57 protein-coding genes and 1 pseudogene are annotated in these 54852 nt (G+C 64.1%); 31 read left to right on the top strand and 27 right to left on the bottom strand.

The features are described from left to right. Nucleotides 1–167 precede the first annotated feature (167 nt). A complete protein-coding gene (gene gstA, locus FXB38_RS29375; protein WP_148754417.1) occupies nucleotides 168–782 on the bottom strand; it encodes a glutathione transferase GstA in 615 nt (204 codons plus the stop codon). A gap of 126 nt (nucleotides 783–908) precedes the next feature. On the opposite strand from gstA, the gene FXB38_RS29370 reads away from it, so the two are divergent. The 3 genes from FXB38_RS29370 to FXB38_RS29360 all read left to right on the top strand — a co-directional run bounded on the left by FXB38_RS29370 (nucleotide 909) and on the right by FXB38_RS29360 (nucleotide 3625). After that, nucleotides 909–1406 carry a MarR family winged helix-turn-helix transcriptional regulator gene (locus FXB38_RS29370; protein ID WP_128968787.1) on the top strand — a complete coding sequence of 166 codons (498 nt, stop codon included), beginning with the start codon at nucleotides 909–911 and terminating at the stop codon, nucleotides 1404–1406. Nucleotides 1407–1509: 103 nt separating this feature from the next. Next, the gene (locus FXB38_RS29365; protein ID WP_148754416.1) at nucleotides 1510–2880 is read left to right on the top strand and encodes a glutamate--cysteine ligase; all 1371 of its coding nucleotides are present in this window, start codon (nucleotides 1510–1512) and stop codon (nucleotides 2878–2880) included. A 166-nt stretch (nucleotides 2881–3046) separates the two neighbouring features. Continuing rightward, a complete protein-coding gene (locus FXB38_RS29360; protein WP_148754415.1) occupies nucleotides 3047–3625 on the top strand; it encodes a PAN domain-containing protein in 579 nt (192 codons plus the stop codon). Nucleotides 3626–3783: 158 nt separating this feature from the next. Here FXB38_RS29360 and FXB38_RS29355 read toward each other — a convergent pair whose 3' ends face one another. From FXB38_RS29355 to tldD, 4 genes are read right to left on the bottom strand one after another with little or no spacing between them, the layout of a single operon-like run. Then, the gene (locus FXB38_RS29355) at nucleotides 3784–4350 is read right to left on the bottom strand and encodes a nucleotidyltransferase family protein (RefSeq protein ID WP_148754414.1); all 567 of its coding nucleotides are present in this window, start codon (nucleotides 4348–4350) and stop codon (nucleotides 3784–3786) included. An 8-nt stretch (nucleotides 4351–4358) separates the two neighbouring features. Beyond that, the gene (locus FXB38_RS29350) at nucleotides 4359–4706 is read right to left on the bottom strand and encodes an MmcQ/YjbR family DNA-binding protein (RefSeq protein WP_148754413.1); all 348 of its coding nucleotides are present in this window, start codon (nucleotides 4704–4706) and stop codon (nucleotides 4359–4361) included. A gap of 23 nt (nucleotides 4707–4729) precedes the next feature. Beyond that, nucleotides 4730–5506: a signal peptidase I gene (lepB, locus tag FXB38_RS29345; RefSeq protein WP_148754412.1), complete on the bottom strand. Its 777-nt coding sequence runs from the start codon at nucleotides 5504–5506 to the stop codon at nucleotides 4730–4732. Beyond that, a complete protein-coding gene (gene tldD, locus FXB38_RS29340; RefSeq protein ID WP_148754411.1) occupies nucleotides 5503–6930 on the bottom strand; it encodes a metalloprotease TldD in 1428 nt (475 codons plus the stop codon). The genes lepB and tldD overlap by 4 nt, the downstream gene beginning before the upstream one ends. Nucleotides 6931–7192: 262 nt before the next feature. Here tldD and FXB38_RS29335 point away from each other — a divergent pair, with 262 nt between their 5' ends. From FXB38_RS29335 to FXB38_RS44075, 3 genes and pseudogenes are all read left to right on the top strand, one after another. Continuing rightward, entirely contained in the window at nucleotides 7193–7417 is a 225-nt protein-coding gene (locus tag FXB38_RS29335) for a DUF433 domain-containing protein (RefSeq protein ID WP_148754410.1), read from the top strand. Then, a pseudogene (locus FXB38_RS44080) lies at nucleotides 7414–7530 on the top strand (DUF5615 family PIN-like protein); the annotation flags it as partial. The gene FXB38_RS29335 and the pseudogene FXB38_RS44080, both read left to right, overlap by 4 nt. A gap of 55 nt (nucleotides 7531–7585) precedes the next feature. Continuing rightward, nucleotides 7586–7750 carry a DUF5615 family PIN-like protein gene (locus tag FXB38_RS44075; RefSeq protein WP_246230227.1) on the top strand — a complete coding sequence of 55 codons (165 nt, stop codon included), beginning with the start codon at nucleotides 7586–7588 and terminating at the stop codon, nucleotides 7748–7750. A 16-nt stretch (nucleotides 7751–7766) separates the two neighbouring features. Here FXB38_RS44075 and FXB38_RS29325 read toward each other — a convergent pair whose 3' ends face one another. Next, nucleotides 7767–8300 (bottom strand): invasion associated locus B family protein, encoded by a 534-nt coding sequence (locus FXB38_RS29325; RefSeq protein WP_187435221.1) that lies wholly within the window; start codon nucleotides 8298–8300, stop codon nucleotides 7767–7769. A gap of 448 nt (nucleotides 8301–8748) precedes the next feature. Here FXB38_RS29325 and coxB point away from each other — a divergent pair, with 448 nt between their 5' ends. The 9 genes from coxB to FXB38_RS29280 all read left to right on the top strand — a co-directional run bounded on the left by coxB (nucleotide 8749) and on the right by FXB38_RS29280 (nucleotide 15829). Then, complete coding sequence (gene coxB / locus FXB38_RS29320) at nucleotides 8749–9603, top strand: cytochrome c oxidase subunit II (protein ID WP_148754408.1); 855 nt, start codon at nucleotides 8749–8751, stop codon at nucleotides 9601–9603. An 86-nt stretch (nucleotides 9604–9689) separates the two neighbouring features. Further along, entirely contained in the window at nucleotides 9690–11306 is a 1617-nt protein-coding gene (gene ctaD / locus FXB38_RS29315) for a cytochrome c oxidase subunit I (RefSeq protein WP_148754407.1), read from the top strand. A 60-nt stretch (nucleotides 11307–11366) separates the two neighbouring features. After that, nucleotides 11367–12311 (top strand): heme o synthase, encoded by a 945-nt coding sequence (locus FXB38_RS29310; protein ID WP_148754406.1) that lies wholly within the window; start codon nucleotides 11367–11369, stop codon nucleotides 12309–12311. 7 nt (nucleotides 12312–12318) lie between these two features. Further along, entirely contained in the window at nucleotides 12319–12483 is a 165-nt protein-coding gene (locus tag FXB38_RS29305) for a CoxF protein (RefSeq protein WP_148754405.1), read from the top strand. A gap of 5 nt (nucleotides 12484–12488) precedes the next feature. Further along, on the top strand, nucleotides 12489–13136 hold the full coding sequence (locus FXB38_RS29300) for a cytochrome c oxidase assembly protein (RefSeq protein WP_148754404.1): 648 nt from the start codon (nucleotides 12489–12491) through the stop codon (nucleotides 13134–13136). A gap of 64 nt (nucleotides 13137–13200) precedes the next feature. After that, nucleotides 13201–14097, top strand: a complete 897-nt coding sequence (locus FXB38_RS29295; protein WP_148754403.1) for a cytochrome c oxidase subunit 3 — start codon at nucleotides 13201–13203, stop codon at nucleotides 14095–14097. 95 nt (nucleotides 14098–14192) lie between these two features. Further along, nucleotides 14193–14594, top strand: coding sequence for a DUF983 domain-containing protein (locus tag FXB38_RS29290; protein ID WP_148754402.1), 402 nt, complete (start codon nucleotides 14193–14195; stop codon nucleotides 14592–14594). After that, nucleotides 14591–15355, top strand: coding sequence for an SURF1 family protein (locus FXB38_RS29285; protein WP_148754401.1), 765 nt, complete (start codon nucleotides 14591–14593; stop codon nucleotides 15353–15355). Before FXB38_RS29290 ends, FXB38_RS29285 begins: the two co-directional genes overlap by 4 nt. Nucleotides 15356–15463: 108 nt before the next feature. Continuing rightward, nucleotides 15464–15829 (top strand): nuclear transport factor 2 family protein, encoded by a 366-nt coding sequence (locus tag FXB38_RS29280; protein WP_148754400.1) that lies wholly within the window; start codon nucleotides 15464–15466, stop codon nucleotides 15827–15829. Here FXB38_RS29280 and FXB38_RS29275 read toward each other — a convergent pair. After that, entirely contained in the window at nucleotides 15826–17163 is a 1338-nt protein-coding gene (locus tag FXB38_RS29275; protein ID WP_148754399.1) for a histidine kinase, read from the bottom strand. The genes FXB38_RS29280 and FXB38_RS29275 overlap by 4 nt on opposite strands. An 87-nt stretch (nucleotides 17164–17250) precedes the next feature. On the opposite strand from FXB38_RS29275, the gene FXB38_RS29270 reads away from it, so the two are divergent. Then, on the top strand, nucleotides 17251–17895 hold the full coding sequence (locus tag FXB38_RS29270; protein ID WP_148754398.1) for a response regulator transcription factor: 645 nt from the start codon (nucleotides 17251–17253) through the stop codon (nucleotides 17893–17895). A gap of 209 nt (nucleotides 17896–18104) precedes the next feature. Here the strand turns inward: FXB38_RS29270 and FXB38_RS29265 are convergent, their stop codons facing one another. Beyond that, entirely contained in the window at nucleotides 18105–18515 is a 411-nt protein-coding gene (locus FXB38_RS29265; RefSeq protein ID WP_148754397.1) for a hypothetical protein, read from the bottom strand. A 596-nt stretch (nucleotides 18516–19111) separates the two neighbouring features. On the opposite strand from FXB38_RS29265, the gene FXB38_RS29260 reads away from it, so the two are divergent. The 5 genes from FXB38_RS29260 to FXB38_RS29240 all read left to right on the top strand — a co-directional run bounded on the left by FXB38_RS29260 (nucleotide 19112) and on the right by FXB38_RS29240 (nucleotide 23584). Then, entirely contained in the window at nucleotides 19112–19369 is a 258-nt protein-coding gene (locus FXB38_RS29260; protein WP_148754396.1) for a hypothetical protein, read from the top strand. A 69-nt stretch (nucleotides 19370–19438) separates the two neighbouring features. Beyond that, entirely contained in the window at nucleotides 19439–20857 is a 1419-nt protein-coding gene (gene thrC, locus FXB38_RS29255) for a threonine synthase (RefSeq protein WP_187435220.1), read from the top strand. Continuing rightward, nucleotides 20854–22143: a M16 family metallopeptidase gene (locus FXB38_RS29250; protein WP_148754394.1), complete on the top strand. Its 1290-nt coding sequence runs from the start codon at nucleotides 20854–20856 to the stop codon at nucleotides 22141–22143. The genes thrC and FXB38_RS29250 overlap by 4 nt, the downstream gene beginning before the upstream one ends. Nucleotides 22144–22184: 41 nt before the next feature. After that, the gene (locus FXB38_RS29245) at nucleotides 22185–22772 is read left to right on the top strand and encodes a GNAT family N-acetyltransferase (RefSeq protein ID WP_148754393.1); all 588 of its coding nucleotides are present in this window, start codon (nucleotides 22185–22187) and stop codon (nucleotides 22770–22772) included. Between the two features lie 158 nt (nucleotides 22773–22930). Beyond that, the gene (locus tag FXB38_RS29240) at nucleotides 22931–23584 is read left to right on the top strand and encodes a hypothetical protein (protein ID WP_148754392.1); all 654 of its coding nucleotides are present in this window, start codon (nucleotides 22931–22933) and stop codon (nucleotides 23582–23584) included. Nucleotides 23585–23784: 200 nt separating this feature from the next. Here FXB38_RS29240 and FXB38_RS29235 read toward each other — a convergent pair whose 3' ends face one another. The 5 genes from FXB38_RS29235 to FXB38_RS29215 form a co-directional block, all read right to left on the bottom strand. Then, nucleotides 23785–24270, bottom strand: coding sequence for a F0F1 ATP synthase subunit B family protein (locus FXB38_RS29235; RefSeq protein ID WP_148754391.1), 486 nt, complete (start codon nucleotides 24268–24270; stop codon nucleotides 23785–23787). 5 nt (nucleotides 24271–24275) lie between these two features. Continuing rightward, on the bottom strand, nucleotides 24276–24839 hold the full coding sequence (locus FXB38_RS29230; RefSeq protein WP_148754390.1) for a F0F1 ATP synthase subunit B family protein: 564 nt from the start codon (nucleotides 24837–24839) through the stop codon (nucleotides 24276–24278). Nucleotides 24840–24899: 60 nt separating this feature from the next. Then, the gene (locus FXB38_RS29225) at nucleotides 24900–25130 is read right to left on the bottom strand and encodes a F0F1 ATP synthase subunit C (RefSeq protein ID WP_007599451.1); all 231 of its coding nucleotides are present in this window, start codon (nucleotides 25128–25130) and stop codon (nucleotides 24900–24902) included. 53 nt (nucleotides 25131–25183) lie between these two features. After that, nucleotides 25184–25933 (bottom strand): F0F1 ATP synthase subunit A, encoded by a 750-nt coding sequence (locus FXB38_RS29220; protein ID WP_148754389.1) that lies wholly within the window; start codon nucleotides 25931–25933, stop codon nucleotides 25184–25186. Nucleotides 25934–26045: 112 nt separating this feature from the next. Beyond that, nucleotides 26046–26420, bottom strand: coding sequence for an AtpZ/AtpI family protein (locus tag FXB38_RS29215; protein WP_148754388.1), 375 nt, complete (start codon nucleotides 26418–26420; stop codon nucleotides 26046–26048). 385 nt (nucleotides 26421–26805) lie between these two features. On the opposite strand from FXB38_RS29215, the gene FXB38_RS29205 reads away from it, so the two are divergent. Both FXB38_RS29205 and FXB38_RS29200 read left to right on the top strand, forming a co-directional pair. Then, nucleotides 26806–27324, top strand: coding sequence for a hypothetical protein (locus FXB38_RS29205; protein ID WP_187435219.1), 519 nt, complete (start codon nucleotides 26806–26808; stop codon nucleotides 27322–27324). Nucleotides 27325–27470: 146 nt separating this feature from the next. Further along, nucleotides 27471–27944, top strand: coding sequence for a secondary thiamine-phosphate synthase enzyme YjbQ (locus FXB38_RS29200; protein WP_148754386.1), 474 nt, complete (start codon nucleotides 27471–27473; stop codon nucleotides 27942–27944). A gap of 68 nt (nucleotides 27945–28012) precedes the next feature. Here the strand turns inward: FXB38_RS29200 and FXB38_RS29195 are convergent, their stop codons facing one another. Further along, a complete protein-coding gene (locus FXB38_RS29195; RefSeq protein WP_187435231.1) occupies nucleotides 28013–29677 on the bottom strand; it encodes an MFS transporter in 1665 nt (554 codons plus the stop codon). A 344-nt stretch (nucleotides 29678–30021) separates the two neighbouring features. On the opposite strand from FXB38_RS29195, the gene FXB38_RS29190 reads away from it, so the two are divergent. Beyond that, nucleotides 30022–30693 carry a response regulator gene (locus FXB38_RS29190; RefSeq protein ID WP_148754384.1) on the top strand — a complete coding sequence of 224 codons (672 nt, stop codon included), beginning with the start codon at nucleotides 30022–30024 and terminating at the stop codon, nucleotides 30691–30693. A gap of 940 nt (nucleotides 30694–31633) precedes the next feature. Further along, the gene (locus FXB38_RS29180; RefSeq protein WP_148754383.1) at nucleotides 31634–32665 is read left to right on the top strand and encodes an alpha/beta fold hydrolase; all 1032 of its coding nucleotides are present in this window, start codon (nucleotides 31634–31636) and stop codon (nucleotides 32663–32665) included. Between the two features lie 81 nt (nucleotides 32666–32746). Here the strand turns inward: FXB38_RS29180 and FXB38_RS29175 are convergent, their stop codons facing one another. From FXB38_RS29175 to FXB38_RS29150, 6 genes are all read right to left on the bottom strand, one after another. Further along, nucleotides 32747–36256: a PAS domain-containing hybrid sensor histidine kinase/response regulator gene (locus FXB38_RS29175; protein WP_148754382.1), complete on the bottom strand. Its 3510-nt coding sequence runs from the start codon at nucleotides 36254–36256 to the stop codon at nucleotides 32747–32749. 304 nt (nucleotides 36257–36560) lie between these two features. Next, complete coding sequence (gene hemA, locus FXB38_RS29170) at nucleotides 36561–37790, bottom strand: 5-aminolevulinate synthase (protein WP_148754381.1); 1230 nt, start codon at nucleotides 37788–37790, stop codon at nucleotides 36561–36563. 337 nt (nucleotides 37791–38127) lie between these two features. Continuing rightward, nucleotides 38128–39189, bottom strand: coding sequence for an MBL fold metallo-hydrolase (locus tag FXB38_RS29165; protein WP_148754380.1), 1062 nt, complete (start codon nucleotides 39187–39189; stop codon nucleotides 38128–38130). A gap of 133 nt (nucleotides 39190–39322) precedes the next feature. Further along, nucleotides 39323–41464: a methyl-accepting chemotaxis protein gene (locus FXB38_RS29160; protein WP_148754379.1), complete on the bottom strand. Its 2142-nt coding sequence runs from the start codon at nucleotides 41462–41464 to the stop codon at nucleotides 39323–39325. 177 nt (nucleotides 41465–41641) lie between these two features. Continuing rightward, a complete protein-coding gene (locus tag FXB38_RS29155) occupies nucleotides 41642–42367 on the bottom strand; it encodes an outer membrane protein (RefSeq protein ID WP_148754378.1) in 726 nt (241 codons plus the stop codon). 223 nt (nucleotides 42368–42590) lie between these two features. Continuing rightward, a complete protein-coding gene (locus tag FXB38_RS29150) occupies nucleotides 42591–42911 on the bottom strand; it encodes a hypothetical protein (RefSeq protein WP_148754377.1) in 321 nt (106 codons plus the stop codon). Between the two features lie 229 nt (nucleotides 42912–43140). Here FXB38_RS29150 and FXB38_RS29145 point away from each other — a divergent pair, with 229 nt between their 5' ends. Continuing rightward, nucleotides 43141–43434: a hypothetical protein gene (locus FXB38_RS29145; protein WP_187435218.1), complete on the top strand. Its 294-nt coding sequence runs from the start codon at nucleotides 43141–43143 to the stop codon at nucleotides 43432–43434. Between the two features lie 84 nt (nucleotides 43435–43518). Here the strand turns inward: FXB38_RS29145 and FXB38_RS29140 are convergent, their stop codons facing one another. The 6 genes from FXB38_RS29140 to FXB38_RS29120 form a co-directional block, all read right to left on the bottom strand. Then, a complete protein-coding gene (locus FXB38_RS29140) occupies nucleotides 43519–43728 on the bottom strand; it encodes a hypothetical protein (RefSeq protein ID WP_148754375.1) in 210 nt (69 codons plus the stop codon). Continuing rightward, on the bottom strand, nucleotides 43725–43889 hold the full coding sequence (locus tag FXB38_RS43085; RefSeq protein ID WP_187435217.1) for a hypothetical protein: 165 nt from the start codon (nucleotides 43887–43889) through the stop codon (nucleotides 43725–43727). Before FXB38_RS43085 ends, FXB38_RS29140 begins: the two co-directional genes overlap by 4 nt. Nucleotides 43890–44080: 191 nt before the next feature. Next, nucleotides 44081–45700: an ABC transporter ATP-binding protein gene (locus FXB38_RS29135; protein ID WP_187435230.1), complete on the bottom strand. Its 1620-nt coding sequence runs from the start codon at nucleotides 45698–45700 to the stop codon at nucleotides 44081–44083. Between the two features lie 2 nt (nucleotides 45701–45702). Next, nucleotides 45703–46542 carry an ABC transporter permease gene (locus tag FXB38_RS29130; protein WP_148754373.1) on the bottom strand — a complete coding sequence of 280 codons (840 nt, stop codon included), beginning with the start codon at nucleotides 46540–46542 and terminating at the stop codon, nucleotides 45703–45705. Then, nucleotides 46539–47510, bottom strand: coding sequence for an ABC transporter permease (locus tag FXB38_RS29125; protein ID WP_148754372.1), 972 nt, complete (start codon nucleotides 47508–47510; stop codon nucleotides 46539–46541). The genes FXB38_RS29130 and FXB38_RS29125 overlap by 4 nt, the downstream gene beginning before the upstream one ends. 209 nt (nucleotides 47511–47719) lie before the next feature. Continuing rightward, entirely contained in the window at nucleotides 47720–49270 is a 1551-nt protein-coding gene (locus tag FXB38_RS29120) for an ABC transporter substrate-binding protein (RefSeq protein ID WP_148754371.1), read from the bottom strand. Nucleotides 49271–49486: 216 nt separating this feature from the next. Between FXB38_RS29120 and FXB38_RS29115 the strand changes: the two genes are divergently transcribed. The 3 genes from FXB38_RS29115 (at nucleotide 49487) to FXB38_RS29105 (ending at nucleotide 51684) form a co-directional block, all read left to right on the top strand. Further along, a complete protein-coding gene (locus FXB38_RS29115) occupies nucleotides 49487–50155 on the top strand; it encodes a TetR/AcrR family transcriptional regulator (RefSeq protein ID WP_148754370.1) in 669 nt (222 codons plus the stop codon). A 252-nt stretch (nucleotides 50156–50407) separates the two neighbouring features. Next, nucleotides 50408–51070: a DUF3313 domain-containing protein gene (locus tag FXB38_RS29110; RefSeq protein ID WP_148754369.1), complete on the top strand. Its 663-nt coding sequence runs from the start codon at nucleotides 50408–50410 to the stop codon at nucleotides 51068–51070. A 32-nt stretch (nucleotides 51071–51102) separates the two neighbouring features. Continuing rightward, a complete protein-coding gene (locus FXB38_RS29105; protein WP_148754368.1) occupies nucleotides 51103–51684 on the top strand; it encodes a DUF2147 domain-containing protein in 582 nt (193 codons plus the stop codon). A gap of 20 nt (nucleotides 51685–51704) precedes the next feature. Here FXB38_RS29105 and FXB38_RS29100 read toward each other — a convergent pair whose 3' ends face one another. Continuing rightward, complete coding sequence (locus tag FXB38_RS29100) at nucleotides 51705–53255, bottom strand: winged helix-turn-helix domain-containing tetratricopeptide repeat protein (RefSeq protein ID WP_148754367.1); 1551 nt, start codon at nucleotides 53253–53255, stop codon at nucleotides 51705–51707. A 134-nt stretch (nucleotides 53256–53389) separates the two neighbouring features. On the opposite strand from FXB38_RS29100, the gene mddA reads away from it, so the two are divergent. Both mddA and FXB38_RS29090 read left to right on the top strand, forming a co-directional pair. Beyond that, nucleotides 53390–54178: a methanethiol S-methyltransferase gene (mddA, locus tag FXB38_RS29095; protein ID WP_148754366.1), complete on the top strand. Its 789-nt coding sequence runs from the start codon at nucleotides 53390–53392 to the stop codon at nucleotides 54176–54178. A 106-nt stretch (nucleotides 54179–54284) separates the two neighbouring features. Next, nucleotides 54285–54707, top strand: a complete 423-nt coding sequence (locus FXB38_RS29090; protein WP_148754365.1) for a GFA family protein — start codon at nucleotides 54285–54287, stop codon at nucleotides 54705–54707. Nucleotides 54708–54852: the final 145 nt, after the last annotated feature.

Raw genomic sequence — 54852 nt, 5'->3', positions numbered from 1 at the left:
GTACTGACAAGACAGCACCACTTACGTTCCGCGAACAGTAGTTCATAAGTCTTATGATAGGTACGATGATCCGGCGAAAAGGGGTTCGCCGCCCGCGTCGGTGCTCCTGCAAATAAAAAGGGCCGGATCGTCGACCCGGCCCCTGGGAGATCGATCCCTCTCGCGGCTCAAGCAGCCTGGATCAGCCCTTCCTTCTTCAAGGCCTCCTGCACCTTCGGCCGTGCGGCGACGCGGTCCTTGTAGGCGGTGAGGTGGGGCATCGCCGAGAGGTCGAACTTCATCTGGTCGCCCCAGGTCAGCATCGTGAAGAGATAGCCGTCGGCGACCGAGAACTGCTTGCCCATGAGGTAGTCGCGGCCGGCGAGCTCGCTGTCGATATGCTTCAGCTTGCCCATGACGCGCTCCTTGAAGAACGCCTTGGCTTCGTCGTTCAGGGCCGGTGCGAACAGCGGGCCAAAGCTCTTGTGCACCTCGGAGGTGAGGAAGTTCAGCCATTCGAGCAGCTTGTAGCGCTCCGAACTGTCGCGCGCGGGCGCCAGTGCCTTGGCCGGGGCCTTGTCGGCGATCATCTGGACAATGACCGGGCCTTCGGTCACGATCTCGCCGCTGTCGAGGCCCAGCGCGGGGACCTGACCCTTCGGATTGACCTTCAGATAGTCTTCACCGTTCTCGAGCTTCTTGGCCCGGATATCGACCTTGACCAGCTCGTAGGGCAGGTCGGCCTCCAGGAGCGCGATATGGGGAGACAGCGAGCAGGCGCCGGGCGAGTAATACAGTTTCATGGAATTTCCTCCTCTTGACGCTTGGTTGGGGCGAAAGAACGCCTACATGCACCTGCATGCAATAGTCAAGATTGATGCAGGTGCATCGAGTGGGGTAAGAAGCGGGCGACGAGTTTGAGCGGAACCATGAAACGCAAACCATCGACCGAGGCAACCAGTGCCTGGATCCGCCTGATGCGGGTGCAGAGCCGTGTGCTCGACTGCGTCGAGCAGGATCTGAAGAAGGCCGGGTTTCCACCACTGGCATGGTACGACGCGCTGCTCGAATTGTCGCGCGCGCCGAGCGGAGAGCTGCGCCCGGTGGAGCTCGAGCGGCAGATGCTGATCCCGCAATACTCCACCTCGCGCCTGATCGACCGCCTGGTCGACGAGGGGCTCGCCTCGCGGCGCGAATGCAAGATCGACAAGCGCGGCCAATTCGTCGAGATCACGGAGGCCGGCCGCGAGTTGCAGAAGCGGATGTGGGGCGCCTATTCGGCCGCGATCGAGAAATATGTCGGCTCGAAGCTGTCCGATGCCGATGCCGTCAAGCTCAGCGGTCTGCTCGACCGCCTGGGCTGCTCGTGCGGCGAGATGAAGCTGCCGCCCGTCGTCAACGTCAACGAATCCTCGCCGTCGCGATGACCGCGCGGCAAACCAGCACGTCCGCGCGCCCGGTGGGTTCGTGGACCATCCCGTCACCCGCGCGCATTCGATCGAAGCGCTTCTGATTAGAGTTTGATTTGATATGGCGCGAGACCAGATCGATATGACGCCGCTGCAATCGCGCGACGAGCTCGTTGCGTGGTTCGAGGCCGGTTGCAAGGACCCGTCCGAATTCCGTATGGGCACCGAGCACGAGAAGACGCCGTTCACGCTCGAGGGCCACCGTCCGGTGCCTTATGAGGGCGCGCGCGGCATCGGCGCACTGCTCGAAGGCATGAAGCTCCTGCTCGGCTGGGAGCCGATCATGGAGAAGGGCAACATCATCGGCCTCTACGACGTCACCGGCGGCGGCGCGATCTCGCTCGAGCCCGGCGGACAGTTCGAGCTCTCCGGCGCGCCGGTCGAGAACGTGCACCAGACCCAGAGCGAGCTGATGGCGCATCTGGCGCAGGTGCGCGAGATCGCGACCCCGCTCGGCATCGGCTTTCTTGGTCTCGGCATGACGCCGTCCTGGTCGCGCACCGACATCCCGGTGATGCCCAAGGGCCGCTACAAGATCATGACCAATTACATGCCGAAGGTCGGTCAATACGGCCTCGACATGATGTACCGGACCTGCACGGTGCAGACCAATCTCGACTTCTCGTCCGAGGCCGACATGGTCAAGAAGCTGCGCGTCTCGCTGGCGCTGCAGCCGGTCGCGACCGCTCTGTTCGCCAATTCGCCCTTCACGGAGGGCAAGCCGAACGGCTTCCTGTCCTTCCGCTCCGAGATCTGGCGCGACACGGACAATGCGCGTGCCGGCATGATGCCGTGGGCGTTCGAGGACGGCATGGGTTTCGAGCGCTATGTCGATTATGCGCTCGACGTGCCCATGTATTTCGTCAAGCGCGGCGAGGATTACATCGACGTGTCGGGCTCCTCGTTCCGCGCCTTCTTCGACGGCCGCAACAACAATCTGCCCGGCGAGCGTCCCACCCTGTCGGACTGGGCCAACCATCTCTCGACGATCTTCCCGGAAGTGCGGCTCAAGCGCTATCTCGAGATGCGCGGCTCCGATGGCGGCCCGTGGGGCCGTCTGCCGGCGCTGTCTGCGTTCTGGGCCGGGCTGCTCTATGACGACGTGTCGCTCGACGCCGCTTGGGACCTCGTGAAGCACTGGACCGCGCCTGAGCGCCAGGCTCTGCGCGACGACGTGCCGCGCTTCGGCTTCAAGGCGCGGATCAAGGACCGCTATCTGTTCGAGATCGCCAAGGAGTGCCTCGTTCTGGCACATGCGGGCCTGCGTCGCCGTGGCCGCATCGACGCGATCGGTCGCGACGAGACCCGGCATCTGGAGCCGCTCGACCGCATCATCGATTCCGGCCGAACCCCGGCCGAGGAGATGCTCGAGAAGTTTAACGGCGCCTGGAACGGCTCGGTGGAACCGGCCTACTCGGAATACGCGTTCTAGCGCGCGTTCGAGCATGATCTTCGCGGAAAACCCGCGTCACACTTTTCCGGATCATGCTTTAGGCCAACGACCAGGCTTTAGGCCGTTCATCGCCCATACAGGTTTGCGGCGATCAAATGACCGGCCGAAAAACCTGAGCGCCGTCAATAACTCGAAAGCTGTTCCGATGGGGAAGGGCCGCCTGCCTGGGGCCGCCAGGGCCAAGGCCTTGGCCAGCGTCGTGGCTTGCGTCATGCTGCTGTCGCTCGCCTTTGCGAGCGCGCCTGCGCGCGCCCAGACGGCGTTCGACCGGCCCGGCGGCGACTATTTCAACGCGCCGGTGACGTCAGGCGATCCCGAGGATTGCGCGCTGCTCTGCGAGCGCGATCGCAAATGTCGATCGTGGAGCTTTAGCTATCCCGATATCGACGGCGCCGCGGCGGTGTGCTGGCTCAAGAGTACCGTGCCGCCGCGACAGCCCGCCAATTGCTGTATCTCCGGCGTGCGCGGCGCCGGCGTGATCGAGCCGCGCGTCGAGGGCGTGGAGACCTCGATCGACCGCCCCGGCGGGGACTTGCGCAATTTCGAGCTCAAGCAAGGCGAAGGCGAGGACGTCTGCAAGGCCGCCTGCACCGCCGACAACAAATGCCGCGCCTTCACCTATGCTCGTCCCGGCTACACCGGCCGCGAAGCGCGCTGCTTCCTGAAAAAGGACATCAAGCCCCCGCGGCGGAAGGCGGGGTTCACGTCGGGCGTGGTGAGGTAGGCGCAGCTCTTTCCGTTGTCGTTGCTGCCGTAGGGTGGGCAAAGGTGCGAAGCACCGTGCCCACCATCTCTCGGCAAGCGTGACGAGAAGTGGTGGGCACGCTTTCGCTTTGCCCACCCTACGGGATCTCGCAGTGTGGATGGATTGCATCGCGCATCTCATTCCGCGGCAATCACCGTGATCTCCGGCCACAACGCCTTCCATCGCGCCGCCTTCGTCGCGTAGTTTGCCGCGGAGAAATTCGGGCCTGGATTGGGGCGCGCGATGAGATCTGCGATGTCATCAAACCCGTGCGGTGCGTAGATGTCGTAGCCGCCGCCTTCGCGCCTGACCCCCACTTGCGTATTCTGCGTGAGGAAACGGTCAATACCGTCAGTTGAGCACGACAGGGGCGGATAAGGCAGGGCGTGCTTGGTCGGGTACCATAGATGCACGCGGGCCTGATTGCGGGTCTCGATCTTGACGCCGAGATGATCGAAGCGCGCGTTGACGTTGCGGATCACTGCGTCCTCCGCCTCCCAGGAGGTGTCAGGATCGAAGTAAAATACGTCGTAATCGGCGATGCCGTGGTCGACAGCGCGGCCGGTGAGGACATTCCACACCGTCTGCACCAGGCATCCCGAGACCAGCCACGCATCCGGCAGCGCGAGGCGGTCGAGCTCGTCAACGATCGCGACGTTGACCGGGTTCTCCAGCGCCAGCGCGAGAAAGCGGGCCTCATCCATCGCGTGCGTCACGCGCCCTCGCGCGCATCAAAATCGGCTCGCACTGCCTTCGATGCCAGCGCGCGCCAACGCCGGCGCAGAAGCGGCTCCACGGTCGCGCGCCTGGCTTTGGACAGGCGGATCAGCACGATCGGATAGTCTCGGTAGTGATCGGTGAAATAGAAAATCTTCGGCTGGCTCTCGACCAGCATCGCACGCTCGTCGACTGGGACATCCGGCATCACCAGGCTGTCGCCATCCTCTTTCAGACGCGCCAGCATCTTCTTGCGCACTTTCAGCGCCGGCGTGCCGTAAGAGGTGCCGTCCTCGACCTCCGGCCACGTCAGCGCGAATTTTCTGACGTCGTCGAAGGTCATTGGATCAACGCCTGGGGGTCAGCTCAGCGCACGGCGGTGAAGAACCGCGCGAGGCGGAAGCCGGAGAGCCAGGTCCACACCGGCTGGCCGCGCATGCCGAGATCCCAGGAGCCGAGCACGGCATCGGCACGGCCGACGAGATTGTCGACCGGCAGCAGGCCGACGCCGCCGGAGCGCAGCGGCACGCGGCTGTCGGCCGAGTTGTCTCTGTTATCGCCGAGCACGAACAGATGTCCGGCCGGCACCGTCACTTCCTGCGTGTTGTCGAGCGGACCGTTGTCGCGCATCTTGAAGATCAGGTGCTTGACGCCGTTCGGCAGCGTCTCGACATAGCGGTAGGCAGGCTCGCTGCCGCCATTGTCGTCCTCGGCGGCACCGACGCCATCCGGCTTGAGCTCGGCGGGACGGTCGTTGATGAAGAGCTGCCCCTGTCGCATCTGGATGCGGTCACCGGGCAAACCCACGACGCGCTTGACCCAGGCCTGCGAGCGGTCGCCGGGCCAGCGAAACACCACGACGTCGCCTTGCTTCGGCGTCTCCGCGAAGACGCGGCCGGTTTCCGGCAGGTTGATCTGGATCGGCAGCGACGAGGTGCCGTAGCCATATGGGAATTTCGAAGCCAGCAGCGCGTCGCCGATCAGCAGCGTCGGCTCCATCGAGCCCGACGGCACGTAGAACGGCTCGGCCAGCGCGCCCTTGGCGATGAAGACGGCGGCGACGATGCCGGCGAGCTGCATGAGCTGACCGGCCCAGCCGCTGCTCTTCCGCTTGGCGGGGACAGTTACCTTCTCAACGCTCATGCGCCCGTTCCACCCACTGTAATGCGCTCCATCAATAGCGACGGCTGGCCGACGCCGACCGGCACACCCTGGCCGTTCTTGCCGCAGGTGCCGATGCCGGTATCGAGCGCGAGATCGTTGCCGATCATGCGGATGCGATGCAGGTCGGTCGGCCCGTTGCCGATCAGCATGGCGCCCTTCAGCGGCGCGCCGATCTTGCCGTTCTCGATCTTGTAGGCCTCGGTGCACTGGAAGACGTATTTGCCCGAGGTGATGTCGACCTGTCCGCCGCCGAAATTCGCGGCAAACACGCCGTTCTTCACCGAAGCGAGAATCTCGGCCGGATCGCGGTCGCCAGCGAGCATGTAGGTGTTGGTCATGCGCGGCATCGGCACATGGGCATAGCCCTGGCGGCGGCCGTTGCCGGTCGGCTTCATGTTCATCAACCGCGCGTTCTGGCGGTCCTGCATGTAGCCGACCAGGATGCCGTCCTCGATCAGCACGGTGCGATTGGTCGGCGTGCCCTCGTCGTCGATCGACAGCGAGCCGCGGCGCGAGGCAATGGTGCCGTCGTCGACCACGGTGACGCCCTTGGCCGCGACCTGCTGGCCCATCAGGCCCGCAAACGCAGACGTCTTCTTGCGGTTGAAGTCGCCCTCGAGGCCGTGACCGACCGCTTCATGCAGCATCACGCCGGGCCAGCCGGCGCCGAGCACGACGTCCATCTCGCCGGCAGGGGCGGGAATTGATTCCAGGTTGACCAGCGCTTCGCGTAGCGCACCGTCAGCGGCGTCGCGCCAGTTCTTGCTCTCGATGAATTCGGCATAGCCGGCGCGGCCGCCATAACCCTTGCTGCCGCTCTCCTGGCGGTCGCCCTGGCCGGCGACGACGGAGACGTTGACGCGCACCAGCGGTCTGATGTCGCGATAGCTCTCGCCGTCGGGACGCAGGATCTCGACGACCTGCCAGGTCGCACCCAGGCTGACGCTGACCTGCCGCACCCGCGCATCCTTGTCGCGCAGATAGGCGTCGATTTCGGCGAGCAGCTTTACTTTCGTCTCGAAGCCCGGCGCGTCCAGCGGATTGTCGTCGGAATACAGCCGCACATTGGTATGCGCCGGCGGGGCGGCAAAGCTGCCGGAATAGCCGCCGCGGACGGCGGCCACCGCGTCGGCGGCGCGAATCAGCGCCGGCAGCGACACGTCCGAGGAATGCGCGTAGCCGACAGCATCGTCCTTGACCGCGCGCAGGCCGAATCCCTGCGAGGTGTCATAGGTCGCCTGCTTCAGCCGCCCATTGTCGAACATCAGCGCTTCGGTCTGGCTGTATTCCAGGAACAATTCGCCATCGTCGGCACCGGCAAGGCCGCGCGCGACCTCATGGCGAACCTGGTCGCGGTCGAGATTGGCGCGGTCGAGCAGGGAGGTTGTGGCGGGATTTGTCATGCGTCCGTCCGTTATCGGGGGGATGTGAGGCAAGATAATGGTTTTGGACTGGTTCCGCGAGGGGCGGACCGTCACATTACGGAAACGACATGATGTGAGCCGGGACCGAGAAGCTAATCAAGTAATTCCAGGACTGGGCTGCTCTGCCGAGGGCGCTGAAGCAATCTCACCATTTGATCGTCCTTTGCCGCGGGGATACGAGATCGTGCCTGGCAGTTGGGATCGTGCTGCAACGAGCGCGGAACGGTGCTATGCTGTCAGCATGAACTATCAGGACGTCATCTCCATCGAGCCAGGCAAGCGCGGGGGCCGTCCCTGTATTCGCCACATGCGGATTGCCGTGGCAGATGTGCTCGGTTGGCTAGCTGCCGGCCAGAGCCATGCACAAATTCTCGACGATTTCCCGGAATTGACCGAGGATGACATCCGCGCGTGCCTCTCCTACGCCGCCGATCGCGAGAGGCGGTTGATCACCGCGCCGATATGAAGCTGCTGTTCGATCAGAACCTCAGTTTCAAGCTCTGTCAAACGATTGTCGATCTCTTTCCGGAGTCCAGTCACGTCCGGCCCCTGGGGTTGTCTGAAGTTGCCGATCGCGTGCTTTGGGACTTTGCCAAGGCCAAGGGCTTCGCCATAGTGACCCAGGACGTTGATTTTGGATTTTGCCGAAATGGCGGGCCTGTTCGGTGCCCCGCCCAAGGTGATCTGGCTACGTGCCGGCAATCAAACGACGGTCGAGATTGCCAATTTGCTCCGTCGACATGCGGAGACAATCCTTTCCTTCGAAAGCGACGACGCGGCTTGCCTCGAGATCTACTGAGCCATCCGCAGCGGCCCTACGGCAGCTTGTCATAACCCTCGCCGAGCCCGTTCAGGCTGAGCGGGAAGCCGATGCCTTCCTCGGGCGTCTCGAAGATGATGAAGGTCGCCGTCTTGGCGCTGCGGAGCTGGCCGAGCAGCTTGTCGTCCATGACGACCTCGGCGACGCAGCCATTGGGCAGGCAGCGGACGAAGCCGGCGCGGCCGACGTCCTGATTGTCGAGCTTCAGCCCGAGGCCCGAGGGCAGCAGCACGCCGAGGGGGGCAACCACCCGCATCAGGCGGCTCTTCTGGTCGGCGGTCTTGAGCACGATCACGGTGAGGCCGGCGTTGGAGCGGTCTTCCGCCACCACGCTCTGGATCAAGGCGCATTGCTCGGCCTGGGCGCCGGGCGGGGTGTCGCAGCGGATCTGCCAGTCGCCATGGACGGAGCGCACCGCGCCCTGCGCATGGGCGAGGGTGGGCAGGGCTGGGAAAAGGGCGACAGCCAGGAGGCTGATCAGCGCCAAAAGGCGGTTAACCGGCCTTGCCATGCATCTCGAAAGCCCCATCGGGGTCGGTCCCTCTGCTCGCTTGGGTCGCTCGCGCTGGTGGACTGATACGGCAATGACGGCGTCTTGAAGGCAATTCCCAAGCAAATCCCGCGCCGCCCTGGCCCGCCATCGCCGGCACGAATCAGGTTCCTGCGCAACTGTCCGCCAGTGCCTACCGCGGGCAATTCAGCTGTCAAGCCGCGGCATCCCGGGAAATGGTATTTTTGTCTGATGTTGCTGGGAAATATCTTGCGGGTGATGGCAGACGGAGAGGCCTCAAGACTGCATTGCGATAGATCAAGAATTATGGTTTGAGAGGCTTGATTTCGGCGTTTGAGCGATCTGGCCCCAATTCCTCTTAGAGGTATTCTTGAGCGGCGGTTTGTCGGACGGGCGGGTCGAATAAGCATTTCCCGGAAATAGGGCAATGCACCTGGGGTGATTTCGTAAGGGGAGCGCGAGCGGCATGAGGATGTCGAAGAGTCGGGTGGGCCGGCATTTGCTGGGATTGGCCACCATCGCCTTGGTGGCGGCTGGCATCACGCTGGCGACGGGCGGCGCGGCATTCGCCGAGCTCGGGCAGCCGGCGCCGTGGGAATGGCACCTCCAGGCCTCCGGGTCTCCGGTGATGGACAATATCGTCTGGTTTCACGACTTCTTGTCCGTGCTGATCATCGCGATCACGCTGTTCGTGCTGGCGCTGCTCGTGATCGTGGTGGTGAAGTTCAATTCGAAGGCCAATCCGGTGCCGTCGCGGACCACCCACAACACGCTGATCGAGGTGGCGTGGACCCTGGTCCCGGTGCTCATTCTGGTCGGCATCGCCGTGCCGTCGTTCCGCCTGCTGTTCCTTGAGCTCGATGTGCCGAAGGCGGACCTGACCATCAAGGCCACCGGCAAGCAGTGGTACTGGTCCTACGCCTATCCGGACAACGGCAAGTTCGAATTCGATTCGCTGATGGCCCAGGACAAGCAGCCCCGGCTGCTCGGCGTCGACAACGAGATGGTGGTGCCGGTCAACAAGGTGATCCGCGTCCAGGTCACCGGCGCCGACGTTATCCACGCCTTTGCGATGCCGGCTTTCGGCGTCAAGATCGACGCCATCCCGGGCCGGTTGAACGAGACCTGGTTCAAGGCCACCAAGACCGGCATGTTCTACGGCCAGTGCTCGGAATTGTGCGGCAAGGACCATGCCTTCATGCCGATCGCCATTCGCGTGGTGAACGACCAGGAGTTCGCCTCCTGGGTTGAATCGGCGAAGAAAAAATATGCGAGCGGCGGCACCAGCACTTTCGCCTCCGCAGCCGGCCCGACGCAGTAAGCGCCGGGCGACGGCTTGAGGACTGAAGGCGACATAAAGGGCGGGACCTCCCAAGGTCCGAATGGGACGCAAGGCAGGATTTGAAAATGGCAACCAGCGCAGCGGCACACGGCGATCACGCGCATGACCACGAGCACGCCCATCCCACCGGATGGCGGCGCTACGTCTATTCGACCAACCACAAGGACATCGGCACGATGTACCTGATCTTCGCGGTCATCGCCGGCGTCATCGGTGCCGCGATGTCGATCGCGATCCGTGCCGAGTTGATGTTTCCGGGCGTGCAGATATTCCACGAGACGCACACCTATAACGTGTTCGTGACCTCGCACGGCCTGATCATGATCTTCTTCATGGTCATGCCCGCGATGATCGGCGGTTTCGGCAACTGGTTCGTGCCGCTGATGATCGGTGCGCCTGATATGGCGTTCCCGCGCATGAACAACATCTCGTTCTGGCTGCTGCCGGCCTCCTTCGGTCTGCTGCTGATGTCGACCTTCGTCGAGGGCGAGCCCGGCGCGAACGGCGTCGGCGCCGGCTGGACCATGTATGTGCCGCTGTCGAGCACCGGTCACCCGGGCCCGGCCGTCGACTTCGCGATCCTGTCGCTGCATCTGGCGGGTGCCTCGTCGATCCTCGGCGCCATCAACTTCATCACCACGATCTTCAACATGCGCGCGCCGGGCATGACCCTGCACAAGATGCCGCTGTTCGTGTGGTCGATCCTGGTGACGGTGTTCCTGCTGCTGTTGTCGCTGCCGGTTCTCGCCGGTGCGATCACCATGCTGCTCACCGACCGCAATTTCGGCACGACGTTCTTCGCGCCCGACGGCGGCGGCGACCCCGTGCTGTTCCAGCATCTGTTCTGGTTCTTCGGTCACCCCGAGGTGTACATCCTGATCCTGCCCGGCTTCGGCATGATCAGCCAGATCGTCTCGACCTTCTCGCGCAAGCCGGTGTTCGGCTATCTCGGCATGGCCTACGCCATGGTCGCGATCGGCGGCATCGGCTTCGTGGTGTGGGCGCACCACATGTACACGGTCGGCATGTCCAGTGCGACGCAGGCCTATTTCGTCGCCGCCACGATGGTGATCGCGGTTCCGACCGGCGTGAAGATATTCTCCTGGATCGCCACGATGTGGGGCGGCTCGATCGATTTCCGCGCCCCGATGATCTGGGCGGTGGGCTTCATCTTCCTGTTCACGGTCGGCGGCGTCACCGGCGTCGTGCTGGCGAATGCCGGTGTCGATCGCGTGCTCCAGGAGACCTACTACGTCGTCGCGCACTTCCACTATGTGCTGTCGCTCGGCGCGGTGTTCGCGATCTTCGCCGGCTGGTACTACTGGTTCCCGAAGATGTCGGGCTACATGTACAACGAGACGCTGGCCAAGGCGCACTTCTGGTTCACCTTCGTCGGCGTCAACCTGGTGTTCTTCCCGCAGCACTTCCTCGGCCTGTCGGGCATGCCGCGCCGCTATGTCGATTATCCGGATGCGTTCGCGGGCTGGAACCTGATCTCGTCGATCGGCTCCTACATCTCCGGATTCGGCGTGCTGATCTTCCTCTATTGCGTGTTCGACGCCTTCATGAAGAAGGTCCCGGCAGGCGACAATCCCTGGGGTGCGGGCGCCACCACGCTGGAGTGGACGCTGCCCTCGCCGCCGCCCTTCCATCAGTTCGAAGTGCTGCCCCGCGTGCAGTAAGCCAGCTCCCGCGGCGCCCGAGACGGGCGCCGCGGCTCTATCACGAAGCGAGTGAAATTAGTGTCCGTCCTCGACCAGAACGCCATCGACATCAATCCCCGCATCTCCGAGGCGGAGGTTGGCGATTACCTCGCGCTGCTGAAGCCGCGGGTGATGTCGCTCGTGATCTTCACCGCGCTGGTCGGGATGGCGATGGCGCCGGGACACTTCCACTGGGTGCTCGCGATCACCTCGCTGCTCTGCATCGCGGTCGGCGCCGGCGCTTCCGGCGCGCTCAACATGGCGCTCGAGGGCGACATCGACGCCAAGATGTCGCGCACCGCGAACCGCCCGATCCCGCGCGGCCGCATCACCCGGCCCGAGGCGATGGCGTTCGGCATGACGCTCGCCTTCTTCTCGGTGATGACGCTCGGCATCCTCGTCAACTGGATCGCGGGCGCGCTGCTTGCCTTCACCATCTTCTTCTACGTCGTGATCTACACGATGGGCCTGAAGCGCCGGACCGCGCAGAACATCGTGATCGGCGGCGCCGCCGGTGCGCTGCCGCCGGTGGTGGCCTGGGCCGCGGTAACAGGCACGGTCGACGTCGAGCCGCTGCTGCTGTTCGCCATCATCTTCTTCTGGACGCCGCCGCACTTCTGGGCGCTGGCGCTGTTCCGCTCCGACGATTACGCGCGTGCCGGCATTCCAATGCTGCCCAATGTCGCCGGCCCCGATGCGACCCGTCTCCAGATCCTGCTCTACACCATCGTGCTGATCGCAGTGGCTGCCGCGCCCTGGGCGCTCGGCTATTTCGACGCCATCTACGGCGTGACCTCGCTGGTGCTCGGCGCCGGCATGCTGGTGCTCGCCATCAACGTCTATCTCCGTCGTGAGCGCAGCCAGTCGTTGCGCGCGACGCGAAAGCTGTTTGCCTTCTCGATCCTGTATCTGTTCGCGCTGTTCGCGACCTTGCTGGCCGAGGTCGTGTACCGGGCGCTTGCTCCGATGGTTGGGGGCGCATGAGGCAGGAATGGCTGACAAACCAGAGCCAGATGGAATCGTCCTCACCGAGGCGCAGAAGAAGAGCCGTCGTCAGCGCTCGATCGCGATCGCGCTCGCGCTCGGTGTGCTCGTCATCCTGTTTTTCGCAGTCACCATGGTCAAGGGACCGGCGGTTCTAGTGCGGCCAATGTGAGAGAGATGGATCGAGAGCCGGCCATATCGCAGGACGTGACCCCAAAGGCGGTGCGCCGTGGTTTGGGGCGCGACGCCCTGGTCGCCTCGATCTGCGGCGGCGTGGTCGCGCTGATGGTCGGCGCGTCCTATGCGGCGGTGCCGTTCTACAACTGGTTCTGCCGCGCCACCGGCTTCAACGGCACGACCCAGGTCGCGACCTCGGCGCCTGCCACCGGCCCGATCGCACGCAAGATCGTGGTGCGTTTCGATTCCAACGTCGCGCCGGGCCTGCCCTGGAAGTTCGAGCCGGAGCAGACCGAGGTCGAGGTCAATATCGGCCAGGTCACCACGATCTATTACACCGTGACCAACCAGGCCGCGCGGACCACCGCAGGGCAAGCCGCCTACAACGTCGCGCCGCTCACGGTCGGATCCTATTTCCAGAAGATCAACTGCTTCTGCTTCACCGAGCAGACCATGGCGCCCGGCGAGAAGCGCGAGATGCCCGTGGTGTTCTACGTCGATCCGTCGATCGTCGACGACCACGACAATGACGGGCTCGGCACCATCACGCTGTCCTACACGTTCTATCCGGTGAAGGATCCGGTGGTGAAGCCGCTCGCATCCGGCGATGACAACAAACGCAAGGGAAATCTCCAGCCGCCGGGTTGACGCTCAGGGGTTGGACTAAGGGGATAGGTGCCGGACAGGCACGGGATTGAGGAGACAGACCGCAATGGCTACCGCGCAAGGCAAGCATCACGACTACCACCTGGTCGATCCTTCTCCGTGGCCGGCGGTCGGCTCCGTCTCGGCCTTCATCATGGCGGTCGGCGCGATCACCTGGATGCACCACATGGTCTCGGCCGCGCCGATCATCTTCGGTGTCGGCACCGTCGGCGTGCTCTACACCATGGCGAGCTGGTGGGGCGATGTGATCAAGGAAGCCCAGTACAAGGGCGACCATACCAGGGTCGTGCAGATCAGCCATCGCTACGGCATGATCCTGTTCATCGCCTCCGAGGTGATGTTCTTTGTTGCCTGGTTCTGGGCTTATTTCAACGCAGCGCTGTTTCCCGCCGATGCCGTCCACGCCACCCGTGACGCCGTGTTCGGCTGCGGCCTCGGCACTGCGGCCGGCGCCTGCTCGGTGCCGGGCACCTGGCCGCCGCACGGCATCGAGACCTTCGATCCCTGGCATCTGCCGCTGCTGAACACGCTGATCCTGCTCACCTCCGGCACCACGGTCACCTGGGCGCATCATGCGCTGCTCGAGAACGATCGCCAGGGCCTGAAGTATGGCCTGATCCTCACCGTCCTCCTGGGCGCGACCTTCACCTGCGTGCAGGCCTATGAGTACAGCCACGCGGCGTTCTCGTTCGGCGGCAACGTCTACGGCGCGACCTTCTTCATGGCGACCGGCTTCCACGGTTTCCATGTGCTGGTCGGCACCATCTTCCTGCTGGTCTGCCTGTTCCGCGCCTATGCCGGTCACTTCTCGCCGACGCAGCATCTCGGCTTCGAGTTCGCTGCCTGGTACTGGCACTTCGTCGACGTGGTGTGGCTGTTCCTGTTCCTGTGCATCTATGTCTGGGGACACGGCGCCGAGACCATGGCCCACGGCGCGCACTGAGCCCAGCCAACCGATCTGGAGAGGGCGGCCGCAGGGCCGCCCTTTTGCTTTCCGGTGGCCGAGACCCAACTGAAACTGTGATAGACTTGCGCGTCATGAACGAACCTGCCGGCACTCCCGAGTCCCAGCCCACCGTCCTGCAAAGCGCCCTGCGCGGGCTCGCGTGCAAATGCCCGCGTTGCGGTGAGGGCAAGCTCTATGCGGGCTTCCTCACGCTCGCGCCATCCTGTAACCGCTGTGGCCTCGACTACGCCTTCATCGACGCCGGCGACGGTCCGGCCATCTTCATCATCATGCTGGCCGGCGCGATCGTGGTCGGCTGCGCGCTCGTCGTCGAGGTCAAGTACCAGCCGCCGTACTGGCTGCATGCAGTGCTGTGGCTGCCGCTGATCCTCGCAACCACGCTTCTGCCACTGCGCTCCATGAAATCGCTGCTGATCGCGCTGCAATTCCACCACAAGGCAGCACCTGGCCGGCTGGTCGACCGCGCGAAATGAGCGAGCCTGCGCGCACGCCCCGCGTCGCCGGCTTCACGCTGTTCACGCTTCTGCTGACCGCGGCCTTCGTCGCGCTCGGTGTCTGGCAATTGCAGCGCCGCACCGCCAAGCACGAGCTGATCGCCGCACTCACCGAGCGTCTCGCGGCGACGCCGATCGCGCTGCCGCCGCCGGCGCAATGGGCGGCGCTGACGCCCGCGCGCGACGAATTTCGCCGCGTCAGCTTCACGGCGACTTATGCCGCCGCGCCGGATGCGATGGTCTATTCGTCGGGCTCCGCCGTGCGCAAGGATGCCTCCGGCCCCGGCACATGGGCCTTCCTGCCGGCGCGGCTGCCGGGCGGCGAGATCGTCGTGATCGATGCGGGCTTCGTCGAGAACACGATGCAGGAGCGCAGCGTCGAGGATCGCGCCGTGAAGAAGCTCGTGACCGGTGCGCCGGTCGCGCTCACCGGCTATCTGCGCTTCCCGGAAGAGCCAGGCTGGCTCACGCCGGCCGCAAACCGGGACAAGCGGCTATGGTTCGTGCGCGATCATCCGGCGATCGCAAGCGCGCTCGGCTGGGGCACGACCGCGCCGTTCTACGTCGATCTCGAACAGCCGGCGCCCGAGAACAACATTCCACGTCCCGGGCCGCTGGACGTGAATTTGAAAGACGACCATCTGCAATACGCCATCACCTGGTTCGCGCTTGCAGGCGCCGTGCTGATTGCATTCGGCGTCTGGGTGAGGGGACGACGGCAGAGCGGCGCAAACCCGTAGGTTCCCGGTGGGAACCCGGAATCGTCCGGGCTTTATTATTCAGCGCATATTCACGAGGGTGATCTTAAGCCGTTTCTGATTTTTTCCGCGGCAAACAGGATTGCTGGCGTGCGCGATTTCGATCAGATGGGACTTGTTGTCGATTGGGTGGATGCCTGCCGCAGGGGCGACCTCGCGACGCTGCTCGACCTCTATGCCGACGATGGCGAGGTGGAATGCGCGTGCAACGGCACGCATCTCTATCGCGGCCGGCGCGAGCTCGAAACCTATTGGGGACCAAAACTCAGTGCCTTCTCCTCGGCGGGCTTCGGCCTGGAGGAGATCCATCCCGCGCACAACGGCATCGATCTGGAATATTCCGTCGCGGGCGCGCTGCATATCCGCGCTACGTTCCGCTTCAGCGCGGAAGGCAAGATCCATAGCATGCTGTGCAAGCCGGCGCCGCAGGGCTCGCACGATTGCGGCGCGTGCTAGCCTGAGACCGGGTCGCGGATTTCGCCGAGCGGAAGGCGGCAGCGCACATAGGTTCGATCGTCCGCGCGCAGCAGTGACAGCGATCCGCTGAGCGCGCGCACGCGTTCATGCATGCCGGTCAGGCCGCGGCCGAAGACATTGTCGGCGGGAAAGCCGCTACCATCGTCGGAGACCTCGACCGCGAGCATATCGCCGGCAATCGCCGTCTCCACATGGGCGTTGCGTGCTCCGGCGTGGCGCAGCACGTTGGTCAAGGTCTCCTGGATCACGCGGTAGACGGTTTGGGCCAGCGGCCCGTCGATCCCGTTGAGATCAGGATCGATCGTTGCGGTGAGGCCGATATGCGGCGCCTGCCTGCGAAAATTCCGGAGTAGCGTCTGCACGCTGGCCTCGAGCCCCAATTCCTCGATGTAGAGCGGCCGCAGCCGGTCGAGGATGCGGCGGTTGGTTTGCTGCAGTGCCTCGACCGATCGCATCACCTCCTGCACGGAGTTGCCGGGATTTCCTGTCTGCAGCGAGGCCTCGCTCAGCGCGATCGTGCCGGCACGGATGCTGAACAGCAGCGGGCCGAGCTCGTCATGCAGCTCGCGAGCGAGATCGCGCCGCTCGTTGTCCTGGAGCGACACCAAGCGGTGCAACAGGTCGCGATTGTCCTGGCTCAATTGCGCGAGCGTTGCGGCAAGCGCATTGGCTTCCTCGCAGCTCTGCCGGATTTCCGGCGGGCCTGAGACCGGAATCGGCGTAGCATAATCGCCGCTCCGGATACGGGTCAGACCTGCGCCGAGATTTTGCAGGGGCCGCAGCGCGGATCCTGCAAAAAGATGGGCGATCGTTCCGGTCAGCACCATCAGCACTGCGACGAGGCTCGTCAGTGCCAGAAAGCCGATCCATTTCTCAAAGAGGTCGGCCGACAGGTCGGGCATGAACACAATATCGCCGATGTGCCTGCCGTCGATGATGACGGGGGACGCCGCGTCTATGTCGGGGATGGCAATCAGGTCCACAAACCATTGCGGAACGCCATGCACATCCTGCAGGCCGTTCCGCACGGGAGGCGAGGCACCCGCTTCCACCGGTCGGAATTGGATATCAGAGGCGGTGCCCAAAGAACTGACAAATGCGTCGAGCATCTTCCGCGGATTGTCTGACACGCTCAGGGTGCTGTTGAGCGCGACAGCGACGGCCTGGGTCGAGCGTCGACCAGGCTCATTCTCGTCCGCCAATTGGCCGGCCGCGAAGGTCTGGAGCAGCACGCCGCCCATCGCCAGCGCGGCAACAAAGCTCATGCCGAGAGGCAGAAACAGCTGGGTCCTGAACGAAAGTCGGTGCCACATTAGGTCAATTCTAACGCGCATTGGCGGGATTTTCTCTTTCCATTTGTTCCCGCCGGTCTATGAGTCCAGAAAACAAGAGAGCGCGCGATGCAAGATACCGCCAAGCCGGCGACCAAGGTCCTGATTGTCGACGACCATCCCGTGGTGCTGTCCGGTTGCCGCACCCTTTTCGCCTCCGACCATTCGATCCGAATCGACGAGGCGACCGACGCGAAATCAGGCCATCGCGCCTATGTCAGCAAGCGGCCCGACGTGACCGTGATCGATATCAGCCTGCCTGACGTCTCGGGCTTCGAGTTGATGCGCCGGATCCGCAAGGACGATCCTGACGCCAAGATCATCATGTTCAGCATGAACGATGATCCGGCCTTCGTGGTGCGCGCGGTGGAGCTGGGGGCGCAGGGCTATGTCTCCAAGGGTGACGATCCCCGGATCCTGCTCAAGGCCGTGCGCAAGGTGGTCGCAGGTGACAACTTCATCTCGCCACAGCTTGCGGAGGCCGTGACGTTCTCTGGTGCCGCGATCAAGGCCAATCCGGCCTCGCAGATGACGCCGCGGGAGCTCGAGATTCTCCGCCTGCTCGGGCGCGGCAATAAGATCGTCGAGGTCGCCGAGGCGCTCGGCATCTCCTATAAGACCGTCGCCAACACCACGTCCCTGCTCAAGCAGAAGCTAGGGGCCAAGAACCACTCGGACCTGATCCGGATCGCGGTGGAAATCGGGATGAACTGACACCGTCAGGGGCCGAACCGGCTGCTCCAGGACGCAGCCGGCTCGGCCGACGGATCGGCGGCGCCGCGCGTCCGGGCAATGCGTGGACGACGGCTGATACCATCCGCCGACACAATGGGCCGGCGAGACGTTCGTTCCGTGTTTTCCGAGAGATTCGGGAAGAAGTGGCAATGCTCTATGGAGAGCGAATAGGCTGCACGAAACGCGCGCTAGTGCATCAGTTCTATTTCGCGGGCAAATTGAAGGTTAAACTCCCAAGCTTCGCCGCGTTGCTTTAGCTGCTGGTTCAGCCACGGAGCGGCTTGCAGGTAGACTGGTGCCATTGAGCCGATCTGGATCGGCGGCCTGAATGTCTCGAACCACTCATAAAGTAGCTTTTGGATTAGATGCCTGCGGCGGATGACCTCTTCTGTGATGTTCTGATCTGGGAGAGTCGTTGTGCGAGGGCCGAAGGAAAGTTTTTCGTGCTCTGATTGGATCAAATTGATTTCGCTTACCAATTTCGAACCGATCGGCTGAACCTGCGCTACGGTGGGCAGCACGACGTCAATAAAGTTGGGGCCTTCATTCAAAATATATATGTCGCTCGCATTGCTGCTGTCGACGCCGAGCTGTTGCACGATAGGTATAACGGTATTGACTTGAAGTCAGCAAGGAGCGGGCCAGGAACAGATACTATCGCCGTGGGGTACTGCGCGGTCTGAGGCGCGAATATCTTGATTGCCAAGGATGCTGTCAGATTAAAAACAGCCACCCCGCTATGATTTTTGAACGTGCATCGCCAGCAGTTTGGCGGCCGGCTCTGTTCGTCACGCCAAAGTGGCGCGCCCGCAGGAACTTCGCCGCGGTTCTGAACTAGAACCGAGTCTTGAAAACGACCTTGGAAGCTCAGCATCTGGATTCGACCGCTGTCGGGCATAACTCTCGGGGTAGGTACGTTCTCGCAGGAGAACAATATCCTCTGATCTACTGCCCGTTTGGCGGCCCAGATCGGAAAATAGCCGAGAAAAAGCGAGCCCAGCATGGCGCCGGCTATGCCTCCGAGGACTATTCTAACGAGTAGGCTCGGTATGAGCTCTGCGAGTGCGGCAATAATTGTCCAAAGTGCAGTCATGTGTTCGTTGGATCACTGCGTGTGGGGGAGATGGGCCAACGTATATCTCTATTGTCGCCATGCAACCCTTGGGTTCATTTCGAGGCAGCCTGGGCGCAGCGCATGACAACCGCGGCATATCGGGAAAAACTGGAACATTCGGCGTTGCGCGCCGTTTTTCTCCTTGACGATTACGTGACAGGTGACGATAGCTCGAACGAACGATTTTCGGGGCAGGCGTCCCAACGCGGAAAACCGGGTCTGCACACATCAACGACAGACCTTCCAAGAGAGGGCTGCGGCATCGCCGCAGCCCTTTTCCGTTGGGCATGGTGCGACCCTGCAAAACATTCTATGGTGCCGCAAAGCCTCTGGCTGTGAACTAGGAACATCGTGAAATCAAAGGCTTAAGGCCCTGGATTCAGGTCGGGCCGGCCTTTGGAGGGCAGTTTGACTCGTTATATCTCGACCCGGGGCGAGGCCCCTGAGCTTGGCTTCTGCGACGTGATGCTGACGGGACTTGCCCGCGACGGCGGCCTCTATGTGCCGGCGACCTGGCCGCAGCTCTCGGTCGAGACCATCGCCGGCTTCTTCGGCCGCCCCTATTGGGAGGTCGCGGTCGACGTCATCCGTCCCTTCGTGGGCGGGGAGATTTCCGACGCCGACCTTGGCCGCATGGCGAACGAGGCCTATGCCACCTTCCGTCATCCGGCCGTGGTGCCGCTGCGCCAGATGTCGCCGCATCAATTCGTGCTGGAGCTGTTCCACGGTCCGACGCTCGCCTTCAAGGACGTGGCGATGCAGCTGATCTCGCGGCTGATGGACCATGTGCTGGCCAAGCGCGGCCAGCGCACCACCATCGTGGTCGCGACCTCCGGCGACACCGGCGGCGCCGCGGTCGAGGCCTTCGCGGGTCTGGAGAATGTCGATCTCATCGTGCTGTTTCCGCACAAGCGCATCTCCGAGGTGCAGCAGCGCATGATGACGACGACGGGTGCCGCCAATGTCCAGGCGCTTGCCATCGAGGGCAATTTCGACGACTGCCAGGCGCTCGTGAAGGGGATGTTCAACAACCACCGCTTCCGCGACGCGACCTCGCTGTCCGGCGTCAATTCCATCAACTGGGCCCGCATCGTCGCGCAGGTGGTCTATTATTTCACCTCCGCAGTCGCCGCCGGCGCACCGGCGCGCGCGGTGGATTTCATGGTGCCGACCGGCAATTTCGGCGATATTTTTGCAGGCTACGTCGCCAAGCGCATGGGTCTTCCCGTGCGAACCCTCCGCATCGCCGCCAACGTCAATGACATCCTCGCCCGCACGCTCAAGACCGGCATCTACGAGGTGCGCGAGGTGCACGCCACCGCCTCGCCGTCGATGGACATCCAGATCTCGTCGAATTTCGAGCGGCTGCTGTTCGAAGCCGGCAAGCGCGATGCGGCCGGCGTGCGGCGGCTGATGGATTCGCTGAAGCAATCGGGCCGCTTCGTTCTGCCCGACGCTACGCTCGCCGCGATCCGCGAAGAATTCGACGCCGGCCGCGCCGACGAGACCGAAACCGCGGCTGCGATCCGCGCCGCCTGGCGCGAGGCCGGCGAGCTCGTCGATCCCCATACGGCCGTGGCGCTCGCGGTCGCCGATCGCGACACCACCGACACGACCGTGCCTAACATCGTGCTCTCGACCGCGCATCCGGCCAAATTCCCTGATGCCGTGGATGCGGCCTGCGGCCAGCGCCCGCAACTGCCGGCCTGGCTCGACGGTCTCATGACCAGATCCGAACATATGAAGGTCATGAAGAACGATCAGGCCGAGCTCGAGCGGTTCGTGCTGTCGGTCAGCCGTGCCGCAAAACAGGGAGTTGCCGGATGAGCGTCGAGATCTCCAAGCTTGCCTCCGGCCTGACCGTCGTCACCGACAACATGCCCCATCTCGAGACCGCCGCGCTCGGCGTCTGGGCCGGCGTTGGCGGCCGCGACGAGAAGCCGAACGAGCACGGCATCTCGCATCTGCTCGAGCACATGGCGTTCAAGGGTACGACGGGGCGCTCCTCGCGTGAGATCGTCGAGGAGATCGAGGCGGTCGGCGGCGACCTCAATGCCGGCACCTCGACCGAGACCACGTCCTATTATGCCCGGGTGATGAAGGCCGACGTGCCGCTCGCGCTCGACGTGCTTGCCGACATTCTGGCCAACCCCGCCTTCGAGCCCGAAGAGCTCGAGCGCGAGAAGAACGTCATCGTGCAGGAGATCGGCGCGGCCCAGAACACGCCCGACGACGTCGTGTTCGAGCATCTCAACGAGCTCTGCTATCCCGACCAGCCGATGGGCCGCTCGCTGCTCGGCACCGCCAAGACCCTGCGCGCCTTCAACCGCGACTCGCTGCGCGACTATCTCTCGACGCATTACCGCGGGCCCGACATGGTGGTGGCGGCCGCCGGCGCCGTCGATCACAACCAGGTCGTCGCCGAGGCCGAGAGGCGCTTTGTGAGCTTTGACGCGGCGCCGGGGCCGAAGCCGCAGGCAGCTCAGTTCGGCAAGGGCGGCGCCAAGGTCGTGCATCGCGAGCTCGAGCAGGCGCATCTGACGCTGGCGCTGGAAGGCGTGCCGCAGACGGATTTGTCGCTGTTCTCGCTCCAGGTCTTCACCAACATCCTCGGCGGCGGAATGTCGTCGCGGCTGTTCCAGGAGGTGCGCGAAAAACGCGGCCTCTGCTACTCGATCTACTCGTTCCACGCGCCCTATACCGACACCGGTTTCTTCGGCCTCTACACCGGCACCGATCCCGCCGACGCGCCGGAGATGATGGAGGTCGTGGTCGACATCATGAATGATTCGGTCGAGACCCTGACCGAGGCCGAGATCGCCCGCGCCAAGGCGCAGATGAAGGCGGGCCTTCTGATGGCGCTGGAGAGCTGCTCGTCGCGCGCCGAGCAGCTCGCCCGGCACGTGCTGGCCTATGGCCGGCCGCAGACGGTGCAGGAGCTGGTGGCCCGGATCGATGCCGTCAGTGTCGAATCGACCCGCGATGCGGCGCGTGCACTGCTTTCGCGCAGCCGCCCTGCGGTGGTGGCATTGGGCAGCGGCAGGGGTCTGGACACGGCGGTGTCTTTTGCGGAAGGATTGACAAAGGCGCGCGCCAAGGCGCGGCTGCACTAGGAGCCGCACAACCAGCGCCCCGCGCCCCGGGAAGCATCACCATGGCCCTCTTTCGCCTGCCATCCAGTGGACCTGCTGCTCTCGCCCCCCGCGGCAACGGGCTGTTGCTGCGGGCGCCGCAGATGTCGGATTTCCTGCAGTGGGCGCATCTGCGCGAGACCAGCCGTGATTATTTGACGCCGTGGGAGCCGATCTGGCCGTCGGACGACCTGACCCGGTCCGGCTTCCGCCGCCGGTTGCGCCGCTATTCCGAGGATATCGCCGCGGACCGCTCCTATCCGTTTCTGATCTTCCGCGAGCTCGACGGCGCCATGGTCGGCGGCATCACGCTCGCCAATGTCCGGCGCGGCATCGTTCAGGCCGGCACCATCGGCTACTGGGTCGGCCAGCCCCACACCCATCGCGGCTACATGACCGCGGCGCTGCGGGTGCTGCTGCCGACCCTGTTTGGCGAGCTTAATCTGCACCGGGTCGAGGCCGCCTGCATCCCCACCAATGCGCCGTCGATCCGGGTGCTGGAGAAGTGCGGCTTCTCGCGCGAGGGACTGGCACGCCGGTATCTCTGCATCAACGGGGTCTGGCAGGACCATCTCCTGTTCGGCCTGCTGCACGAGGATTTCCGCCGCTGAGCCGGGCTTGCTCGCGCGCCGGGATCACCTTTTTTCCTGCCGTGTTTTCTCGCCTTGTCTTCTCGCCTTGGGATCGCCGATTTTGACGATATAACCCGCTGGCCGGCCGATCGGCCGGGATGTTGTTGCCGGAACGTTGTTATGGAGTACTGCCGTTCATGAAAGAGCTTCGATCATTGCGGAATGCGCTGCGGCGGGGTCCGGTGATCGCGCTGGCGCTGTCGGTGTCATTCGCGTCCGTGTCGCCGGTCGCGGCGCAGTCGCTGACCGACCGTTTCAAAAGCCTGTTCGGCGGCAAATCCGACGAGCCCGCTCAGCCCAAGCCGGCGCCCGCGCCGGGCCAACCGGCGGCCGATGACGACATCGATTGCCCGCAGATCACGGTGCGCGCCGGAGCGTCCACCTACGGGGTCGGGGCGACAGGCAAGCCGGCCGTCGGCAACGATGTGCGCTTCCAGGCCTCGATCACCAAGATGGCGCGCGAATGCGTCCGCAACGGAAGTGAGATCACCGCGCGTATCGGCATCCAGGGCCGCGTCATCGCCGGCCCCGCGGGCGCGCCGAATAGCGTCGAGGTGCCGCTCCGCGTCGCCGTGGTGCAGGGCGGCGTCGGCGAGAAGGTGATCGCCTCGAAGGCCTACCGGACCACGGTCGAGATGTCGGAGGGCGGCAGCGTGCCCTTCACCTTCGTCGCCGAGGACCTGTCCTATCCGGTGCCTTCAGCCGCAGTCGCCGATTCCTACATCTTCTATGTCGGCTTCGACCCGCAGGCGCTCGCGCCCGAGCCGAGAGCGCGCGGGAAGAAGAAGTAAATCGCGAGACAGTTTCAGCCGTCATGCCCCGCGAAGGCGGGGCATCCAGTACACTGCGGCCTATCGATCGATCACAACCGTCTCGGAGTACTGGATCGCCCGACTAAATCGGGCGATGACAGCTCATTCGTGGATACAACCTTGCCCAACAAAAAAGCCGGCGCTCAGCGCCGGCTTTCTAATTTGTGAGGCTCTTGCCCTCAGTTCAGCTTCTGGCGAACCTCGGTGATGCCCTTGGCGAGCAGATCGTCGGCGACCTTGCCCTTGACCGACTGCGACAGGATCGTGGAAGCGGCTTGCACCGCAGCCTCCGCGGCTGCGGCGCGAACATCGGCCACCGCCTGGGCCTCGGCGAGCGCGATCTTGCTCTCCGCGGTCTTGGTACGGCGGGCGACGAAGTCTTCCACCTTTGCCTTGGCCTCGGTTGCGATGCGCTCGGCCTCGGACTTCGCGTTGGCGATGATGTCGGCGGCCTCGCGTTCGGCCGAGGCGGTGCGCGCCTTGTAGTCGGCGAGCACCTTGGCTGCTTCCTGCTTGAGGCGCGTCGCGTCGTCGAGCTCGGCCTTGATGCGATCGGCGCGATGGTCGAGCGCAGCCATCGCCTTCTGGAAGACCCCGAGATAGCCGAACACGATCATCAGGATCACGAAAGCGACGGCGACCCAGGTTTCAGGATCGAAGAACATATCGACTAACCCTTCAAGGACGCATCAACGGCGGCACTGATCGACGCCGCATCCGGAACGACGCCGGTGAGCTGCTGCACGATGGTGCCTGCCGCATCGGCCGCGATGCCGCGGACGTTGGTCATGGCGGTCGCGCGGGTCGAGGCGATGGTCTTCTCCGCCTCGGCGAGCTTGGTCGCCAGCTGCTCTTCCAGGGCCTTGCGCTCGGCGTCCGCCTGCGCATTCGCCTTGTCGCGGGACTCGTTGCCGATCGCCTGCGCCCGCGAACGCGCCGAAGCGAGCTCGCCTTCATAGGCCTTCAGCGCTGCCTCGGACTGATCCTTCAGCTTCTGCGCCTCGGTGAGGTCACCCTCGATCTTGTTCTGACGCGCTTCGATCGCACCGCCGACCTTCGGCAGAGCGAGCTTGGACACGATCACGTAAAGCACGACGAAGAAGATCGCGAGCGACACCAGCTGCGAAGCATAGGTGCTGCTCTCGAACGGCGGAAAACCGCCACCGTGACCGCCTTCGGCCTCGGTGTGGGCGCCCGCCGCCGGACTTTTCGCCCCGCCATGACTCTCAGCCATGGAGTTCTCCTGTTGCTGTCATGCGCGCTGCTTCGGTCGAAGCGGCGCGAAAAATCGTCCTCAGAGCGGAACGAACAGCAGCAGCAGTGCGATCAGCAGCGAGAAAATGCCGAGCGCTTCGGTCACGGCGAAGCCGAAGATCAGGTTGCCGAACTGGCCCTGAGCAGCCGACGGGTTGCGAACGGCTGCGGCGAGGTAGTTGCCGAAGATCACGCCCACGCCGACGCCTGCGCCGCCCATGCCGATGCATGCGATGCCCGCGCCGATAAGTTTTGCTGCTGCCGGATCCATTTTAGACTCCTTGGAGGAAAGATTGGGTTTTGGGTGGAAATTCCCCGGACCGCTCAGTGTCCCGGATGAATGGCGTCGTTGAGGTAGATGCAGGTCAGGATCGCAAACACATAGGCTTGCAGGAACGCGACCAGGATCTCGAGAGCGTACAGTGCGACCGTGAGCGCCAGCGGCAGCACGCCGCCGAACCAGCCCAGCGCGCCGAGCGAGAAGCCGAGCATGGCAACGAAGCCCGCGAACACCTTCAGCGCGATGTGGCCGGCCAGCATGTTGGCGAACAGACGGACGCTGTGGGAGACCGGCCGCAGGAAGAACGACAGGATCTCGATGAACATCACCAGCGGCAGGATGTAGCCGGGGACACCGTGAGGCACGAAGATCGAGAAGAATTTCAGACCGTTCTTGGCGACGCCGTAGATCAGGACCGTGAAGAAGACCAGGAGCGCAAGCGCTGCCGTCACGATCAGATGGCTCGAGATCGTGAAGGTGTAGGGAATGATGCCGATCAGGTTCGAGACGCAGATGAACATGAACAGCGAGAAGATCAGCGGGAAGAACTTCATGCCTTCCGAGCCGGCGGTCGAACGGATGGTCGAGGCGACGAACTCGTAGGAGATTTCGGCGACCGACTGGAGGCGCCCGGGAACCAGCTGCGTGCCGCTGGCAAGCATCAGGAGCGAGATGATCGCCACTGCCACCAGCATGTAGAGCGATGAATTGGTGAAGGCGATCGTTTGATTGCCGATATGGCCGATCGTGAAGAGAGGCTCGATGTTGAACTGGTGGATCGGATCGATTTTCATCGGCGCGGCATCTCTTGGTCTGCCGGGCTAGCCGGCGTGTCTCGGTCTGCCGGCCGGGCCGGCCCGCACCGGCGAAGCCGGCGCGAAAATTCCTCTCCTGCTCGGATCGGCTTCAAGAACCACCGCGCCTGTTCTGACCCGCGCCCGCCGTTCTCACCACATTCACCACGCCGGCCACGAAGCCCAGCAGCGTGAACACGATAAATCCGAAAGGCGACGTCGACAGCAAGCGGTCGAAACCCCAGCCAATCCCCGCCCCGACGATGACCCCGGCGATCAACTCGGAGGATAACCGGAAACCAAGCGCCATCGCCGAGGCTCTGGCCGCTCCGTCTCCACCGTCACCTGCGGGTTGCTCGGTCTTGACGTGGCGGTCGCGAAGTTCGGACAACCGCTTATCAAGACTTCCGAGCCGTTCGGAAAGCGCAGCTTCCTCGGGCGATCTATCGCGATCTCCATTCCCGTCGTGTCCCGTGTCTTGAGCCATGCCACGAAGACCAGAAACGCTGCGGTTGAATGGAAATTACGCCCGCCACCCTCAAAAGCCGCGCGGACCATACTGACCGCTCATAATCAAGTCAAGCCAAGTCACGATCGCGTCGTCTTCACTTATCTATTTGATTTATCTGGCGATATTTCCCTGCACGCCAGCGCTGCACACAGCGTGACGCCGCACCGCAGCAGCTCTCCGCGCGATCCACCGATATGACCGACATTTCGTCGCGGCTGTCGGGATCAAAGGGGGCGCCGCCATCGTTGATCTCGCGGATGCGGTTTTCGGCAGCGGATTCGAGCGGGCAGGCGGTGCGCCGTCGCCCGCCCGGGTGTAGAATTCGAGGATGTGCCACCTGCGCGGCGTGGCGGAGAGCGCGATGAGACCGGCGAAGTCATCCACAACATCATGGTGTGCCGCGGCGATCGTTGCGGTGACGACGGCCAGCGGCGGCCTGGTTGCCGCGCAATCCGCACCGGACGGCGAAAACGGCCGCTACAGCATGACGCCGATCCCCGAGGGTGTGCTGCGGCTCGACACCCGCACCGGCACGGTCTCGACCTGCAGCAGGAATGGCGCCGGCTGGGCCTGTTACGCCGTGCCCGACGAGCGCTCCGCGCTCGATGCCGAGATCGGCCGGCTCCAGGCCGAGGTTGAGACGCTGAAGGGGCAGCTCGCCGCCGGTCCGACCGTCTCCGGCAAGATCGACGAGGCGCTGCCGAAATCCGATTCCCTGAAGAAGGGCGAGCCGAAGGTCGCCGAGGGCGACCGCAAGCTCGAGATCCCGCTGCCGAGCGACCAGGACCTCGACCGCGCGATGTCGTTCCTGGAAAAGGCGTGGCGCCGGCTGATCGATATGGCCAATCGCGTGCAGAAGGACGTGTCGGGGAAGATTTGAGGACCCCATCGCGCTACCCACGCGTTGAGCTGTCGTAGGGTGGGCAAAGCGAAGCGTGCCCACCAATTCACGGGGAATGGTGGGCACGGCGCGCAAGCGCGCGCCTTTGCCCACCCTACGACAGCTTTCGGAGTCGAAAGAGAGTCATGTCATCAGCCAAATCCGTCACGCGCTCGGCGCCATCGTCAGTGCAAGCCACCACGATCGTATCGTCATTGCTCGCCGTGCAGACGCAAGGCCGCGGCTTCACCGACCTCACCAGCGAGGTCGAGAAATTTGTCACTGAGGCGCGCGCCCACGACGGCGCGCTGACGCTGTTCATCCGCCACACCTCAGCCTCGCTGACGATCCAGGAAAACGCCGATCCCTCGGTGCTCGTTGATCTCACCACCGCGCTCTCGCGGCTCGCGCCTGAAAACGTGCCCTGGACTCATGATACCGAAGGACCCGACGACATGCCTGCGCACGTCAAGACCATGCTGACGCAGACGTCGCTTCAGATCCCCGTCCTCAACGGCAAGCTCGCGCTCGGCACCTGGCAGGCGATCTATCTGGTCGAGCACCGCGCGCGCCCGCATCGCCGCGAAATCGTGCTGCAATTCATCGGCGGCAATCAGTAAGTGCTTAAAAGAAAACCGGCCGCGGATCGCTCCGCGGCCGGCTGTTTCGTCAGCGTCGTGCGATCCGACTATATCTTGGTGATGTCGACATCCTTCGTCTCGGGGACGAAGAAGAAGCCGACCACGGCCGTGATCAACGCGAAGCCGACCGGGTACCACAGACCGGAGTAGATATCGCCGGTCGACGCGGTGATCGCGAAGGCGGTCGCCGGCAAGAGGCCGCCAAACCAGCCGTTGCCGATGTGATAGGGCAGCGACATCGAGGTGTAGCGGATGCGGGTCGGGAACAGTTCGACCAGCATTGCCGCGATCGGGCCATACACCATCGTGACGTAGATCACGAGGATGAACAGCAGTCCGATCAGGGCCGACACCTGCGGGCGGAAGATGTCGAACGGATTCGACATCTTGACGATGCCCGCGTCACCCGGCTTCGGGTAACCCGCAGCCTGCGTCGCCGCGGTGATCGCGGGGTTCGACGTCTTGGCGTCCGTGTAGGGCACTTCCTTGTCGTTGACGAGGATCTTCACCGCGCCCGCCGGTCCCGGAACGGTCGTGTACTTGACCGACGAGAGGGCAAGGAAGGCGCGGGCCGTGTCGCAAGGCGCCGTGAAGACGCGGGTGCCGACCGGGTTGAACAGATCGCCGCAGCCTGCGGGATCCGCCACTACCTGCACCTTGACCGTCTCATAGGCCTTTTCCAGCGCCGGATTGGCGTTGGTCGAGATCATCTTGAAGATCGGGAACAGGGTCAGTGCGCCGATCAGGCAGCCCGCCAGGATGATCGGCTTGCGGCCGATCCGGTCGGACAGCGCGCCGAACACCAGGAAGAAGCCGGTGCCGAGCAGCAGCGACCAGGCGATCAGGAGGTTGGCGGTATAGCCGTCGACCTTCAGGATCGATTGCAGGAAGAACAGCGCGTAGAACTGGCCCGTGTACCAGATCACCGCCTGGCCCATGGTCAGGCCGAACAGTGCCAGGATCACGATCTTGGCGTTGCTCCAGGTGGCGAAGGCTTCGGTCAGCGGCGCCTTGGAGCCCTTGCCCTCGTCCTTCATGCGCTGGAACACCGGTGATTCGTTCAGGCGCAGACGGATCCAGACCGAGATGCCGAGCAACGCGACCGATACCAGGAACGGAATGCGCCAGCCGCCCCAATAGGAGCCGGGTGCGCCGGCAAAGGCAGCCTCGCCGGTCGCGGAGCGGGTGAACAGGATCACCAGCAGCGACAGGAACAGGCCGAGCGTCGCGGTGGTCTGGATGAACGAGGTGTAGTAGCCGCGCTTGCCCTGCGGCGCATGCTCGGCGACGTAGGTCGCTGCACCGCCATATTCACCACCGAGCGCGAGACCCTGCAGCAGGCGCAGACCGATCAGGATGATCGGGGCCGCGATGCCGATCTGGGCGGCACCCGGCAGCAGGCCGACGATGAAGGTCGACAGACCCATGATCAGGATGGTGACGAGGAAGGTGTATTTGCGGCCGACGATGTCGCCGACGCGGCCGAACACGATCGCGCCGAACGGACGGACCAGGAAGCCTGCCGCAAAGGCCAGCAGCGCGAAGATGTCGCGCGTGGCCTGGTCGAACATCGGCTTGCCGTCGGCGCCGGCGATGGTGAAGAACTGCGTGCCGATGATGCTGGCCAGCGATCCATAGAGATAGAAGTCGTACCATTCGAAGACGGTGCCGAGCGACGATGCGAGGATGACGAACCTCTCATCCTTCGTCATGCCGGTCGACCGTGCCGACGTTGCAGCCAGTGTGGACATCGTGAATGCGCTCCCCGAATTTCGTTTCCTCGCGTCCCGGCTGTCCGGGCATGCCGGATCAACCTGGGTCTTGCCTCCAAGGTAACATCGGTGTGAAACCCGCCCCAATACGACTTTTGGCCTTGCGCACTGACGCGCAACTGACGGTGTGGAAGTAAAGTGCCGCGGCGCGGCGCACGGCTGCGGATTAACCCCTTTTCCGCAAAGGAATAATGTGCCCTTGCATGCCACGGCCGGCCGGGGAAGAATTGACCATTGCGCCGGTCCGGACTACTGGCCCGGTTGTGAACGACAGCAAGAGATCGATGAGCGCTCCCTCCACCCATCTCGTCATTGCCGATGACCATCCGCTGTTCCGCGATGCGCTGCGGCAGGCGGTGGCCAGTGTCCTGAGCACGGCGAAGATCGACGAGGCCGGGTCGTTCGAGGATCTGACCAAGCTTCTGGAGCAGACCTCCGACGTCGACCTGGTCCTGCTCGACCTCTCGATGCCAGGCATCTCCGGCTTCTCCGGCCTGATCTATCTGCGCGCGCAATATCCGGCGATCCCGGTGGTGATCGTCTCGGCCTCCGACGACAGCGCCACGATCCGGCGTTCGCTCGATTTCGGCGCCTCCGGCTTCATCCCGAAGCGATTCGGCGTCGAGACGCTGCGCGATGCCATCCGCAAGGTCATGGAAGGCGACGTCTGGGTTCCCGCCGATACCGACCTGACGGCCGCCGCCGACCCCGACATGACGCGCCTGCGCGACCGCCTGGTGACGCTGACGCCGCAGCAGGTGCGGGTGCTGATGATGCTGTCGGAGGGATTGCTCAACAAGCAGATCGCCTACGAGCTCGGCGTCTCCGAGGCGACCATCAAGGCGCATGTCTCGGCCATCCTGCAAAAGCTCGGGGTCGAGAGCCGGACCCAGGCAGTGATCGCCGCCGCCCGGATCGCCGGCGGCCAGTGGAAGCAGGGCACGCCGACGGGGTAGGCTTTGCTACCAGCGCTTGCGCTGCCCGACGGGCAAAATACCCTATCGCTGGGTCAATCGCTGCGCACCAAAAATATTCTACTTTACCGAAATTCGGATTTGTCGTATGTGTCGCCCATCCTGATCCGGCGAAAAGGGGCGGTCGTACGTCGTCACGAGCCGCGGATCGGGCTGCGGTGGACGCTGAGCGGTGCCGTCGCGGATGTGGGTGGCAGGGTGGGGCAGTGGATTGAGCCGAGCCCCGTGAGCTGCTTGCAAGCCGCGTTGTACGAACGGCGCTTTGTCCTGCCAGGCCCTCTTGGGCCGAAGCAGGACTGCTTGCGTACGGCAAAACCGTGTGGTCCTGACCGTCGTCGCTACGGTCAAGTCTTGCGGAGGCGGCATTGGCGTCAACCGGCGCGGTGTCGGCGAATTCCGTCGGGCGAAGGGAGGCCAGAAGGAACTCGGCTCCCGGGAGAGCACGGCATAAGCCGTCCAACCACTGCGCAGGGAAGGTCGTGTGTTCGGCTTCACCTGTATGCCGCTGTGCAATTCTTTTTGCGCTACCCGCGCACAGCGGACCGTGGGTGCGAGGTCAGCACCCGGCCTTCCCTGCGCCCCTTGTTTGAAGGGCGAGAAGCGGAAGCAAAACTCGGGCGGATTGCGCCGCGAGAAGGCGAAGGCGTATCTGCTGTTTGAGACGTATCTGCTGTTTGAGATGTGAGTTGGAGAGCGATGGCCTCACCCTTTGCTCCGTCATTGCGAGCGCAGCGAAGCAATCCAGTCCGCCGCCGCGGAGGAAATCTGGATTGCCTCGCTGCGCTGGCCCCTGATAGTCAGTTGCGTGACGGCAAGGAGACGCTCAAGAGCCAAACGGAAAAACCGCTCCACACGGCCCGGACACCGACGTCGTCGTCGACCTGATCTGACGATTCGGACACCATCAACGAGGCAAGAGATCATGACACAGATTATCGACCAGCATCGCCGCCAGTTCCTCGGCGTCGCCGCCGGGACCGTTGCTATCGGCCTCGGTGTGATCGACCTTGCACGCGCCGAAACCGAGACGCCGCCATCGTCCGCAACCGGCGCATCTTTCGGCACGATCAAGCAGATCAATTCCGGCGTCCTCAATGTCGGCTACGCCGAAGCCGGTCCCGCGACCGGCCCGGTGGCGATCCTGCTCCACGGCTGGCCTTACGACATTCACAGCTTCGTCGATGTCGCGCCGATCCTGGCGCAGGCCGGCTATCGCGTCATCATCCCCTATTTGCGCGGCTATGGCTCGACGCATTTTCTCTCCGCCCAGACGCTGCGCAACGGCGAGCCGGCCGCGCTCGCCGTCGACATCATCGCATTGATGGATGCGCTCGACATCAAGAAGGCGGTCGTTGCCGGCTTCGACTGGGGCGCGCGCACCGCCGATATCATTGCGGCGCTGTGGCCGGAGCGCTGTCGCGCGCTGGTCTCGGTCAGCGGTTATCTGATCTCGAGCCAGGCTGCCGGCAACGCGCCGCTGCCGCCTGCGGCCGAGCTGCAATGGTGGTATCAGTTCTATTTCGCGACCGAGCGCGGCCGCGCCGGCTACGAGAAGCACACGCATGATTTCGCAAAGCTGATCTGGAAGCTGGCCTCGCCGCAGTGGAAATTCGACGACGCCATCTTCGATCGCAGTGCGAAGGCCTTCGAGAACAAGGATCACGTCGCGATCACGATCCACAATTACCGCTGGCGGCTCGGCCTCGCCAAGGGCGAGGCGAAGTACGAGGAGATCGAAAAGAAGCTTGCGGCAACTCCTGTTATCAACGTGCCGACGATCACGATGGAGGGCGACGCCAACGGCGCGCCGCACCCCGATCCCAGCGCTTACGCCAAGAGATTCTCCGGCCGCTACGATTATCGCCTGATCACCGGCGGCATCGGTCACAATTTGCCGCAGGAAGCACCGCAAGCCTTTGCCAAGGCCGTCATCGATGCCGACGGTGGTGCCTGAGCGCTCATTCGACACCAATCCCAGCTTGAGCTCGAGACGTCGCGCGGGCTCAGCGGATCGACCGACTGCTGACCCCGGATTTTACTCCGCGGCCACCATCTGCTGCGTCCGCCATTGCCCGAGCAAGGCACGCAGCGAGGCCGGCTTCACCGGCTTGTTCAGCACGGCGATCTTCTCGTCGCGTGCGGCCATCTGCACGGCAGGGCTGCGATCGGCGGTGATCAGGATCGCGGGGATGGTGTCGCCGAACCGGCGGCGGATGTCGCGGATCGCGGCGACGCCATTGCCGCGGTCGAGGTGATAGTCGACGAGCAGGCCGGTGACGCGCCGGCCGGCCGCTTCGATCGCGGCGATCGCGCCTTCGGGATCGGCGACCGCGATCACCTCCGCGCCCCAAGCCTTCAACAGAGTCCGCATGCCGTCGAGGATCGCGGCGTCGTTCTCGATGCAGACGATCAGCGCGCCTGCGATTGGCGTGCGCGCCAGCGGCGTTGCGCTGGTCACCGCCGCGGTGAGCGTCACGGCCTTCGCCGTCGGCACCGTCACGGAGAACAAGGAGCCGCCGCTCGTATTGGCATCGATGGCGATGCCGTGGTTGAGCACGCGCGCCAGCCGCTCGACGATCGAGAGACCCAGCCCCAGCCCGCGCGCGATCCGCGCGCCTTGCTCGAGACGGTGGAATTCCTTGAAGATCTCGCCGCGCTTGACCGTGGGGATGCCGACGCCGGTGTCGTAGACGCAGATCTTGAGCGAGGGGCCGTGGCGGCGGCAACCGACCAGCACGCGCCCTCGCGGAGTGTACTTGATCGCGTTCGAGATCAAATTCTGCAGCAGTCGCCGCAGCAGTAGCCGATCCGACTCGACCGGCAGCGAGCAGGGCACGAAGCTGAGATCGAGGCCCTTGGCGCGGGCGATCGGTGCGAACTCGATCTCCAGCGAGCGCATCAGATCGGCCATCTTGAAGCTCGAGATCGAGGTCGTCATCGCGCCGGCATCGAGCCTGGAGATATCGAGCAGCGCGCCGAGGATTTCCTCGATGGCTTGCAGCGATTCGTCGATGTTCTCGACCAGCCGCGTCTCCTCGCCACTGTGCTGGCGCTCGACCAGGCTCGTGACATAGAGCCGCGCTGCGTTCAGCGGCTGGAGAATGTCGTGACTGGCGGCCGCGAGGAAGCGCGTCTTGGAGATGCTGGCGTCCTCCGCGCTGCTCTTGGCGAGCGCGAGCTCGGAGTTCAACCGCGTCAGCTCCTCGGTGCGGTCGCGCACGCGCTTCTCCAGCGTCGCGTTGGCGCGCTCCAGCGCTTCCGCCGCCTCGAAGGTCGGCGTGACGTCGGTGAAGGTGATGACGAAGCCGCCGCCGGGCATGCGGTTGGTGAGCACCTCGATCACCATGTGGCGTTCCGGCAGGCGTTCGAGATAGGGCTCGCTGTCGGTGGTGTAGGCCACGAGCCGCTGCTCGATCATCGCCTCGCGGTCAGCCTCATTGGCGGGGTCGCTGACGCCCATGAACTCCAGGATCTCGCGGAGCGGCGTGCCGAACTGAATGAAATGCGGGGGCACGTTGAGCAGATCGCCGAACTGCCGGTTGGAGCAGATCAGCTGCAAGTCGGCGTCGAACACCGCAATGCCCTGGCGCACATGGTTGAGCGCGGTCTGCAGGATCTCGCGGTTGAAATGCAGTGCCGCATGGGAATCGTCGAGCAGCTTCAGCGCGGCTTTCGCGGAGACCGTGCGCTTGCGCAGCAGCAGCGACATCACGAGGCGTGAGGATGCAGCTCCGATCGAGGAAGCGATCAGGTGCTCGGCGTGTTGCAGCAGCTCGAAATCGGCTGGTGCTCCGGATTCCAGCCGCATGTTGCGCCGTGCCGAGAACGCCTCGAATGATTGCCGGGCGCGATCGGGCCCGAGATATTGCGCGACCGTGGTCTGGATGTCCTGCACCGTGATGGTGGTGCGCCAGCGGCGGAAATTCGGGGCGATGGGCGCGAGCGTGTTGGGCACGAACAGGTCGGCCTGCACGAGCTCGATGGACGAGGGTTGCCGCGCCAGCGACAGCAGCACGTAAGTGAGGATGTTGAGCGAGAGCGACCAGACCACGCCATGCATTAGCGGCGGCAGGTCGGCGCCGAACAGCGCCTGCGGCCGCAGCGCCTCGATGCCGAACGGGCCGTGCTGGAGCAGCATAATGCCCGCGGTCGAGGAATCCATGAAGCTCGGTATGAATAGCGTGTAGAGCCATAGGGCGAAGCCGACCATCATGCCGCCGATGGCGCCGCGCGCGGTGGCGCGCCGCCACAACAGGCCGCCGAAGAAGGCGGGCGCGAGTTGTGCGATGGCGGCAAAGGACAGCAGGCCGATCGCCGCGAGCTGGGTGTTGCCGAGCGCGCGATAGTAGAAGTAGGCCATCACCATGATGGCGAAGATCGCAAGCCGCCGTGAGCGCAGCAGGAAGTCGCCGAAATCGGTGGCGCCGGCACGGCCGTCGGGCCGTCTCTTGAGCACCAGCGGCACCACGAGATCGTTGGAGACCATGATGGACAGCGCAACGCACTCGACGATCACCATCGCGGTTGCCGCCGACAGGCCGCCGACGAAGACGGCGACGCTGAGCAGTCCCGCGCCGCCCTCCATCGGCAATGCCAGCACGTACATATCAGGGTCGACGGCGCCGAACGGGAAGGTGACGAGGCCGGCGAGCGCGACCGGGATCACGAACACATTGATGGCGACGAGATAGAGCGGGAACAGCCAGCGGGCGCGGCTGACCTCGGCATCCGAGGAGTTCTCCACCACGCTGACATGGAACTGGCGCGGCAGCAGCATGATCGCGCACAGCGACAGCAATGTCATCGTGAGAAAGTTGCCGATCGACGGCGAATAGTCGATGGCGCGCACCGCCTCCGGCGTCTTCATCGCGCGCTCGATCAATTCGTGCGGCGAGAACATCCAGAAAGTGACGAAGATGCCGGCGGCGAGGAAGGCGACCAGCTTGATGATGGATTCGGTCGCGACCGCCAGCATCAGGCCGTGCTGATGCTCGGTGGCGTCGGTCTGCCGGGTGCCGAACAGCACCGCGAAGGCTGCCATCGCCAGCGTCACCATCAGCGCCATGTCGCCGAGGATCGGGATGTGGGAGAACGCTTGGTCCTCGCTCAGGATGACTTCGAGCGAGGAGGCGACCGCCTTGAGCTGGAGGGCGATGTAGGGCACCGAGCCGATGATCGCGATCAGCGCCACGGTGGCCGCCACCGCCTGGCTCTTGCCGTAGCGCGCGCCGATGAAGTCGGCGATCGAGGTGATGTTGTGGGCCTTCGCAAGCTGGATCACACGGCGGAGCACGCCGGCGCCGAGACCGATCATCAGGATCGGGCCGACATAGATCGCGAGGAAGTCGGTCGAGGTGCGGGTGGCAAAGCCGACCGAGCCGAAGAAGGTCCAGGACGTGCAGTAGATCGCCAGCGACAGCGGGTAGATCAGCCCGGACGCGCGGCCGCGGCCGGCCGGCGAGCGGCGGTCGCCATGGCTCGCCACCAGGAACAGGAAGCCGATGTAGCCGAAGGCGGCAGCGATCACGCCCCAGTCGTGCAGCATGGCGAGCGTGCTTCTCCCATGGCGCGGTAGCGCCCGATCTCATTTTCCCTGCAAATCTAGCGCGTTGGGCAGCCAGAGGCGACAGCGAAATGCCGGGTGGCGGCGGGAACTGAGGTTGTCGTTAAGTCGCGGGGTGAGCTGCTTGCGCTCCCTCGCCCCGCTTGCGGGGAGAGGGTGGGGTGAGGGGGGCTCTCCGCGGGGACGGTCAGAGTTGGACTCGCGGAGACTCCCCCTCACCCGGATCGCATCTGGCGATGCGATCCGGCCTCTCCCCGCAAGCGGGGAGAGGCAAAGGGGAGCGAGCCTACTCCGCCGCCAGCGACTTCTCGCGCAGCGGCAGATCCAGGCGGTCCCACACCTGCAACAGCGCTTCGGCGAGCTGATCGATCAGACCGTCGTCATGATAGGGCGAGGGCGTGATGCGCAGGCGCTCGGTGCCCTTGGCGACGGTCGGATAGTTGATCGGCTGGATGTAGATGCCGTGATCCTCGAGCAGCATATCCGAGGCCCGCTTGCACTTCTCGGCATCGCCGATGAACAGCGGCACGATATGGGTGTCGTTCGACATCACCGGCAGGCCGGCGGCATTGAGGATCGCCTTGGCGCGGGCGGCGCGATCCTGGTGGCGCTCGCGCTCCCAGCTCGAAGTCTTCAGATGCTTGATCGCGGCGGTCGCGGCCGAGCAGATCGCCGGCGGCAGCGCGGTGGTGAAGATGAAGCCCGGGGCATAGGAGCGCACCGCATCGATGATCTGGCCGTTGGCCGCGATATAGCCGCCGAGGCAGCCGAACGCCTTGGCCAGCGTGCCTTCGAGGATGTCGATGCGATGCATGACGCCGTCACGCTCGGCAATGCCGCCGCCGCGCGGGCCGTACATGCCGACGGCGTGAACCTCGTCGACATAGGTCATCGCGCCGTACTTCTCGGCGAGGTCGCAGATCTTTGCGAGCGGGGCGACGTCGCCGTCCATCGAATAGAGGCTCTCGCAGGCGATCAGCTTCGGCTGGTTCGGACCGGCAGCCTTCAGGAGCGCTTCAAGGTCGGCGAGATCGTTGTGGCGGAACACTTGCCGCTCGCAGCCGGACTGCCGGATGCCCTCGATCATCGAATTGTGGTTGAGCTCGTCCGACAGGATCAGGCAGTTCGGAATGAGCTTTGCGATGGTGGCGATGCCGGTCTGGTTCGAGACGTAGCCCGAGGTGAACAGCAGCGACGCTTCCTTGCCATGAAGGTCGGCGAGCTCGGTCTCGAGCTGCACCAGCGGATGATGCGTCCCGGCGATGTTGCGGGTGCCGCCTGCACCGGTGCCGACGCGGGTTGCGGTCTCGACCATGGCGCCGACCACCTTCGGGTGCTGGCCCATGCCGAGGTAATCGTTGGAGCACCAGATCACGACGTCGCGCTTGCCCTTCGGCGAGTGCCAGACCGCATGCGGGAACCGGCCGGCGATGCGCTCCAGATCGGCGAACACGCGGTAGCGCCGCTCGGTGTGGAGGCGATCGAGAGCGGAACTGAAGAACTGGGCGTAATCCATCGGTGCAACCTGAGACGGAACTGACCAAAAGGGCGCATCTACTTAGAGCTTTTCCAACTCTAGTGTCTATGCGCTATCCCACATTTGGGCGTGACGGGCATTTGGGCAAAATGCCCTATCGTGCGATTTGAAGCTTGATCCCGATCAAGTCCGCGCGACCTTTGATGCTGCTCTGCAGCATCCGTCTGCTCCCTCGCCCCGCTTGCGGGGAGAGGGTTGGGGTGAGGGGGAGCCTCCACGGGGACGGTGAGAATTGGACTCGCGGAGAGTCCCCCTCACCCGCCGCGCATTCGCGCGTCGGCCTCTCCCCGCAAGCGGGGCGAGGCTGTGACGCCGCTCACGTCGTCCTGAACTGGAGCACGCCGTCCCTGGTCTCGGCGGTCAGCCGGCCCTCGACAATCATGTAGTTGACGTGGGCGACGAGCTCGCCGGCGGCAAAGCCCATCTGGTGCTCGTCCAGCACGTGCTTGTTGAACACCACAGGCACCAGGGCGCGCGAGGTCTGCGGCACCTCGCGGCAGGCTTCCGCGATCAGGCGGCAGCGCTCCTCGTGGTGGTCGGCGAGCTGCTTGATGCGGGTCTTCAGTCCGTAGAACGGCACGCCGTGGCCGGGCAGCACCAGCAGATCATAGGGCAGGGTGGTGGTGAGGCTCGCAAGCGACGCCAGATATTCGCCGAGCGAATTCTGGTCGGGCTCGACCGCCCACACGCTGACGTTCGGGGAGATCTTGCTCAGCACCTGGTCGGCGGAGAGGAACAGCTTGTCGTCGGCGCAATACAGCATCACCTGGTCGAGCGCATGCCCGCCGCCGGTGATCACCTTGAAGCGGCGCGAGCCGATCACGACCTCGTCGCCATGCGAGATGCGGCGGTAGGAAGGCGGCAGCACCGAAACGCGCTTGAGATAGTCCTGGCCGCGGCCGAGCAGCTTTTCGGTGAGCGACTCGTCCATGCCGTGGCGGCGGAAGAACAGCCGCTGCGCTTCGCGCCGCTCTTCGGTGCCGCGGTTCTGGTGATAGACCGATTGCAGATATTCGACCTGCGACATCACCAGCGGACAGTTGAACCGCTCGACGATCCACCCGGCAAGGCCGACATGATCAGGGTGCGAGTGGGTGACGATGAGGCGGGTGATGTGGACGCCCTTCAGCGGCCCTTCGAACAGTCTTGTCCAGGCCTCGATCGTCTCCTCGTTGCCGAAGCCGGCATCGACCATCGCATAGCCGTCGCCATCGGCGAGCAGATAGATGTTCACATGGTTGAGGCGGAACGGCAGCTTCAGCCGTGCCCACAACACGCCGGGCCTGACTTCCACGACCTCTTCGGGGCCGGGATGCTGTTCCCAGGGATAGCGTAGGGCCTCGGCGGAGGACGGCACGGTGTCGGTTTTTGCGTTCATGCTATCCGCTTAAACCCAGCGCGGGCGGGGCGCCAGCCGAAAAAGAACCCGCGGCCCGTCCGCATGGCGGTCATTCCGCGCAGTTTTCCGTAGCCCGGATTACGGGCTCGATCCGGGCTAAGGGACGGCGTCCTTACGCCGCCCGCATGTTGTTGAGGAACGCGTCGATCTCTCCGCGCAGCATATCGGCTTCGCGGCGGAGGGCGTCCGATGCATTCAGCACCTCGGTCGCCGCGGCGCCGGCCTCGGCTGAAGCCGTGGAGACACCGACGATGTTGCTGGAGACCTCGCTGGTGCCGCCGGCCGCATGCTGGATGTTGCGGGCGATCTCGCGGGTCGCAGCGCCCTGTTCCTCGACCGCAGCCGCGATCGTCGTGGTGACGTTGTCGATCTCGCCGATGATCCGGCCGATGCCCTGGATGGCGCCGACGGCGGAGGTCGTGACCTGCTGCATGCTGGCGATCTGGGTGCGGATCTCCTCCGTCGCCTTCGCGGTCTGGCTGGCGAGGCTCTTCACTTCGGAGGCAACCACTGCAAAGCCGCGGCCTGCCTCGCCCGCGCGCGCCGCCTCGATGGTGGCGTTGAGCGCGAGCAGATTGGTCTGCGACGCAATCGTCTGGATCAGGTCGACCACGACGCTGATGCGGCTTGCGCTATCGGCAAGGCTCTGCACCGTGGCGTCGGTGGCGCCGGCCTCGTCAACCGCCTTCTTGGCGATCGCGGCCGAGGTGACGACCTGCTTGCTGATCTCCTCGATCGAGGACGACAGCTGCTCGGTGCCTGACGATACGGTCTGCACGTTGACCGAGGTCTCCTCCGCCGCGGAGGCGACTGCGTTCACCAGCGCGTTGGACTGATCCGCGGTGTTGGACATGCTCTGCGCAGTCGACTGCATCGAATTGGCCGATTGCGCGAGATTGTCGAGCGCGGTGCGCACCGCGCCCTCGAACTCCGCGATCTTTGCCTCCATATGCGCGGCACGCTCGGCCTTGACGACACGATCCTTGTCCTGCTCGCTCGCAAGCGCCCGGGCTTCGATCATGCTGTCGCGGAACACCGTCAGCGTTTCCTTCATCGCGCCGATCTCGTCGTTCTGACGGGAGCGGACGATCTCGGTGTCGAGGTCGCCGGCCGAGAGCAGCTGCATGGCGCGCTGAAGCTCACGGATGCGGCGCAGGATGTTGCGGCCGACATAGAGCCAGACGAACAGCGCCGAGCCGATCAGGGTGAGCCCGCCCAGGGCCAGCATTGCGGTGGTGGCGAGCGAGATCTCCTGGCGCGCCTGGAAGGTCGACGCATTGGTCTCCTTCTGCACGCCGTCGACGAGCTGCTGCACGCTGATGCCGAGACCGACATTGAGCTTGCGGGTCTCGTCCAGGATGGTCTGGCCGTAGTCGATGGCGTCGAGCTCCTTCTGGCGAATCTTGAACACGCCGGTCTTGCCCTCGCCGAACGTCTGCAATTTCTGCATTGCGACCTTCACCGCAGTGGTTGCGGGAGTGTCGGGCAGGTCCTCCAGGTTCCACTTGACGCGGTCGCGGACCGCCTTGAATTCGTGTTCGATCGTCTCCAGCGTATCGCTGGAGTTGGCGGACAAGGCGGCCATCATGTCAGCGGCCATCAGATTTCCGTTGGCAAGCACCGTGCTGATCTGACCGACGGAGCGGACGGCCTCCATGGCGTCGTCTGCCGACACGTTTGTCGATGCCAGGATTGCGCTCAGCCGTGTCTGGGTATCCAGCATTGCGGGGTTGGCTGCGCCGACGAAGGCGAGCTGCGCCTTGCGCAGCGCCTCATATTGCTTGTTATGCAGCGCAATCGTGTCGAGACGCTCCTTCGCCGCCGACACCAGGCTCTTGGTGGCTTCATCGATGCTCTTGACGGTTTCGCCGAGCGCGCTCGCGACCTGCTTGTCGGCGCCGAGCTCGATGATCTCGCCGAGCTTGGCCATCGCGAGGTGCTGGATGTCCTTCACGTTCTTGGTGCGCTCGTTCAGCGCATCATCACTTGGAGATGCGAGCAGGCCCGGTCCTTGCGCTGCCAGCGTCGCGCTCTGCGAGGAGAGCTGCAGGCTCGCGGACAGGCGCGGGATGTCGCGACCGCTCAGATCCATCATGGTGGTGCCGAGATGGTTGAACACGAAGCCGGCGCCGGCGGCGATCACGAGGCCCATGCCCGCGATCACGGCAAAGGCCGCAAACAGGCTGCCGCGCAGGCCCCATTTCGGCATTTTGAAACGCGGCTTCAATCGGCCCAAGCTCAGACGGATCGCCATCGAAAATTCCCCCACGCCCGTAATCTCTTATTTTCGCTGCGCAGTATCCTCGGCGCGGGTTAAAAAATCGCAAGTTGCACAATTGCTTGGCACGCTTGGCAAGTTCCGCAGAGCGAAAAAGGAAGGGCCGGCAGCGATGCCGGCCCTGGCTAGCGAAGGGATTTTTTGAAGGCGCGATCAGTAGCGCGCGACCATCGGGCTCGCCCAGTTGAAGCGGTAGTTGAGGCCGGCCTTGAAGGTGTGGTCGTCGGTAGTGAAGTTGCCGGTGCCGACCAGCGGACCCGCGGTGAAGTGCGCGTCGCCGAAATTGTAATACTGGTACTCGGCCTTGGCCGACCAGTTCGGCGCGAACATGTACTCGAGGCCGGCGCCGACGGTGTAGCCGTTGCGGTGATCGCCGGCGATGATGAAGCCGGTCGGCACGCCGCCGATCGTCACCTTCTCGTTGTTGTCCGAATAGGCGTAGCCGCCCTTCACGTAGAGCAGGCCCGGGCCCCAGGTGTAGCCGACGCGGCCGGTGATCGAGCCGAGGCCGCGCTGGTCGTTGGTGTAGGCCACGCCGCCCGGGAACACCGCGCCGACATTGCCGGAGAGCCAGGAATACTGAGCTTCAGCACCGATCACCCAGCTCGGGTTGAACTGCCAGTCTGCACCAGCCTGCAGACCACCGAGGAAACGGCCGTTGCCGTTGTTGCCGGTGGAGAGGCCGTTGAAATTGTTGTCGCTGGAGAACGCGCCGCCGAGATGCGCGCCGATATAGAAGCCGGTCCAGTTGTAGATCGGCGCGGCATAGGCCGGCGCAGCCTTGCTGTAATAGGGGCGGGCGCCGAGATCGGCACCGATCGCCGGCGCAGCCGCGCCCACCACGAGCAGCGCCACGGTCGCAAACAGAATCTTCTTCATAGTCCAAACTCCAGCACTTATGTCCCCGGCAGGCGCGCTTTCCGCGCCGTCGTTGGTTTTGCAGATAGCTGGCTTTTGACGAAAATGCTGTCACATGCATGGCACATCGGCGCCCAACCTAACTTATTGGGCGCTAAATGATTTTCGTGATTAATGCCGGCTTAAGAAGTGGTGAAGGAAGGCTTAATCCGAGCGCCGTCCGGTAACCTGCACGCGCGTCTTGTTAACCAAGACGCCGCAGCACCTCGTCGCGCATCTGCGCGCGGAAGGCCGCGCGCTTCGCTGGTCGGTCCTCCACGCGCACGTCGTGGCGATCGAAGATGTCGAACTTCTCCAGGATCGGATAGCGCTCGCTTGCCATCGCGAGCACGCGCAGCACCTTGGTCGCGGCCAGCGTCGGCCCGCTCACCTCCCAACGCCGGATCGTGTCGGCACCGCCCTTCTCCGGCAAGGCACACAGTTTCGCCATGTCGACCGCGGTGAGCTCGCGCTCTATGGCGTCGGAAAGGTCGGCGCGGAGTTGCTTCAATTCGGGGCCGGTCATGCTGCTCGCATTCGGGAGACTGCTGAAGCCAATGCACTAATGCTGATTCGGGTCCATCCGAAGGCAGCCATGGTCGTTCGGCGTGCCGGCCCAGGCGGCGCTGATTGTGCGGCATCATGGCGCTACGGCACGTTTCCGCGCACACGGAGTTATGAACGGGGGCCTATGGGAATTCTTTGATGAATGAACATATGGCGCAGCAGGCGCGGAGCGAATGAAGGGATCAGTCATGACAACGACCAGGCTCGTCATAGCCGCACTCATCACGACCGGACTGCTTGCCGCGCCGTTCGCGGCTGAAGCGAAGAAGCACAGGTCGAGCCGACATTATGCCACGGGCGTGATGGCACCGACCAATAGCGGCCCCGGAGCGACTGCGGCGCAGCCGAGGACCTATTATGGGACATCCGGCCAGTCTGTCGGGACGGTGACGGCACCCTCGATCGGAACATATAACTGGCCGTCGGTCGGCGTCACCAACGCAGCCCCGACCTGGAGCAACACCAATCCGCCGATGCGATAGGGCCTGACTGCCGCGCGCGTCAGCCTTCCGCGCCGCGCGTTGCCTGATCAAGCCCAGCAACGGGAGTATCATTTGAGAGCGGCGCTAGGTGCCTCTGCCGCCCTGTTGACCCATCACGCAGCGCCATCCCGCCAGCCGCTCGGCCGGATGCTGGTTCATCCATTCGGCAAGCTGCGGTGCGCCCATCATGCAGGACCGCATCGAGATCTCGGCGAGGTCAGACGTGGTGACAATCTGCTCGTGGCAATTTCCCGGAGTCGAGAGACTGCAGAGCACTGCGATGATCTTGATCACGAGAGGCTACTCACGCCGTCGCGGCCGATCGCCGCCTTGTCCTGCCGCTCGCTTACCGGATCAGCCGACGGGAAGATGCTGTCATAGATCGCGCGTGCTTCCTGGATGAGGCGAACGCGTTCGCGCTCGGATTTTGAAACGAACTGAATAACCTGGCCCATGTCGGCTCCAAATCTATCGGCAAATCCACCATGAGATGATGGAGATCATTCCAATTCGATGTAGGAGGCCGTCTCCAGCTTTGAAGCTGCGCGGGCGGTCACGAGGAATAAAAAGCGCGTGACTGCGCCGGCGCTGCGGATTCGGTTCGATTCGGTCCAATTGTCCGGAGCCGAACCGAATACCGTCCGAGTCACGCTGCCGGCGCGCGCTCCTTCTGCCCCGGCACCGCCGCGAGCAGCTCGCGCGTATAGGGATGCTCGGGCGCGGCGAAGAGCTGCGCGGTCGGCTTCAGCTCGACGATGACGCCACGCTGCATCACCGCTATGCGGTCGCAGATCTGGGCGGCGACGCGCAGATCGTGGGTGATGAACAGCATCGAGAGCCCAAGGCGCGCCTTGAGGTCTTCGAGCAGCCTCAGCACCTGCGCCTGCACCGAGACGTCGAGTGCGGAGACGGCTTCGTCGGCGACGATGATCTCGGGTTCGAGCGCGAGCGCGCGCGCAATGCCGATGCGCTGGCGCTGGCCGCCGGAGAATTCATGCGGATAGCGCTCGAGCGCCCCGGCGTCCAGGCCGACCATCTTGAGGAGATCGCGAGCGCGGTCGAATGCGGCCTTCGAATCAGCGCCGGCCGCGATCGGGCCGTCGGCGACGATGTGGCCGATCTTGCGGCGCGGGTTGAGCGAAGCGAACGGATCCTGAAAGATCATCTGGATGCGATGGCGTTCGGCGCGCAGCGCCTTGCCTGAGAGTTGCGTGAGATCGGTGTCGCCGATCCGCACCGTGCCGCGATCGGCCTCGATCAACCGCATCACCAGCCGCGCCACCGACGATTTGCCGGAGCCGGATTCGCCAACGAGGCCGAGCGTCTCGCCCTTGAGGATGTTGAAGTTCACCGCGCGTGCGGCATCGACGCGACGGTCTTCGCGAAACCAACCGCCCGAGGTGACGTAGGTCTTGTCGAGCCCGATCACTTCGACGGCTCGGGCCAGATCGTCGAGGGGCGCGCGCGCCGGCGGGTGCATCGACGGCACGGCGGCGAGCAGTGCCTTGGTGTAATCGTGCTTTGGCTCGTTGAAGACGGTCGCAGCGGGGCCTTCCTCCACGACCTTGCCATGCCGGAGCACCACGACCTGGTCGGCGATATCGGCGACGACACCAAAGTCATGAGTGATGAACATCACCGCCATGTTGCGGCTGCGCTGGAGATTGCGGATCAGTTTCAGGATCTGTGCCTGCGTCGTGACATCGAGCGCGGTGGTCGGCTCGTCGGCGACCAGCACGGCCGGCTCGAGCGCGAGCGCCATCGCGATCATGGCGCGCTGGCGCTGGCCGCCGGAGAGCTGGTGCGGATAGGCGCGCACGATGCGCTCGGGGTCGGGCAGGCCGACCTCGCGCGCCAGCGACAGCGCCTTCGCGCGTCGCTCTCTCGGCGTGAGCAGGCCGTGGGCCTCGAACATCTCCGCCATCTGATCGCCGATCCGCATCAAAGGATTGAGCGCGGTCATCGGCTCCTGAAAGATCATCGCGAGACGACGGCCGCGCAGGTCGCGCCACCTGTCATCGTCGAGCTTGAGCAGGTCGCGGCCTTCGAACTGGATCTCGCCGGAGGTGACGTTCACCGTATCCGGCAGCAGCCCCATCAGCGCATGCGCGCACATCGACTTGCCGGAGCCGGATTCGCCAACCACGCAGACGATCTTGCCGGGCCGCAAATCGAGCGAGACGCCGTCGACGGCGAAGGGACGCTCGGCGCCCTTGGGCAGCGCGATCCGCAGGTTCTTGATCGAGACGGCGGGAGGAGCGGTCATCATCAGCGTCCTTCCCGCGACAGGCGCGGATTGAGCGCGTCGTTGAGGCCTTCGCCAATCAGGTTGAGCCCGAGCACCGAGATCAGGATCGCGACGCCGGGAAACACCGTGATCCACCAGGCCTGGCGGATCACGGTGCGGCCGGCGCCGACCATGTAGCCCCAGGAGATCAGATTGGGGTCGCCCAGCCCAAGGAAGGACAGCGAGGATTCCAGCAGGATTGCGGTCGCCACCATCAGCGAGGCCAGCACGATCACCGGCGACAGCGCGTTGGGCAGAATCTCGCGCAGGATGATCCAGGTGTTGCTCTGTCCGGTGACCACGGCGGCCTGGACATATTCGCGCGTGCGCAGCGACAGCACCTCGCCGCGGACAAGGCGCGCGACAGGCGGCCAGCTCACCACTGCGATCGAGGCCACGATCGAGTAGATCGACGGCTGCAGGATTGCCACCAGCACGATCGCGAGCGCGAAGCTCGGAATGGTCTGGAAGAACTCGGTGAAGCGCATCAGCGCGTCGTCGACCTTGCCGCCGAAATAGCCGGCCATGGCGCCGATCGGCACGCCGACGACCAGTGCGACCAGCGTCGAGACGAGGCCGACCAGCAGCGAGACGCGTGCGCCAAAGATCATGCCGGCGAATACGTCGCGGCCAAGTGCGTCGGTGCCCAGCGGTACGGTCGAGAGCATGAACGGCGGCAGGAACGGCCGTTGCACCATGCGCCAGGGCGAATTCGGGAACAGCAACGGCCCGAACACCGCAACCGAGATCGCAAGCAGCAGGATGACGAGCCCGATGACGCCGCTCGGGCTCTTCAGCATCGATTTCCAGAACTGTTTCATGCGGCGAATTCGATACGTGGGTCGACCAGGCGATAGACCAGGTCGGTGATGAGGTTGAAGATCAGCACCATGACCGAGCAGGTCACGAACACGCCGAGCAGCAGATTGTAGTCACGCTGCAGCAGCGCGTCGTACATCAGACGCCCGATGCCGGGCCAGGCGAACACGGTCTCCGTGATGACGGCGCCACCGATCAGCGTGCCGGCATGGACGCCGGCGAGCGTGACGACGGGGAGCAGCGCGTTGCGCAGCACGTGACGGCGCTGGATCACGGCGTCGGGAAGGCCCTTGGCGCGCGCGGTCTTGACGAAGTCGAGCCGCTTCACCTCCAGCATCGAGGCGCGCGTCATGCGGGTATAGGTCGCCATGAAGAACAGGCCGAGCGTCATCGCCGGCATGATCAGGTGCTTTGCGACATCGATGAGATGGGCGAGGCCGGTGAGGTTGGCGCCGACCGTCTCGTAACCGAAGCTCGGCAGCCAGTCGACCGCGACCGAGAACAGCAGGATTCCCATCAGCGCGACCCAGAAGATCGGCATGGCGTAGAAGATCAGCGCAAAGATGGTGATGGCGGTGTCGAGGAAGGTTCCGGCGAAGCGGGCGGCGAAAGTGCCGAACAGGACCCCGAGCGCGAGCGAGATCGCGAACGCGGTCAGCGTCAACAACAGCGTTGCCGGCAGCCGCTCCAGGATCAACTTCGACACCGGCGCCTGCTGGCGGAAGGAGAAGCCGAGGTCGAGGGTTGCGATGCCCTTGACGTAGATGAAGAGCTGCTCGGGCAGCGGCTTGTCGAGGCCGAATTTTTCCCGCAGCTGCTGGACGAAGACCTGGTCGCTGGCGCCGGCCTCGCCGGCCATCACGACCGCGGGGTCGCCGGGCGCAAGCCGGATCAGGAAGAAATTGAGGACGACGATCGCGAGCAGGACGATCACGCCCTTCACGACACGCTGAGCGACGAAAGAGAGCATCTAGGGAGTCATATCTTGTAACGTGACCTGGAGCCGCGGTGACGGTGGGCTCCCTCGCCCCGCGTGCGGGGAGAGGGTTGGGGTGAGGGGGACTCTCCGCGAGGGTATCAGCAGTTGGACTCGTGGAGACTCCCCCTCACCCGAATGTGCGCTATGCGCACATTCGACCTCTCCCCGCACGCGGGGAGAGGTGAAGAAGAGGGCAGGGCTCACTTGTCGAGCCATGCGTCCTTGAAGCCGTCATTGACCCCGATCCCGGTGGTGATCAGGTTCTTGACCTTGCAGCGCATGATGGTCGGGAATTGCAGCTCGAGCATCCAGGCCACCGGCACGTCCTCGACCAGGATCTTCTGCGCCTTCTCGTAGATCTCCTTGCGCTTGGAGTCAGGCGTTGCGACCGCGCCATCGGCGAACAGCTTGTCGATCTCGGGGTTGGAATAACCCTCGACGTTGTTGAACACCTGGCCCTTGGCGATGGCGCTGGAGACGTAGTTGCGGCCGACGCCGAGTGCGGGATCGCCGTACTGGTAGAGATAGGTGAAGGCGATATCGTAATCCCAGTCGCCGATCTTCTGGTTGCCGCCGGCAACGTCGGTGGCGATCGTCTCGATGTTCATGCCGACGTCCATGAGGTTCTGCTTCACGGCTTCACCCCAGCGCTGCCAGGTCTCGCCATAGGCGAGCGGCAGAATGCGGATCTTCTCGCCCTTGTAGCCGGCTTCCTTCAACAGCGCCTTGGCCTTGGCCGGATCGTACGGATATTTCGGCACGTCATCGGTGTAGTACTTGATGGTCGAGGCCGAGGGACCGGTTGCGACCTTGCCGAGCCCGTTCCAGATCACGTCCTTGGCGAAATCGCGGTCGATCGCATACATGATCGCCTGCCGCACCCGCTTGTCGGCGAGCGGCCCCTGGCGGTTGTTCAGCCACAGCCAGGCCAGCGGCGAGAAGAACTCCCAGCCCGCGCCGGTGACGCAAGTGTCCTTCAGCTTGGACAGCCGCGGCACGTCGAAATTCTCGACCGAGCCTCCGGGCAGCACGTCGACCTTGCCGGTCTCATAGGCCACCGAGCGCGCGGCGGCGTCGGGGATGATCTGCCAGTAGATCTCGTCGAGATAGGGCTTGCCCTTCTCGTAGTAATTCGGGTTCTTGACCAGCCGGATGAACGAGCCCTTCTGCCATTCCTTGAACATGAAGGGGCCGGTGCCGACCGGCGCGTTGTTGTAGGGATTGGTCTTCCAGTCGGTGCCGTCATAGAGATGCTTCGGCACCATCGGCATCGAGCCGACCTCGAAGATGCCGAGGAACGGGCCGAACGGCTGCTTCAGCGTGAAGACGACAGTGTAATCGTCGGGCGCCTCGACCTTGTCGACCTGCGCGAGGTTGTTGCGGGCACGCGCATGGGTCTGCTTCAGCATCTCGACCGAGAACAGCACATCGGCCGCGGTGAAAGGCTTGCCGTCATGCCAGGTGACGCCCTTCCTGAGCTTGAAGGTGTAGGTCTTGGCGTCCTCGCTGACGCTCCAGCTCTCGGCGAGCTCCGGAACCGGCTCGAGCTTGGGGCTGTAGCGCAGCAGGCCCTCGAAGATGTTGCCCGATACCATCTGGACCGGGCCGTTCTGGACCATCGCAAGCATCAGGCCGGGCGGCTCGGGCTGGATCACCGCATTGATCGTGCCCCCCATTTTCGGCTCTTGCGCCAGCGCCGAGGCCGTGAGGCCGCAAGCCAGGAGGAGACCAAGCAACACTCGTTTCGACATGTCGTATCTTTCTCAAGCGAGACCAGCCGTAAACGCTTCGCGACATCCTCGCGCGCGAAGCGACGGCCGGCCCATCCCAGTCCCCATCCAGCATCGAGGCTCACATAGTCTCATTCGGCGCCGCAAGATGAAAGTCTCGACAGTGTTCGCACAAAAAATGTACAGCGCGTCCTGTTTTCACTTGATTCATGTTCTTGTCACGGAGACAAGTCGGCCATGGACAATGCCACACGCTCCGAACGATCCCGCAACGCTGCGCTCGAAGCGGCGATCAGGATCATTGCGCGCGACGGGCCCGGCCGGCTGACGCTCGATGCCATCGCGCGCGAGAGTGGTCTCAGCAAGGGCGGCGTGATGCACCAGTTCCGCACCAAGGAAGCTGTACTCAAGGCGCTGCTGGAGCGGCAGATGGAGCATTTCGAGGAATTCTCGACCGGCTATATGGCGAAGGTGAGCGCAACCTCGGCAAATCCCAATTTGGCGACCCAGCTCGCCACCGTGCGGGAAGCGGCCACGTCGCCGAATTCCGCCGCGCTGGCGCTCGTTGCGGCCATGGTCGAGAACCCCGGCCTGATGATGTTGCCGCGTGAGCGGGAGATGAAGAGAGTGGCGGCCATCAAGGCGGAGTCCGCCGATCCCGATCTCGCGCTGTTGCGCTGGGCTGCGGCCCGTGGACTGCTTTTGAGCTCGCTATTCGGCATGTCGCCGCTCAGCAAGGACGAGCATGATCGCCTGTTTGCGCGTCTGCTCGACGACGGGCAATGGGCCGGCGTCGAGCAGCCGGCCAAGGAACGGCAGACCAAGGAACAGCCGACCAAGGCACGCGCCGCAAAGTCCGGCGCAGCACCGGCGGCAAAGGCCGCAACCCCGCGCAAACGCGCCTGATTCATCATTAACAAATTCCAACCGGCCGCTGCCCAAAGCTGCGCCTGCGGCCAAATGTGCCAGGTGTCATCTTCGCAGTTTACAAACCAACTGGTCGGTTTTATATATAACAACACTGAGGCGGCCCCAGGCTTCTGAATTGGCCCCGGACGATGCCTTGGGTTGGCAATGGTGAGCCCGCAGCCGCGTCTGGCCCCACACGCGGCTGCGGTCGCCTTTGCCTTTCGACGAGCCGCAAAAGGAGTTTCTGCAATGGATCGCTCGATCGCCCTGCGCGGTCTGGGAACGCTGGTGCTTGGCGCGGCCGTCGCCGGCTGCGCCTCGGTTGCGCCCGTGCCCTATTCGGAGATGGCGTCCTCGGCCTACATGGCCCCGGACAAGTCGGATAGCTCCGGCCGCGTGCCCTACCGCTACTCCACACCGGTCGACTGGCACGCTTATCATAAAGTGATGCTCGATCCGGTCGTGGTCTACCGCGGCAAGGACCATCAGTTCGGCGACATCTCCGACAAGGACAAGGCGACACTCGCCGCCTACATGCAGAACTGCTTCGCAGATCGGCTGCGAGGCCGCTTCGCCGTGGTGCGTGAGCGCGGGCCGAACACGCTTCGGATCAGGCTTACGCTCACCGGCGCCGTCACCAACACGCCCGTGCTCGGCACGCTTTCGCGTTTCGACATGGCCGGCGCGGTCTACAACGGCGTGCAGGCCGCGCGTGATGGCGAGGGAATGATGACCGGCTCGGTCATCTATGGCGTCGAGATCTTCGACGCCGCAACCTCGCGCCTGATCAGCGCCTACGTCACCAAGCAATACCCCGGCGCCTACGACATCAAGGCCAGCGTCGGCGCGCTCGCGGCCGCCACCGCCGGCCTTGATAAGGGCGCCGACGCGCTGATGGCACAACTCAACTGACGCTCAAACCCAGCCAACGAAAGGTGCCGCTGATGAACTTTCTCCTTCGCTTCGTGCTGCGCGTCGCCATCACCGTCGTGATGATGGTGCTCGGCGGCCGCGCCGGCGCCGTCACGCCCAATGATCCCAGCGGTACCTGGCTCGTCGAGGACGGTCGCGCGCGTATCAGGCTGGAGCGATGTGGACCGACGCGCGACCGCATCTGCGGCTTCATCGTCTGGATGAAGGAGCCGGCCGACAAGCGCGGGCAGCCTCACCGCGACAAGGAAAATCCCGACCCCGACAAGCGCCCCCGCGCGCTGCTCGGCCACCAGCTGATCATGGGCCTGCAGGCGACGTCCGATGGCCGGTTCGCCGGCGACATCTACAATGCCGAGGACGGCAAGTTCTATTCGGTCTCGCTCTGGCGCGAATCCGCCGACCGCCTCAAGCTCAAGGGCTGCCTGATCAAGTTGTTGTGCCAGACCCAGACCTGGCAGCAGACCCTCGACGTGCAGCCCGGCCAGCTGGTCGGCCTGACCGGCGACCTCAACGGCCCCCGCGCCGACAAGGAGTGGGCCGCCGCGCCCGCACCGAAGCCGATACAGGTCAAGACGGAAGCCAAAACGAAATAGCCGCGCGTCAGTCGCGCCGATCACCTCAACCCCGCGCGCCGAAACCCCTCCAGATAATGTTCGCGATCCGCATCGTTCGCCCACGGCAGTTGCGTCGCGATCCAATGCAGTGAGATGTTGGGCTGGGTGCGGCGCAGCTCTCCCAGCGCCATATCCGCGAGCGCGCCGTCGCCGGTCATGCCGGCGGAAACGGCGAGCACGCGATAGGCGCCGGTGAGATCGCCGCGATGGCGGATCGCCTCGCGCGCGAGCGCGATCGCCTCGTCATACCGCCGCTCGGTGAAGCGCGCATAGCCGGCGATGCCGTAATAGATCGCCAGCGACGGATCGCGCGGCGAGAGCCTGATCGCCTTTTGCGCCGCCTCGAACGAGTCGCTAGGTCGTCCGGCATAGGACAGCGCCAGCGCGTAATAGCCCTGTGCCAGCGAGAAGTTCGGATTGAGCGCGAGCGCCTGCTCGAACTCGGACAGCGCGTCCGCAAGCCGGCTCGTCGAGAAGCAGACGCTGCCGAGCGCGGCATGGGCCCAGGCATTCTCGTGGTCGCAGCGCATCGCGGCGAGCGCGGCGCTCTCCGCGATCGGCGCCGTCGTGGCGAGCTCCGCCCAGCCCAGATGCACGCCGAACATGTGGCTCGCCGCCAGCACCGCCAGCGCCTGGCCGTAATCCGGATCGATCGCGATTGCGCGCTCGAGCAGCTTCTGCGCCGCGGCGTGGTCCTGCGGCGTTATCCGCCAGTAATGCGACAGCGCCTGCATCAGCAGGTCCCAGGCATCCAGGCTCGATGGAGGCTTGCGATGCGTACGAAAATTCTCCGCGGCGTGGATCTGCGGCTCGATCGCCGCGACGATCCGCTCGGTGATCTCATCCTGCACGGCGAAGACGTCGACCAGCTCGCGGTCGTAGCGCTCGGCCCAGAGATGCCCGCCGGTGGTGGCATCGTTGAGCTGCGCGGTGATGCGCACGCGGTTGTCCACCTTGCGCACGCTACCCTCGACGATGTAGCGGACGCCGAGCTCCTCGGCGATCTGCTTGATGTGGACCGCGCGCCCCTTGTAGGTGAAGGACGAGTTGCGGGCGATCACGATGAACCAGCGCTGCTTCGACAGCGCGGTGAGGATGTCCTCGCTGATTCCGTCGCCGAAATATTCCTGGGCGGGATCGCCGCTCATGTTCTCGAAGGCGAGCACCGCGATGCCCGGACGGTCGGCGGCAACGCGCGGGGAACCCGGTGCGACCTCGGCCGGAATAGGCTTTGCTGCCACATCTTCCCGAACTTCGCCGACGAAACGAAAGCCCTTGCGTGGAATCGTCTTGATCAGCCGCTGCGTCGCTCCATCGTCTCCCAGCGCCTTGCGCGCGGCGTTGATCCGGCTGTTCAGCGCGGAATCCGAGACGATGCGATCGCTCCAGATCTGGCTGATCAGGTCATCCTTGCTGACCACCCGCGCGCGTTCCGCGACCAGATAAAGCAAGAGATCGAACACTTGCGGCTGCAACGGAATGGCCGTCCCGCCGCAGGTCAGCTCCCGCAGGTTGCCGTCGAGCACATTGTTTTCAAAGAGAAATCGCACGTTTCTGTCGTCTCAAGCAAAAATTAAAGTCGTCTCAGGCGAAAATCAACCGTCCGCGAAAGTCAGGGCACGTCCGATGCGGCATGGTGCAGCGACCAATGAAGTGCCGATGTTTTGGCACAACGGAGCTGCTTATGACCCAAATTGATCATCAGGTTCATTCCCTGCACCCCGACGTTTCGGGCTCGAGAGTTTTCAAGTTCATCGCCTTTCTTTACGGAATTGCGGCGTATCTCGTGTTTTTCGTTACGATTGTCTACGCGATCGGCTTTGTGATGGGGCTGGTGGTGCCGAAGACCATCGACACCGGCACCGACACGCCGACGGCCGAAGCCGTGATCATCAATCTGCTGCTGATGACGCTGTTCGCCGTTCAACACAGCGTGATGGCGCGCCAGCGCTTCAAGGCGTGGTGGACCCGATTCGTCCCCAAGCCGGTCGAGCGCTCGACCTACGTGCTGTTCGCGAGCCTGTCATTGCTCCTCCTGTTCTGGCAGTGGCGACCGTTGCCGTCGGTCATATGGGACGTCGCCGATCCGGATCTTGCCGTGACGCTGGTCACGCTGTCGTTCGCAGGCTGGGTGCTGGTGTTCATCTCGACCTTCATCATCAATCATTTCGAATTGTTCGGATTGCATCAGGTGACCAACCATCTCGTCGGCAAGGAGGCCGCACCGCCGCGGTTCAAGACGCCGCTGCTCTACAAATTCGTCCGTCACCCGATCTATCTCGGCTTCATCATCGCCTTCTGGGCGGCACCGACCATGACCGCAGGCCATCTGCTGTTCGCGGCCGTGACCACGGCCTACATCTTCGTCGGCATCGCGCTGGAGGAGCACGATCTCGTCGATCTCTTTGGCGACGAATACCGGCAGTACAAACAACGGGTGTCGATGCTTATTCCCTGGCGCCGGTCAGTCTAGCCGCCGCGTGTTCCGTCGCGCGTCCGCCGATCGGAGGACGCGCGACAGGACTTCATTTGCTATCCAAGGATCTGAATCCCAATTTCCACCTCAGGAGACAACCAAGATGAAACATGTCGGACACTGCTTCTGCGGCGCGGTCACGGTCGAGGTCACGGGCGAACCAGCGGCGATGGGCTATTGTCACTGCCGTTCCTGCCGCTCGTGGTCGGGCGGACCGGTAAACGCTTTCAGCCTGTGGAAGCCGGAGGCCGTGCGCATCACCGAAGGCGCGCAGAACGTCGAGACCTTCGTCAAGACGCCGCTCAGCCAGCGCAAATATTGCGGGAAGTGCGGCGGTCATCTCATGACCAACCACCCGCCGCTCGATTTGATCGACGTCTTCACCGCCACCATCCCGACGCTCGCCTTCACGCCCGGCGTCCACGTCAACTATTCCGAGACGGTGCTGCCGATGCGCGACGGCCTGCCCAAGCTGAAGGATTTTCCCGCCGAGTTCGGCGGCAGCGGCGAGATGGTGCAGGAGTAGCGGGCCTTCTTCCCTTCTCCCCTTGTGGGAGAAGGTGGCGCGAAGCGCCGGATGAGGGGTTTTCTCCAATCGCGAGACTGCTCGTGAGGACAGAGACCCCTCACCCGGCTTCGATGCTACGCATCGAAGCCACCCTCTCCCACAA

The organism is Bradyrhizobium cytisi, assembly GCF_008123515.1.
GTDB lineage: Bacteria > Pseudomonadota > Alphaproteobacteria > Rhizobiales > Xanthobacteraceae > Bradyrhizobium > Bradyrhizobium cytisi.
This window is presented reverse-complemented; position numbering and strand designations above follow the sequence as displayed.

Bases quoted from the DNA above. Each gene is read 5' to 3' on its own strand.
- gstA (WP_148754417.1), bottom strand. From the start codon at position 782: ATGAAACTGTATTACTCGCCCGGCGCCTGCTCGCTGTCTCCCCATATC.
- FXB38_RS29370 (WP_128968787.1), top strand. From the start codon at position 909: ATGAAACGCAAACCATCGACCGAGGCAACCAGTGCCTGGATCCGCCTG.
- FXB38_RS29365 (WP_148754416.1), top strand. From the start codon at position 1,510: ATGGCGCGAGACCAGATCGATATGACGCCGCTGCAATCGCGCGACGAG.
- FXB38_RS29360 (WP_148754415.1), top strand. From the start codon at position 3,047: ATGGGGAAGGGCCGCCTGCCTGGGGCCGCCAGGGCCAAGGCCTTGGCC.
- FXB38_RS29355 (WP_148754414.1), bottom strand. From the start codon at position 4,350: ATGGATGAGGCCCGCTTTCTCGCGCTGGCGCTGGAGAACCCGGTCAAC.
- FXB38_RS29350 (WP_148754413.1), bottom strand. From the start codon at position 4,706: ATGACCTTCGACGACGTCAGAAAATTCGCGCTGACGTGGCCGGAGGTC.
- lepB (WP_148754412.1), bottom strand. From the start codon at position 5,506: ATGAGCGTTGAGAAGGTAACTGTCCCCGCCAAGCGGAAGAGCAGCGGC.
- tldD (WP_148754411.1), bottom strand. From the start codon at position 6,930: ATGACAAATCCCGCCACAACCTCCCTGCTCGACCGCGCCAATCTCGAC.
- FXB38_RS29335 (WP_148754410.1), top strand. From the start codon at position 7,193: ATGAACTATCAGGACGTCATCTCCATCGAGCCAGGCAAGCGCGGGGGC.
- FXB38_RS29325 (WP_187435221.1), bottom strand. From the start codon at position 8,300: ATGGGGCTTTCGAGATGCATGGCAAGGCCGGTTAACCGCCTTTTGGCG.
- coxB (WP_148754408.1), top strand. From the start codon at position 8,749: ATGAGGATGTCGAAGAGTCGGGTGGGCCGGCATTTGCTGGGATTGGCC.
- ctaD (WP_148754407.1), top strand. From the start codon at position 9,690: ATGGCAACCAGCGCAGCGGCACACGGCGATCACGCGCATGACCACGAG.
- FXB38_RS29305 (WP_148754405.1), top strand. From the start codon at position 12,319: ATGGCTGACAAACCAGAGCCAGATGGAATCGTCCTCACCGAGGCGCAG.
- FXB38_RS29300 (WP_148754404.1), top strand. From the start codon at position 12,489: ATGGATCGAGAGCCGGCCATATCGCAGGACGTGACCCCAAAGGCGGTG.
- FXB38_RS29295 (WP_148754403.1), top strand. From the start codon at position 13,201: ATGGCTACCGCGCAAGGCAAGCATCACGACTACCACCTGGTCGATCCT.
- FXB38_RS29290 (WP_148754402.1), top strand. From the start codon at position 14,193: ATGAACGAACCTGCCGGCACTCCCGAGTCCCAGCCCACCGTCCTGCAA.
- FXB38_RS29285 (WP_148754401.1), top strand. From the start codon at position 14,591: ATGAGCGAGCCTGCGCGCACGCCCCGCGTCGCCGGCTTCACGCTGTTC.
- FXB38_RS29275 (WP_148754399.1), bottom strand. From the start codon at position 17,163: ATGTGGCACCGACTTTCGTTCAGGACCCAGCTGTTTCTGCCTCTCGGC.
- FXB38_RS29270 (WP_148754398.1), top strand. From the start codon at position 17,251: ATGCAAGATACCGCCAAGCCGGCGACCAAGGTCCTGATTGTCGACGAC.
- FXB38_RS29260 (WP_148754396.1), top strand. From the start codon at position 19,112: ATGACAACCGCGGCATATCGGGAAAAACTGGAACATTCGGCGTTGCGC.
- FXB38_RS29250 (WP_148754394.1), top strand. From the start codon at position 20,854: ATGAGCGTCGAGATCTCCAAGCTTGCCTCCGGCCTGACCGTCGTCACC.
- FXB38_RS29245 (WP_148754393.1), top strand. From the start codon at position 22,185: ATGGCCCTCTTTCGCCTGCCATCCAGTGGACCTGCTGCTCTCGCCCCC.
- FXB38_RS29240 (WP_148754392.1), top strand. From the start codon at position 22,931: ATGAAAGAGCTTCGATCATTGCGGAATGCGCTGCGGCGGGGTCCGGTG.
- FXB38_RS29235 (WP_148754391.1), bottom strand. From the start codon at position 24,270: ATGTTCTTCGATCCTGAAACCTGGGTCGCCGTCGCTTTCGTGATCCTG.
- FXB38_RS29230 (WP_148754390.1), bottom strand. From the start codon at position 24,839: ATGGCTGAGAGTCATGGCGGGGCGAAAAGTCCGGCGGCGGGCGCCCAC.
- FXB38_RS29225 (WP_007599451.1), bottom strand. From the start codon at position 25,130: ATGGATCCGGCAGCAGCAAAACTTATCGGCGCGGGCATCGCATGCATC.
- FXB38_RS29220 (WP_148754389.1), bottom strand. From the start codon at position 25,933: ATGAAAATCGATCCGATCCACCAGTTCAACATCGAGCCTCTCTTCACG.
- FXB38_RS29215 (WP_148754388.1), bottom strand. From the start codon at position 26,420: ATGGCTCAAGACACGGGACACGACGGGAATGGAGATCGCGATAGATCG.
- FXB38_RS29205 (WP_187435219.1), top strand. From the start codon at position 26,806: ATGAGACCGGCGAAGTCATCCACAACATCATGGTGTGCCGCGGCGATC.
- FXB38_RS29200 (WP_148754386.1), top strand. From the start codon at position 27,471: ATGTCATCAGCCAAATCCGTCACGCGCTCGGCGCCATCGTCAGTGCAA.
- FXB38_RS29195 (WP_187435231.1), bottom strand. From the start codon at position 29,677: ATGACGAAGGATGAGAGGTTCGTCATCCTCGCATCGTCGCTCGGCACC.
- FXB38_RS29190 (WP_148754384.1), top strand. From the start codon at position 30,022: ATGAGCGCTCCCTCCACCCATCTCGTCATTGCCGATGACCATCCGCTG.
- FXB38_RS29180 (WP_148754383.1), top strand. From the start codon at position 31,634: ATGACACAGATTATCGACCAGCATCGCCGCCAGTTCCTCGGCGTCGCC.
- FXB38_RS29175 (WP_148754382.1), bottom strand. From the start codon at position 36,256: ATGCTGCACGACTGGGGCGTGATCGCTGCCGCCTTCGGCTACATCGGC.
- hemA (WP_148754381.1), bottom strand. From the start codon at position 37,790: ATGGATTACGCCCAGTTCTTCAGTTCCGCTCTCGATCGCCTCCACACC.
- FXB38_RS29165 (WP_148754380.1), bottom strand. From the start codon at position 39,189: ATGAACGCAAAAACCGACACCGTGCCGTCCTCCGCCGAGGCCCTACGC.
- FXB38_RS29160 (WP_148754379.1), bottom strand. From the start codon at position 41,464: ATGGCGATCCGTCTGAGCTTGGGCCGATTGAAGCCGCGTTTCAAAATG.
- FXB38_RS29155 (WP_148754378.1), bottom strand. From the start codon at position 42,367: ATGAAGAAGATTCTGTTTGCGACCGTGGCGCTGCTCGTGGTGGGCGCG.
- FXB38_RS29150 (WP_148754377.1), bottom strand. From the start codon at position 42,911: ATGACCGGCCCCGAATTGAAGCAACTCCGCGCCGACCTTTCCGACGCC.
- FXB38_RS29145 (WP_187435218.1), top strand. From the start codon at position 43,141: ATGACAACGACCAGGCTCGTCATAGCCGCACTCATCACGACCGGACTG.
- FXB38_RS43085 (WP_187435217.1), bottom strand. From the start codon at position 43,889: ATGGGCCAGGTTATTCAGTTCGTTTCAAAATCCGAGCGCGAACGCGTT.
- FXB38_RS29135 (WP_187435230.1), bottom strand. From the start codon at position 45,700: ATGACCGCTCCTCCCGCCGTCTCGATCAAGAACCTGCGGATCGCGCTG.
- FXB38_RS29130 (WP_148754373.1), bottom strand. From the start codon at position 46,542: ATGAAACAGTTCTGGAAATCGATGCTGAAGAGCCCGAGCGGCGTCATC.
- FXB38_RS29125 (WP_148754372.1), bottom strand. From the start codon at position 47,510: ATGCTCTCTTTCGTCGCTCAGCGTGTCGTGAAGGGCGTGATCGTCCTG.
- FXB38_RS29120 (WP_148754371.1), bottom strand. From the start codon at position 49,270: ATGTCGAAACGAGTGTTGCTTGGTCTCCTCCTGGCTTGCGGCCTCACG.
- FXB38_RS29115 (WP_148754370.1), top strand. From the start codon at position 49,487: ATGGACAATGCCACACGCTCCGAACGATCCCGCAACGCTGCGCTCGAA.
- FXB38_RS29110 (WP_148754369.1), top strand. From the start codon at position 50,408: ATGGATCGCTCGATCGCCCTGCGCGGTCTGGGAACGCTGGTGCTTGGC.
- FXB38_RS29105 (WP_148754368.1), top strand. From the start codon at position 51,103: ATGAACTTTCTCCTTCGCTTCGTGCTGCGCGTCGCCATCACCGTCGTG.
- mddA (WP_148754366.1), top strand. From the start codon at position 53,390: ATGACCCAAATTGATCATCAGGTTCATTCCCTGCACCCCGACGTTTCG.
- FXB38_RS29090 (WP_148754365.1), top strand. From the start codon at position 54,285: ATGAAACATGTCGGACACTGCTTCTGCGGCGCGGTCACGGTCGAGGTC.